This window comes from Nitrosomonas sp. (genome assembly GCF_020852615.1).
Classification (GTDB): domain Bacteria; phylum Pseudomonadota; class Gammaproteobacteria; order Burkholderiales; family Nitrosomonadaceae; genus Nitrosomonas.
This window is the reverse complement of record NZ_JADZAJ010000032.1, coordinates 1-57,671: the sequence shown is the minus strand read 5'-3', so window position 1 is coordinate 57,671 and position 57,671 is coordinate 1. Positions and strand designations below refer to the sequence as shown.

Sequence of the window (57,671 nt, the reverse complement as noted above, 5' to 3'; positions counted from 1 at the left end):
CGCTGGTTTACCGGGCGTGATATGCCGGCCAGCTGCACTGATGCCTTTGAGACAGTGATTAAATCCGGCGTGCTTTCAGTAGAGGATATCTGGGCCAGAATCCGGCTGGCTTTGGAAGCAGGAAATACCAGTGTGGCCAGAAGTTTGAACCAATATCTGCCCCCGTATCAGGCACTGGATTTACAGAAACTGAGTGCGGTAATCAAGGATGCCAGACGTTTTCTTGACCGGCAGGTATCAGTCCGGTCGCGTGCCGATCGTGAAATTGTGCTGTTTGCGCTGTTGCGCCTGCTGCGCAGCGAAACCAATCAGGCGCTGGCTCGCTGGCAGAAAATCCGCGGCCAGTTTCCGGAAACGGATCAGTCTTATTTCACAGGTAACCTTGCCTATTGGGCAGCAATCCGACAGGATCCACGCGCCCTGAACTGGTTTACAGAAGCGACGGCGGGCAAACACGCCTATCCGCTGTCTGAAATCAAACATGCCTGGAAAGCGCGCGCAGCGTTGCGTGAAGGTAACTGGAAAATTCTGCGGGACAGCATCAGTCAGATGCCTGCCACCATGCAGCAGGAGGATGTCTGGCGTTACTGGCGTGCGCGTGCATTGAAAGTCGATAAAAAAAATTCTGAAGCCAATGCTTTACTTATTCCCCTGAGCCGTGAGCACAGTTTTTACGGGCAAATGGCAAGAGAGGAACTGGGTGAAATGCTCAGTGTTCCGGCAAGCGAGCAGCAGGTTGGGCAGAATACCATCCGCCTCATGGAACAAAATCCGGGAATTCGCCGGGCATTGGCGCTGTACCGGCTGAATCAGAGAGTGGAGGCGAATCGCGAGTGGATCTGGACAATACAGAATTTCAGCGATGAGCAACTGCTGGCGGCGGCAAAGGTAGCCCAGCGTTATGGTATTTATGACCGGGTGATCAACACGGCCATTAAAACGGTTGCACACCATGATTTTAATCTGCGTTATCTGGCCCCTTATCGTGAGCAGATGCGGTCTGTTCTGCAGCAAAATCAGCTGGATGAAGCGTTTGTATACGGATTGATACGGCAGGAAAGCCGCTTTATCGCCGATATTAAATCCGGTGCCGGAGCTGCCGGGTTGATGCAGCTGATGCCGGCAACCGCCAAATGGGTGGCGGGTAAACTGGGAGTGCAGGATTTTCGTACCAGTCTGATCACCGATATCAATACCAATCTTCAGTTGGGGACCTACTATCTGAGGCATGTGCTGGATCAGCTGGATGATCAGCCGTTGCTTGCCGCTGCTGCCTATAACGCCGGGCCGGGTCGGGCAAAGCAGTGGAAGGATATCCGGCCGCTGGAAGGTGCAGTTTATGCTGAAACCATCCCGTTCAATGAAACACGTGACTACGTCAAAGTCGTGCTGAGCAATGCGATGTACTACGCCAGTAATTTCGGCCATGCCAATAAACCGACCCTGAAACAGCGGCTTGGGACGGTAGCACCCAAACACTGATATGCCGGAGATAAAAATTTATCGGGTGGGTGGGTCTATACGGGACGAGCTGCTGGGGCTGCCGGTAAAGGATCAGGATTATGTCGTGGTTGGGGCCAGCCCGGAAGAGATGGTGCGGCTGGGCTATCGTCCGGTGGGTAAGGATTTTCCGGTATTTTTGCATCCTGAAACACATGAGCAGTACGCGCTGGCACGCACTGAACGGAAAATTGCCAGAGGTTACAGGGGATTTGAAGTTTACGCCGCACCCGGTGTCACTTTGCAGGAAGATCTGGCGCGCCGCGATTTGACGATCAATGCCATGGCCAAAGATGAAGCTGGCAATATTGTTGATCCGTTTGGCGGTATCGCCGATTTGCAGCAGGGCATTCTGCGTCACATTGGTCCCGCATTTGTGGAAGATCCGGTAAGGGTGCTGCGGGTTGCGCGATTTGCGGCACGCTTCGGTTTTCAGGTGGCACCGGAAACGCTGGAGCTGATGAAAGAGATTGTCCATACCGGTGAGACAGAAGCACTGGTGCCGGAGCGTGTCTGGCAGGAAATCGCCCATGGCCTGATGGAACAGCACCCTTCGCGCATGTTCCATGTTTTGCGGGAATGTGGTGCGCTGGCCCGTATTTTGCCGGAAGTGGATGCATTATTTGGTGTGCCGCAGCCGGTACATTCCCATCCTGAAGTTGATACCGGTATTCATGTCATGATGGTGATTGATTACGCTGCTTCGAAGCACTTTCCCCTTGAAGTCCGTTTTGCCGCGTTAACGCATGATCTGGGCAAAGGAGTTACACCGCCTGATGCGTGGCCGCGCCATATCGGTCATGAGGCACACAGTGTGGAACTGGCTGCGGCGCTGTGCGAGCGCATCCGGGTTCCCGGAGAGTCCAGGGATCTGGCACTGCTGGTGGCGCGTTTTCATGGTGAGGTTCACCGGGCACTGGAATTGCGCCCTGGTACCATTGCCGATATGTTGCAGGCAACGGATGCCTATCGCAAGAAAGCCCGTTTTAACGCTTTTTTACAGGCTTGTGCCAGTGATTTTCATGGTCGACTGGGGTATGCAGACAAGCCTTATCCGCAAGCAGAACATTTGAGCAGGGCACTGGAGGCGGCAGCCAGTGTGGATGCTGGCGCTATCGCCGGTAAAATCAGCCGGTTACACGCCGGGGAAACCGGTTTGCCAATGCGGATCAACCGCCAGGTTTACGCTGCCCGGGTGGATAAAATCAGATCACTGCTTTCTCATTCGTGATGCCCGTCGTACTGCCGGACAGGCGGACATCCGTGTTTGACAGCAATTCCGCTTTGCCATCACTGATGATGAATACCCGGCTTGCCGCCTGAATAACCGCCGGCTGATGGGAGACGGCAACAATCGTAAATTCCTTCGCCAGATTTTGCAGTGTTGCGCAGATAGTGTGTTCACTTTCCGGATCCAGCGCGCTGGTGGGCTCATCCAGTAACAGGAGCTTCGGCTGATGTGCCAGTGCCCGGGCAATGGCGATACGCTGCCGCTGTCCTCCTGAGAGCATCCCGCCACGCTCGCCGACCATCGTATGCATTCCCTCCGGGAATGAGTTGACGAAGTCCCACGCACCGGCCTGTCTGAGTGCGCGTTCCGCATCTTCGGTACTGATTGCAGGCTCACCCACGAGGATATTATTCAGGATGGTGTCATGCAGTAAAACAGTATCCTGAGAAACGTAGCCAATCATGTGTCGCCAGCGGCGCATGTCGATCTGATGCAAGGATACACCGTCAATCAGGATTTCGCCGGATTCCAGTTCCGCCAGCCCGCAGAGCAGATCAATCAGTGTGCTTTTCCCGGCGCCCGAAGAACCGATCAGTACCGTAAACGAATGAACCGGAATTTCAACAGCCAGATCGCTGAGAATTGTTTTTTGTCCGTAGCTGAAGGTAACGTGACGCAGGCTGATCCTCTGTTCCAGCGTTGGAATCTGCGTGCCGACGGATTTCTCGGCTTCCATGCGTGCCTCGTCAGCCGCTTTGCGCAAGGCCCAGTAAGCGCTTTCCTGCGCGACGAGCTGCTGGTAGCGGCGCTGTGTTTTATTCAGTAATCCCAGAATCCTGGTGAGCAGAAACACCATGACCATAACTTCCGGCAACGACAGCTTCCATACCACCAGTGCCAGATACAGGCCGCTTGCAGTCAGTGCGGCAAGGATAGGTTCCTGCAAGGCAAGCAGCGCCGCCCGGTTGCTGACTTCCTTGCGTGTGGCTTTTTCCAGCAGTTGTGTCTGTTCGTGGAGAATGGCATCGGCCACATTATCGCGTGCCATGGCTTTCAGGGATTTGACTGAACTGAGTACATCAGACAGATAAGTCAGCAGATGGCGCAGCAGGTGGGTTTGCTTGTTTCCGGCGCGTTTGGCTGCCCTGACCAGTTTATTCAATACTACGAACAGGATCGCACCGATCAGTAATGATCCCAGCGTGGCTTCCCAGGAAATGAACATGGCTACGATGCTGTATACCATTGCTTCGATTGCCAGTGCCAGCACGTTGACACTGTGCTCGAAACCCATGGCGGCACGGTAAGCCTCGGTGGCAATCGAGTTTGCCAGCGCACCGGCGGGCTGGCGCAGATAGTATTGCCAGCGGCTGGCAAGCAGTGCCTTGATCAGATCCAGCCGCAGCGCGGTGGCGACATGCGCGACGGTATGGCCGACCTGCTGGTTGGTCAGCAGCAGAATGGCTCCCTTGAGAAACATGCCGCCGACGATGACCAGCAGGATGATTTCCAGTGTGGGTGACAGTCCAACCTGGTGCAGCAGGTCGACCACCAGTTTGCCTATTCTGGAATCAATGGATTCCCCGACCGCAATGGATAACAGGGGAAGCAGCGCCGTCAGGCTGAGTGCTTCAGCGGCACCCGCCAGCAGCAGCGCAATCAGTACAAATGCGCTGCGCTTCGGGAAAACCATGATGTAGGTAATCAGAGTGCGCATGATGGAGCGGGTGAATTGGTCCGGATTGAAGACGTGATGTTAAAGATATGACGGGAGGCTGGTGGCTATTATTGCTGCAATGTCTGCAGGTCGATAGTGCCTTCAAATACGGAAACGGCCGGCCCTGTCATCCAGACCGGCTGATTTTCTCCTTCCCAGCGGATACGCAGGTTGCCGCCCCGCATTGCCACCTGTACTTCGGAATCCAGTACGCCACGAATAATACCGCTGACGACCGCTGCGCAAGCACCTGTTCCGCAAGCCAGTGTTTCACCGGTTCCGCGCTCAAATACGCGCAGCCGGATATGGGTGCGATCGACAATCTGCATGAAACCGGCATTCACTTTTTCAGGGAAAAACGGGTGGGACTCAATAACCGGGCCTTCGCCTGTGACTGGTGCCAGATCGATGTCAGGCACAATTTGTACGGCATGCGGGTTCCCCATTGAGACAACAGAGATTTCAATTATGCTGTTACCGATCTGTAGCGGGTAAACAGGCGCACGCTGTGCAACCTTAAAAGGAATCTGTGCTGGCTCAAACCGGGGAATTCCCATGTTGACTGTCACTTCATCGTTATCCTCGATTGTCGGCATGATGATGCCGCGTGCGGTTTCAACATGGATGGTACTTTTGCGGGTCAGGTTGCGGTCATGCACAAAGCGGGCGAAACAGCGAGCCCCATTGCCGCATTGTTCCACTTCTCCCCCATCGGCATTGAAAATACGGTAGCGAAAATCCCCGCCTTCTCTGGCCTTTTCCACGATTAACAACTGATCGAAACCGATGCCAAAATGACGATCTGCCAGCCGGCGCACTGTGGCGGGATCCAGGGAGTCGGGGGAAACAGGTTGGCTGATGGCATCAATGACAATGAAATCATTTCCCAAGCCATGCATTTTTGTAAATTTCAGTTTCATCAGCTGCGTTTTCCGGATAAGTTGGGAGGTATTGTACTTCCGCTGGCTGTTGCGGGTGAAAGTGATCTGATTTCAGAAGTAAATGTCATATTTTCCCGCTTGACCGGGATGGAGCGCAACTCTACTATACTGAGCCTGAAATAGGTTAGAGCCTTACTGTCGTGGAGCAGAACAGTTTTCTGCCTCTTCCTGGCTATCAATCCTGATGAGCAGGCCAATTATCCCCTGATATTTCCTGATTTTTGAGCTATGTTCCTCCTGCCTGTCCATTCCTGTGCCGGGAATGTTCCAGAAAAATCTCAATTCAAGGATATTTGAACTATGAAGCAAATATTAAAAAATACCGGAAAGGTGCTGATTAAATTACTGGGCCCCGTTGCAAATGAAGTGAATCAATCCGGTTCGCTGCGTTACGGTGTTCCACGTGCCGGTGGAATAAATCAGCGTTCTGCCGGATTATGCGGAGGTTGTGAACGCGGATTTACCCTGCTTGAGCTGCTGGTTGTTATGGTAATCATCGGTCTGCTGGCAGCGTATGTCGGCCCCAGGTATTTTTCACAGGTAGGTAAATCCGAAGTCAAAATGGCACAGGCACAGATTGATTCTCTGGAAAAGGCACTGCATCAGTATCGGCTGGATGTCGGGACGTATCCCACGACCGAGCAAGGGTTGAATGCACTGATCACGGCGCCGGCCAGCGAACCGAAATGGCAGGGACCGTATTTAAGCAAGCGGTTACCGGCAGATCCGTGGGGCAAACCCTATCAGTATAAATATCCGGGTACACAGAGCGATTTTGATCTGTTTTCCTTCGGTAAGGATGGTCAGCCCGGAGGGAGTGGTGAGGATGCGGATATTACCAACTGGTAACAGCAGTCGATACGACTGATGCGCTATACGGTTAGAGCCTTGCTGTCCGGGAAAGGAACTGTGTTGCTCGAGCTTGAGGCGGCCAGCGAAGCTGAGGTGCGTAACCGGATCCGTGCCCGGGGAGGCGTGGTCCTGAGTGTCCGGCGGAATTTTTCAGGCCTGCTGCCCAGATCAGGCCACACATTTCCGTTATCCAATTTTTCCCAGGAGTTGCTTGCCCTGCTCACCGCCGGTTTGAGTCTGGTGGAAGGAATCGAAACACTGGTTGAGAAGGAAGAAGACAGTGTGATACGTGAGCTGCTGCAGCAAATACTGGCGCGGTTGCGCGAGGGAATGACACTCTCGCGTGCACTGGAATCCTATCCGCAGGTATTTCCGCCGCTGTATGTCGCTACCATTCGTGCCAGTGAGCAGACAGGTGATCTGGGTGAGGCGCTGACACGCTACCTTATCTATCAGTCGCAAATGGATCTGGTGCGTAAAAAACTGGTGGGGGCATCCATTTATCCGGCTCTGCTACTGGTGCTGGGAGGGCTGGTGGCAATCTTTCTGCTGGTTTTCGTGGTGCCCAGATTCAGCGCCATTTATGAAGATATGGGGACGGATCTGCCATGGATGTCGATGCTGCTGATTGAATGGGGGCATCTGGTTCAGAAAAACGGCTGGCTGCTGGCAGGAGCAGCAGCTATTTTTCTGGTGGCTGCGTTTTATACTTTTTCCCAGCCGCAGATCCGGGCATATCTGTTGCAGGCAGTCTGGCGTATTCCGGCAATCGGTGAGCGAATGCGGATTTATCAGCTTGCCCGGTTTTACAAAACCCTGGGTATGCTGCTGCGTGGCGGTATCCCCGTGACACAGGCGCTGGAAATGGTCAGCGACCTGTTGCAGCCTCATTTTCGCCCGCGAGTCAAAACGGCAGCTGCACTTATTCGTGAAGGTCAAACCATTTCCAGCGCAATGCAGCGTGCAGGGCTGACTACAGCCGTGGGAAACCGCATGCTGCGGGTGGGCGAGCGCACCGGAATGATGGGTGACATGATGGAACGTATCGGTAACTTTCATGATGAGGAAATCGGTCGCTGGGTTGAATGGATGACAAAACTGATTGAACCGCTACTGATGGCAGTCATCGGAACCGTGATCGGCGGCATCATCATTCTTATGTATTTACCGATTTTTGAGCTGGCCGGGAGTATCAACTGATGCAGGGAAATACGGTTTTACCGGACAGACCGGTGATCGATCCGGGCATACTCAGCCAGGCGCACGAACAGGCGGTTGCCCGCCATACCACCCTGGTCAGGGTGCTGGAAGAAACCTGGCAGGGCACGCCGGATGCCCTGATGGCTGTACTGGGTGATGTGCTGCGCATGCCGGTACTGGCGATGAACGATCTGCACGGGTTGCAGCCGGCTTTTGAGCGGCTGTCTTTTGCACTGGCTGCCAGGCATGAATGTGTGTTGCTGCAAAAGGCAGATCAGTCATATCTGCTTGCGGTAAGTGATCCGTTCCGGCCGGGGCTGCGTGACTGGGCAGAGGAATATGTGCCGGCAGGGGCATTATGGCATCTCGTGCACCCGGCTGATCTGGCTGCTTTTTTTACGCAGCAGGAGCAGAACATGCGCGCGATGGATAATGTGCTGCCCTCCGCGCAGGAAAATCTGGCCCGAACCGGCATCGAAGAGTTATCGCTCAAAACAATCCACGAGGGTACCAGTCAGGTGGTGCGCCTGGTGCATTCGACCCTGTATGATGCACACAAGTCGCAGGCAAGTGATATTCATCTGGAAACCGTACCGGGGGCCTTGTCTATTAAATACCGGATCGACGGCGTACTGACCGGCATTGGCACAATGCCGGGGGTTGATCTTGCCGAGCAGGTGATTTCCCGCATCAAGGTCATGTCGGATCTGGATATTGCCGAGCGCCGCATTCCGCAGGATGGCCGTTTCAAGGTATCCATCCAGGGAAGAGAGATCGATTTTCGGGTATCAGTCATGCCCAGCATTTTCGGGGAAGATGCCGTGTTGCGGATACTGGATCGCCAGGCGCTGACCGATCATGTTGAAGGGCTGACCCTGAACCAGCTGGGATTTAATGCCACGGCCATTGCCAGTATGCGTCGCCTTGGCTCGGAGCCGTACGGCATGTTGCTGGTGACCGGACCGACCGGCAGCGGCAAGACGACTTCACTCTATGCTGCCATCTCGGAAGTCAATCACGGTCAGGACAAGATCATTACTATCGAGGATCCGATTGAATATCAGTTGCCCGGTGTGCTGCAGATTCCGGTTAATGAGAAAAAAGGGCTGACTTTTGCCCGTGGTCTGCGTTCGATCTTGCGGCACGATCCGGACAAAATCATGGTGGGTGAAATCCGCGATGCAGAGACAGCACAGATTGCCATTCAGGCAGCGCTGACCGGGCATCTTGTCTTTACCACGGTGCATGCCAATAACGTGTTTGATGTTATCGGCCGGTTTGCGCATATGGGTGTGGACCCCTACAGTTTTGTTTCAGCGTTGAACGGTATTGTGGCGCAGCGGCTGGTGCGTCTGCTGTGTACCAGTTGCAGGGTGGCAGAGCGGCCGGATCAGCAGATGATCGGGGAATCGGGAATCTCTCCCGACCAGGCAGAGCAGTTTGATTTCCGTTCAGCCAGAGGCTGCGGACAGTGTCGTGGCAGTGGTTATCGCGGGCGCAGTGCGATTGCCGAAATATTGCTGTTGAACGATGAGATCCGTGAACTGATCGTAGCACAGGCACCCATTCGCCGCATCAAAGAGGCGGCCCGGCTGAACGGCACCCGTTTTTTGCGTGAAGCCGCACTGGATCTGGTGAAAAGCGGACAAACCAGCCTGCAGGAGGCCAATCGTGTCACTGTTGTGGCGTAATCGAATTCAGGCCTTTCTGGCGCCGGATCAGGTCAGTCTGGCGGGGTTTGCACGTGGTATCAGGCCTGTGCAGCAGTTCAGGCAATCAGGCGTGTGTGTTCAGGAAGATGATTCAAGACAACAGTGGAAAGCGCCTCTGCAATTGCTGGAACAGATGCTCGCGCAAGTGGATGGAGATTTCAGGCGCGGTGCAGAGTTGCACGTCGTGTTATCCAATCATTTTGTGCGTTACGGGGTAATTGCTCCCCAGCCTTCTCTGGCAAATCCGGATGAGCTGATGGCTTATGCCGGTTTTCAGATGCGTGAAATTTATGGTGAACGTATTGACGACTGGGAGCTGAGCCTGAGTGCCTGGGATCCTTGCGGCGGGGCATGGTGTGCAGCTATCGCACGTGATCTGCAATCCGGACTGGAAGCACTTGTCCGGCGGCTTGAAATCCGACTGGTGCGAACAGAGCCTTATCTTGCTGCGGCATTTGATCACGGGTCAAAGCAGCTGACTGGAAAGCAGATATGGTTTGTTCTGGTGGAGACCGGGCGATTCTGCCTGGTCTCGCAACGGGAGGGTATCTGGTGCTGTGTGCGTAACCAGAGAATAGTGAAACATCTGCAGGAAGAATTATTATCAGCACTGGAGCTGGAATCAATTGCTTCCGGTTTGGCAGAGGCAGCCGGGCCGGTTTATGTATTTGCTCCCGGGTTTACCGGGCTGTTACCGGAATCTGTTCTTCGCTGGCAGTTTATCTGTCTGTCGAAGGAAGAATTTCCCATACCTGTGCACTTCCCGGGCGAATCAGGCGACAGGCGGGATCATGCGTAGCCTGAAACTGAGTTTTCCCTACCGCAAGCAGCAGATTCCACTGCTGGACTATCTGCTGCTGGCTGCCGGTGTCGTGCTGCTGCTGTCAGCGGTGTATCTGCTTAAACAGACCATGTCAAAAATTGCCTACTGGGAAGCACGCGAGGCACGGATTACCCTGCAGCAGAAACATATCAGGCAACCCAGAACACCGGTAGCGAGGATCAGTAAAGCGACACAGCAGGAGCTCAAACAGGTGGATGGCATCCTGCATCAGCTCAATCTGCCATGGGAGAAGCTGTTTGATTCACTGGAGATGGCCGACAGCAAGGGGGTTGCGCTGTTGTCGCTGCAGCCCGGTGTTTCCGGGAAAACGATTCGCATTACCGGCGAGGCGCGTAATCTTGCCGCTCTGGTGGAATATGTCCAGGCACTCGAACGGGAGCCGGCCCTGAAGAATGCCCACCTGGCCAGTTATAAAACCAGACAGGACCACCCGCGTCATCCTGTTGTTTTTTCGGTTATTGCAACGTGGCACGAATCGCTTTAGGAAACGGGTGGATCAGGGCACGCTGGCACGTTACCCGTCTGGGAACCGCTGGCAGGGCAGGGGCAGGGCTGTTCATGCTGGCTCTGGTATTTTTCGTGGCGGCAGTACTGCCACAGAAGCAGGCTTTGCAAGAGCTGAAAAGCAGAGTGGAAGCCATGCAACAAGCTCGGCCGGATGCTTCCGGACGAACCGGGCTGAACGATAACCAGGCTTTACAGGTATTTTATGATTTTCTGCCGCGCAGCGATTCTTCACCTTACTGGATCAGTGAACTGGACAGAATCGCCAGAGAAAACGGTATAGAGCTCAACAGCAGCGATTACCGGCTGATGATGGAAAAAGAATCAAAACTGGTGCGTTACGAAATCCAGTTGCCGTTGCGTGGCACGTATCCCCAGATTCGTGCTTTTATTGCCGGCGCCTTGCAGTCTGTACCGACCCTGGCGCTGACTGATATCAGCATCAGGCGCGAAACCATACAGGCTGGCAGAGTGGAGGCGCGTCTGAACATGCATCTTTATTTGAATGATTACTGAGCAGATATTTTCCGGTAAACGTATCTGATATGGCCAGCAGTACTCCTTTCTATCAAAAATTAATTCTCTGGGGCGCGCTGGCGGCAACGGTGGTGGCTGCGCTGCTGGTGGAGGATGAGGCGGAATTGTCGGTGAATGATGTGGTACAGGCGGTGGTACCGGCGACAGAATCTTCTGCCGGGAGAGGGATTGCCGGACAAACCCGGCAGATACATGAAACATTGTCTGCCGACCAGCTGAATCAGCTGGGAAAGCGACAATTCAGTGCCAGAGCAGATGATATTTTTGCAGCGATATCCTGGGAGCCTGAACATGCGGTATCTGCCGGTCCGGATGAGCAGGCATTCCAGGCCAGGCAGGAAGAAGCCAGGCGGGAAGAAGAAGCCAGGCGGAGAACACCACCGCCATCGGCGCCGCCCCTGCCGTTTGCCTATCTGGGTAAAGTGGTTTCTGAAGGGAGAACCCGCGTATTCCTTACCCGGGAAGATCAAAATTACATTACCGGTGTGGGAGAACGTATCAATGGTGAATACCGGGTTGATCGAATCCGGCAGGACGCGATTGAACTGACTTATCTTCCGCTGGGTGTCAGACAGACATTGACTATCGAACAAGAATATCCGGGAAGGATGGAATGAACACAGGGAAAAAAATCTGCGTGCTGTTGCTGTTTGCGTTGACTGCCGGCTGTGCGTTACAGACAACGCGAAACCCGTCCTTTCTGGAAGGGAAACGACTGATTGCAGAGGGGCAGCTGGAAGACGGACTGGGAAAACTGGAACAGGCTGCCCGTGAGGAACCGGATAATCGGGAAATAGGGGCGACTCTGGCACGGGAGCGGGACACCATTACCGGCCAGGTTTTGTTTGAAGCAGATAATGCCCGGCTGTCCGGCAACCTGGATCAGGCCGATCAGGGCTATCTGCGTGTATTGGGCATAAGTGCTAACAATAAACGTGCGCGGGAGGGGCTGGATGCGGTGGATCAGGAGCGTCGCCACATTGTCCAGATTAACCAGGCAAAGGAAATGCTTGCCCATAATGATGTGGACGGTGCGGAAAAAATTATAAGGGCTGTGCTGGCGGATAATCCGATGCAACTGGAAGCACGGAAGCTGATCAGGGCGCTAAGTGAACGCATTGCACGGGCCGAAACAACGGAACTGTCCCTGATCACACAGTTCAGAAAACCGATCACCATGGAGTTTCGTGATACACCGCTGAAAACCATGTTTGAGCTTATCTCCCGTACAGCCGGCATCAATTTCATTTTTGACCGTAATGTGCAGCAGGAGGCGACCGCTTCCATTTTCGTTCGTGATAATCCGATTGAAGATGTGCTGAAGCTCATGCTGTTGACCAATCAGCTCACTTACAAGGTGCTCAACAACAATACATTGCTGATTTACCCGGATACACCTGCCAAACAGAAAGATTATCAGGAACTGGTGGTGCGCAGTTTTCATGTTGCCAATACCGATGTCAAACAGATGGTGGCCATGATCCGCGGGCTGGTCAAGGCACGTGATATTTATATTAACGAGAAGCTCAACCTGTTTGTGATACGGGATACGCTGGAGATGATCCGGCTGGTGGAGCGTCTGGTGGCCATCAATGATTTTCCCGATCCGGAAGTGATGCTGGATGTGGTCGTACTGGAGGTGAAGCGTGACAGTACACTGGATCTGGGGCCGAATATGCCCAATTCCGTTACATTCAGTGCTGTTCCGGGGGTGGGGGCGCCTGCTCAGGTCGCGGCCGATTCTATCGTTAAAATGAGCATGATCAAAAATACCGGATTCGAAGGGCTGCGCAGCTTCACCATCAGCAATCAGGCCAGAATTGATTTCGGCAGAACGCTGACCAATGCAGATGTGCTGGCTAATCCCCGTATTCGTGTCAAAAGCCGGGAGAAGGCAAAAATTCATATTGGCAACAAAGAGCCGGTGTTCACAGTGACCAATACAGCTAATGTCGGATCGGCCGCCTCAGCCACTTATATTGATGTCGGGCTGAAATTCGAAGTGGAACCGGTTGTCAGAAGCAACAGTGAAGTGACACTGAAAGCGCTGCTGGAAGTAAGCAGCAATCTCGGTGAAAAAAGATCCGGGAGCGGAGATAATGCGGCTACAGCCATCGTTATTGGTACACGCACGGCAGAAACGGTGCTGGAGCTACACGATGGCGAAACGCAGGTGCTTGCCGGGCTGATCCAGGATGATATGAGTAAGGAAAAAGCAGGCATTGCCGGTTTGACGGATGTCCCCATACTGGGTGATATTTTTTCCAAACAAACCAGAAAACACAGGAAAACTGAAATTGTTTTGCTGATTACACCGCATATTGTTCGCAATGTAACTCAACCCAATCATTTTGAAAGTGAGTTCTATTCCGGTACAGCGAGTGCTGCCGGAAAACTCCCGGTTGCAATCCGTAACACCGCGCCCCAGTCGCTGGCGATGGAATCTTCAGGGGGAGCATTTGCTCAGGGAAATCTGCCGCTTGGTCAGGCTGTCCGATCTGCCGGATTATCGGGCACCTCGCCGGATCTGTTTCGGGAAGCTGTCGAACAGGCCCGGGATTCCTCCGCTTCTCTGATGCTGCGTGTGCCGGAAAATGTGGTGAAAGGGCGTGAATTTACTGCTACGGTCAGGTTGATGACACAGAATTCCCTGATGTTGGGTGAATTGAACCTGGCTTACGATCCGGATGTTCTGGAGCTGATGGATGGCGGAGAGAAATCCGGAATGCGCAACCTGAAGCTCGGGCGGGATCAGCCTACCGGAATGACAGTCGTACTGCGTTTTAAGGCTGTCAGCGCAAATCCTGTTACTACAGAAATCACGTTGCAGAATTTACAGGTGCGGGATGAAACCGGTCAGGCGGTGGAGGTCAGTGTGCCACCGGCAGCCAGTATCAACATTCAGTGATAAAACCGCTTTAGTTTTGCGGGTTGCATATGTTGCAAATAATTTCTTGCCGGGGTTTTACCCTGATCGAACTGATGGTCGTGGTGGCAATCATGGGGATTTTGGCATCTGCTGCAATGCCATTGGGTGAAATGGTTGCCAAACGTGAAAAGGAGCGGGAATTGCGTACGGCGCTGCATCAGATCCGTGCAGCGATTGATGCCTATAAACTGGCAGCGGATGAAGGCCGGGTAGAAAAAAAGGCAGATGAAACCGGGTACCCTCACAAGCTGGAAGAACTGGATTCCGGCATAGGAGACAGAAAAGATCCGGATAGCAAGAAGAAAATTTTTTTCCTGCGCCGGGTGCCGCGTGACCCGATGTTTCCGGATCCTGAAGTGCCAGCTGCTGAAACCTGGGGCAGGCGCAGTTATGCCAGTCCGCCTGATAACCCGGAAGAGGGAGAGGATGTTTACGATGTTTATTCCCTTTCAGAAAAAACAGGGTTGAACGGAATTCCCTATAACCAATGGTAAAGCGTGTTGACCAGATCATTCTCTAACCGGTTAAAGCAGCTCGGGAGCGGTCAGCGTATACAGGGTTTTACGCTGATTGAGCTGCTGGTGGTGATGGTCATCATCGCCATCCTGCTTACTATTGTATCGCCGCGCTATTTCAATTCGGTTGATCGGGCGAAGGAGACGGTGCTCAAGCAGAACCTGAGCATCTTGCGTGATGCGATCGACAAGTATTTTTCCGATACCGGCAAATATCCGGCTGATCTGCAGCAACTGGTTGAAAATCGCTATATTCGTGCGATACCGGTTGATCCGGTTACCGGGGAAAACAGCTGGGTGGAAATTCCGCCGCCGGACCCGGAAATGGAGGGTGTGTTTGATATCCATACCACTTCCGACCGGCAGGCTCTGGATGGGACATTTTACGAAAAATGGTGACGATGTCATGCCGGAAAGAACAGGGATATATTTATATCTGGATGTTGTTTGCTGTTATGCTTGCAGGCATTATGCTGGCTGCTGCCGGGGTGATCTGGCGCACGGAAATGAAACGGGAAAAAGAGCTGGAACTGCTGTTTACAGGGGATCAGTTCCGGCGGGCGATTGAGTCTTACTACAACGATTCCAAAACAGAGGGGGGAGTGAATGTCAGTCGCTACCCGGTTTCTCTGGAACAGCTGCTCAAGGATGAGCGTTCACTGGTTGTGAAACGACACCTCAGACGAATCTATATCGATCCGATGACAAACAGCCGTGACTGGGGGCTGATCAGGCAGCAGGATGGCGGAATTACCGGCGTTTACAGTCTGTCGAAGGAGGCCCCCGCCAGACGGGCCAATTTTCCGGCTGATTATGCGGTTTTTGATAAAGCTGAAAGCTACCAGGACTGGAAATTTATCCATACCGCCAGTAATACTGCGGGAGGGCAGGGAGGACAGCGGCCACCCGGTAATGGAGAAGGTCTGCCGGATGGCAGCATGATGCGGGGGGTGCCGGGTGCCGGATTGAATTCATTGCAGCAGAACCCGTCTGCCCCGGGTGTAAATGCTTCTCCAGCTGCTCCTGCAAGTCAGCCGCCATCTGATAATAATGCGTTTTAGGGAAGTTTTGGAAAGCGTGCAAACAGGCAGGTAATTTCTCAGATTTCCTTAAGCGAGAAATCCCGGGGTCAGAAAAACGACTGTAATCAGCACAAATCCGGATTTGTTATTTTGAAATCTCAAACTATATAGATAAAGGGTTGCCGAAGGCCGATACGAAATGAAAGTTATTTTGACGATACAGTTAGCATTGTTGCTGGGTGTGGCAGGCTGTACCCAGCTACCCAAAACAGGAGATGTTACGCAGGGTTCCGGTAATACTGCGCCTGCGACAGAACTGACCGCCGATTCTCTGTTTGATTTCCTGCTGGGTGAAACTGCTTTGCAGCGTGATCAGCCGGATGTTGCAGCAGAAAGTTTTATCCGGCTGGCAAAAGAAACGCGCAATCCGAGGATCGCCGAACATGCGACTGATATTGCATTGCGTGCACGCCGCTTTGGAGAAGCGCGTGAAGCCATTGATTTATGGGTAATGCTGGAGCCGGATTCCATGCAGGCGCGCCAGGCCGCTGTGGCGCTGTTTGTGGCGAATGGCGAGCTCCATAACGTACGTCCTCACGTTGAACAGTTACTGAAACTGGAGCCGGATACGGTTGATAAAGCATTCATGCAGATCAACAAACTCCTGTCGCACCATCCGGATAAGGAGGCCGTGCTGAAACTGGTGCAGCAACTTGCGGCAGGCTATCCTGATTTGCCGGAAGCACATTTTGCTGTATCACAGGCAGCCTGGGCAGCCGATGAATTCAAAACGGCAGCAAAAGCCATGAAGCAGGCGCTCAGATTACGGCCGGAATGGGAAATGGCCGCGGTACACCGGGGGCAGATTCTGCAGAAAATTGATAAAGATGAAGCTTTGTCTTTTTATGATCAATATCTCAGCCGTTTTCCCGGTGCCAACGATATGCGGATTGCCTACATCCGTATGCTCATGGAAGAGAAGGAATTTGATCGCGGGCGTGAACAGTTCCAGAAACTGGAACAGGCGAACCCCTCCAATCCTGATATTGCGCTGGCGATTGGCCTTTTGTCTGCCGAGCTGAATGATCTGACAAGTGCAGAAAAATATTTCAAGCAGGCAATCAGGCTTGGGTTTGAAGATACCAACACAATCTATTTCAATCTGGGGCGTGTCCATGAACTCGCCCGGCACGATACCGAGGCAATGGATGCTTACCGCCGGGTGACGGGAGGGGAGCGCTATATTTTTTCCCGGGTACGCTATGCGTTTCTGCTGGCAAAGCGGGAGGGTATGGCCCCGGCCAGAAAATATCTGAAAACGACCCCGGTTGAAAATGAACAGCAGCGTGCACAGTTGCTGATCGCCGAATCACAGCTGTTGCGGGACAGTGGTGATTTCCGTGGCGCCTATGATTTACTCGATGCCTATCTGCGAAAGCACCCGGATCAGATCGATCTGCTGTATGACCGGGCATTGATGGCAGACAAGATCGGCAAGCTGGATGTGCTGGAGCGGGATTTGCGCAGACTGATCCGGCTGAGACCGGATAATGCTCATGCCTATAACGCATTGGGCTACAGCCTGGCCGAGCGTGGCCTGCAACTGCCGGAGGCGCTGGAGCTGGTCCAGAAGGCCATTGAATTATCTCCTGACGATCCCTATATTTTAGATAGTCTGGGGTGGGTTTATTACCGTATGGGCGATTTGAAAAAAGGGATCAATTACCTGAAGCTTGCCTTTGATGCCCGCTCCGATCCTGAAATTGCAGCCCATTACGGAGAACTGCTCTGGGTAAATGGCGCAAAACAGGATGCTGAGAAAATCTGGCAGTCAGCACTGGAAGCGCACCCTGAAAATGAATTGCTGCTGGATACCGTCAAACGGCTGATGAATCGCTGAAAATCGGATTAGCATAACGCGCCGCACTGTACACCTGTCTCCCCGTTCAAATGAACACTGCTTCGCATCTGTACCTGCTCAACAGTTCGGGATGCGTTGTGCGTAGCCTGGTTGTGCCGGAGTGGTGCACAATTTGCTGCCCGCTTACCGTATTGCCGAACAGGGGGAAAGTATGCCCAATAGCAACTCGACTTACACGCATGGCTATCACAGCTCCGTGTTGCGTTCACATAATAATCGTACGGTGGAAAATTCTGCTCAATACCTGTTAGAGGAGCTGGTCCCAGGTATGAGCCTGCTTGATGTGGGCTCAGGAGCCGGGACGATTACAGCTGATTTTGCAGAACGGATCGCGCCCGGTTGCGTTACGGCTTTAGAGGTCACCGGGCTGTCACTTGATCTGACACGAAGCGAAATAAAACGCCATGATCTGGATAATGTGAAATTTGCTGTCGGTGATGTTCACGCATTGGACTTCCCGGATGACAGTTTCGACATCGTACACGCCCATCAGGTGTTGCAACACCTGCATGACCCGGTACAGGCGCTGCGAGAGATGAAACGTGTGTGTAAACCGGGGGGCATTGTTGCTGCACGTGACGCCGACTATGCGGGGTTCATCTGGTTCCCGGAACTGCCGGAGCTGGATGAGTGGATGGACTGGTACCAGAAGGCCGCCCGCACAAACAGGGGAGAGCCAAATGCCGGGCGTTATTTATTGTCCTGGGCACACAAAGCCGGATTCACTGATGTAATCGCAACATCCGGCACGTGGTGCTTATCTACACCCGAAGCACGAAACTGGTGGGGCGGTATGTGGGCAGATCGCATTTTAGAATCAAAAATTGCAGATCAGCTGCGCGACCAGGGAATAGCATCACAGAATGATCTGGAACGGGTGTCGAAGGCATGGCGAGCCTGGGCTTCAGCTAAAGATGGCTGGATGTCTATCGTTCATGGCGAAATACGCTGTCGTGTCTAATGCTGGGTCTGCCCGGCCGATGCAGCGGATGCGGTACGGCCACTGACTTCGGGTGTCGGGTTCTTGTCTGACAAACTGGAAGGCGCATACATGTCCATTGAGAGAAACAGTTTCCTGATAGGGCTGCTGGGCGGAACGCTCTGGCTGGCTGCACCTCCTGGCATGGCAGCGGAACAGGAGGCGACGCCGGATCAGGTGGTATCCACCCTGGAGGGTACTTTTGGAATACATCCGGGAGAACGTCGTAACCACATTAAAGGGACGTGCGCAGCCGGCGAGTTTATCGGACTGCCGGAGGCGGCGCGTGCCTATACACGCTCAGCGCTGTTTTCAGGCAGATCCGTGCCGGTGGTTGCGCGTTTCTCGCTGGCTGGTGGCAATCCCGGCGTCCCGGATACTGCAAAAATTCCGCGCGGTATGGCCCTGGAGTTCAGATTACCGGATGGCAGCCTGCAGCACATGACCATGCTGAATACGCCAGTTTTTGGTGCGGCAACGCCACAGACCTTTTTCGACGATATTGTTGCCAGGAAGCCCGATCCTGCAACCGGCAAACCTGATCCGGAAAGGATCAAAGCATTCAGAGCAAGTCACCCGGATAGCTTGCCGCAGGCAGAATTTCTGGCTGAAAACAATCCTCCGGTTAGCTGGGCCAACAGCAGCTACTTTGGGGTTCATACATTCAAATTTGTGAGTCAGGATAATAAAACCACGCTGATCCGCTGGCGCTTTGTTCCCCGGGATGGAGAGAAACAGCTGTCCGACGATGAGCTCAGATCCGCATCTCCCAGTTTCCTCGAGGACAGGCTGATTGAAAGAACTGAGCGTGGCCCTGTTCGCTGGGACATGATCGTAACGATAGGTAATCCTGGTGATCCTGAGGACAATCCCACACGGTTATGGCCTTCCAACCGCAAGGAGATAAAAATGGGCACATTAATGATCGTGTCTGCAATGTCGCAAGAAGGCGCAGAATGCAAGTGGATCAATTTCAATCCCCTCGTGATGGCTGATGGCATTGAGCCGACGAAGGACCCTATCCTGCTTTTCCGCTCGCCTGTCTACGGGATTTCATTCGGCAAGCGGCTGAGTGGTAAATAAAGAACCGCAAATATCCGACAACTTGTTCCATCTGTTCAGTACGAGGAGCTGCGCAGTCTGGACGCTGGAACCGAACCTTGCCGTACCGGTAAACAGTCTGACCGGGTGTCCGGAAATAATCATGCTTACACCAGGCGGATCCACAGTAGAATCGTGTGAACCGGATTTTGGTATAAGTTATCTGAAAGGGGAGCTGCAGGGGGTGTCAGGAAGACATTCAGGTCGTTTATGACCATTTTTGGTGCCCAGAAGAGGACTCGAACCTCCACAGTGTTGCCACCACTAGGACCTGAACCTAGCGCGTCTACCAATTCCGCCATCTGGGCCTTACTTTTGTTTGCTGCTGTATTGATTCTATCAGCAGCAGATTCTGCAGAGCTATATTAAATAAGGCTCGCAGAAAGGTTGTAAATTCTATAGGAAACCTTCGATTTGTCAATCAAGAGAAAAAGAAACAAGAAAAACCAGCTGCGTGAGCTCGATCCGTTCCTTGAACGCGAGCAGGCACGTTACGGGCAGGCATTACCCAGCCGTGAGTTTATCCTGGAAGTGCTGGAGAAACAGGGGGTACCGATCAGTGAACCCAAATTAGTTAAGCTGCTGGGCATAACACCCGAGGAATCTGAGTTTTTCCATCGCAGGCTGTCTGCGATGATCCGGGAAGGGCAGATTATCTGTAATCGTAAGGGAGATATTTGTGTAACAGATAAACTGGAGCTCGTAAAAGGTACGGTTCTGGGACATAGCGATGGCTTTGGTTTTCTGGCGCCGGATGAGGGTGGCGCTGATCTGTTCCTGAGCCCCAGAGAAATGCATAAGGTGTTGCATGGTGACCGGGTGATCGCCAGGGTTACCAATATTGTGGATCGGCGCGGGCGGCAGGAATGCAGGATTATCCGGGTTTTAGAGAGCGTCAATACACAACTGGTCGGAAGATTATTTGAGGAGCATGGTATTTTCTTTGTCGTGGCTGAGGACAAGCGGGTCAATCAGGATATTCTCATCCCCAAGGAAAATATCATGGGTGCGCATGCGGGGCAGGTGGTCATGGTGCGCATTATTCAGCAGCCAAGAGAGCATGCTCAGCCTATCGGCCATATTATCGAGATTCTGGGAGATTACGCGGCACCCGGCATGGAAATCGAAATCGCGTTACGCAAATTTGATTTGCCGCATGAATTTCCACCCGAGGTTGAACAGAATTCTGTCAGATTTCCCAAAAAAGTATTGAAGAAAGACCTTGCCAAACGCGAGGATATTCGTCACCTGCCGCTGGTGACGATTGACAGTGAGACTGCACGGGATTTTGATGATGCGGTTTATTGCCAGCAGGAAGGAAAGGATTACAGGCTGTTTGTTGCCATTGCTGATGTCAGTCATTATGTGCGTGATCAGGATGCGCTGGACAGGGAAGCTTTTAATCGGGGCAACTCGGTTTATTTTCCAAGACGAGTAATCCCGATGCTGCCGGAAGTGCTCTCCAATGGGTTGTGTTCACTCAATCCGCAGGTGGATCGTCTGTGCATGGTATGTGAAATGCTTTGGTCGGCCAGGGGGGAGCTGGTTGAATATCGTTTTTATCCGGCAGTCATGCTTTCCCACGCTCGCCTGACGTATAACATTGTCGCCGGGATGCTGGATCAGCCAAAGGAGTCCGCTGCCAGAGAACATGCGCCACTGCTGCCGCATATCCGGCTGTTGTACAAGCTGTTCAAGGTACTGAATAAATCCCGGATAAAACGGGGAGCGATTGATTTTGAAACGGTTGAAACAGAAATGGTTTTCAATGACCAGGGCAAAATTGAACAGATTTACCCGGTCAAGCGCAATGATGCGCACCGTCTGATTGAAGAATGTATGCTGGCGGCCAATGTTTGCGCAGCTGATTTTTTACAAAAGCACGAGCAGCCTGTTTTATACCGGATTCATGAAGGGCCAACTGATGAAAAACTTCTGGCACTGCGTGATTTTCTGAAAGAATTTGGTTTGCAGCTGCGTGGTGGTGACAAACCTCAGGCAAAAGATTATGCCCGGACACTGGATCACATCAAAGAGCGGGCGGATGCGCAATTATTGCAAACGGTCATGCTGAGATCACTCAGCCAGGCAATGTACAGCCCGGATAATATCGGGCATTTCGGCCTGGCCTATGAGATGTATACACATTTTACGTCACCCATTCGCCGTTACCCGGATTTGCTGGTGCATCGTGCCATCAAGGCGGTACTTGCAGGTAAACAGTATGCCCCCGGTGATTGGCATGAAATTGGTAAACATTGTTCACAAACAGAACGGCGTGCCGATGAGGCTACGCGCGAAGTGCAATCCTGGCTTAAGTGTTTTTATATGCAGGATAAAATTGGTGACTGTTTTGATGGTGTGGTCACAGGGGTTACGGCTTTCGGCCTGTTTGTTACGCTGAATGAAATTTATGTTGAGGGTCTGGTTTATATTTCAGAGCTGCCCAGCGATTACTTCCAGCATGACGCAGTCAAGCACATATTACGTGGCGAGCGGAGCGGGATCAGTTTCCGGCTGGGTGACAAGCTGCGTGTGAAGCTTGTTCGGGTCGATCTGGCTACCCGCAAGATTGATTTCATACTTGCAGATAATGGTATGGGCAAGAAATCAGGCAAATAACATTTTTTTCATTCCTTAAAATTACCATGAGTCACTCTCAGTACATTTTTGGTTTTCATGCCATTATCAGCCGGTTGCGCCAGCATCCGGACAGCATCAGGGAAATTTATCTGGATGCGAACCGGCAGGATCGGCGGGCACGTGATCTGATAAATCTGGCTGAGACATCTTCCACGCGCCTGATTCTCTGTGAGCAGGACAGAATTGGCAGGATGACAGGCACAACTCGTCACCAGGGAGTGGCAGCCCACGTCACAAAGCTGCACCAGTATGCCGTGCTGGAAGATTTGCTGGATGAACTTGCCGAGCCGGCGTTGTTACTGGTGCTGGATGGCGTTAAGGATCCACATAACCTGGGAGCGTGTTTGCGTGTTGCTGATGCATTTGGTGTACATGCCGTGATCGTTCCCAAAGATCGGGCAGTTGGTTTGTCGGCGACAGTACATAAAGTCGCCAGCGGCGCAGCAGATACTGTTCCTTTTTTTGCCGTGACTAATCTGGCCAGAACGTTGAGAGAGCTTAAAGAAGCAGGTATCTGGATCATCGGATCGGATGCCGATGCGCCTGATACGCTGGATTCAGTCACGTTGACGAGGCCCGTTGCCTGGGTACTGGGTGCTGAAGGTGAAGGCATGCGCCGCCTGACCCGGGAGGCGTGCGATCAGCTCGTCAGCATTCCCATGAGTGGCAGTATTGAAAGCCTGAATGTGTCAGTCAGTGCCGGGATTTGTCTGTTTGAAACATTCCGCCAGCATGCGCGGCGGGTGGAAACAGGGTTGAGTGCCGCAGTTTCAAAAGGAGCCGGTTGAACTTTAAGGTTGCCAGAACCGGTCAGAATCAGCCTCATACCCGATCCGGCTGTGGAATATGAATCGGGTATGAGTGAGTGTGAAAAGGAATTGAACCTGCCAGTTGTCGGGTGTCAGGGGTTTTCGCCTGTTGGATCTGTCACGAAACCAATGCGTGCCAGTCCGGATGAAGCCGCTATGCTCATAACTTTGGCCACGAGTTCATAATGTGTATCGCGATCAGCACGAATATGCAGCTCAGTTTTATCGGATTGTTCAACTGCCCTGGCAAAGCGTTCAGGTAACTGATCCAGTGTCACGGGCTCCCCCCCCCAATAGAAGCTGCCATCTGCACGAATAGCGAATTCGATGTGTTCCGGCTGGGTCAAATTGGGCGAGCTTGATGCTTTTGGCAAATCGACTTTGACTGAATGTGTCAGCAGCGGTGCGGTGATCATGAAGATAATCAGCAGCACCAGCATCACGTCTACCAGTGGCACAACATTGATTTCAGACATGGCAGTCTTGCTTTGATAACGGGTTGAATCGCCAAAGGCCATTACTGTCCCTCTCCATTAACAACGCTCGCTTTAGTATGGGCCAACCCGACTGCCGGAACCGGCTGTGAGGTCGCTGTTGCAGCTTTCAGTGAAGTTTTCTGGCTGCTTTCGCCACTAATTTTGCCACCTACCGTCATGATCGTATAGAGATCATGTGCAAAATTATCCAGTTGAGCCATCCACAGGCGATTACGCCGGGTAAAGGCATTGAATGCCAGTACTGCCGGGATGGCAACTGCGAGGCCCAGTGCTGTCATGATCAGTGCCTCACCTACCGGGCCGGCTACTTTATCTAACGTGCCCTGTCCGGAAAGACCTATCTGGATCAGGGCGTGGTAAATTCCCCAGACCGTGCCAAACAGGCCGATATAGGGTGCAGCCGAGCCGGCCGAGGCAATAATGGTAAGGCCATTTTCAATACGTGCCGCTTCCTGATCCAGGTTGTTGCGCAGCGAGCGGGTGAGTAATTCGTTTGCCCCGCCGGCTGCTGCCATCTTTTCCAGGCCGTGTTTTTGTGAATCTGATGTGACGCCCAGTGCAGTTTTGGCCAGTTGTACAAATGCATGATTACCGGGCATGCCTTTAATCACGTTTTCAAGTTGTGGAACAGTATCAATATCCCAGAAATGCTTGAGAAAAGCATTGGCACGGCGTGATGCAATCAGATTGCTGATACTTTTGGTGACGATCAGATACCAGCTTGCGACCGATAAAGAAAGCAGCAGAAACAGTACACACATTCCGACATGATCAACCTGTGTCAGAAAATTAGAAAAACCAAGCGTTTTTTCCATCAATTAACTTCCTTCGATGACAAAATTAAAAGGTTGCAGGGCAATTGCCGGTACGGGGTGGCCATCACGCATTGCCGGCCGGCAGCGCCAGGTTTTAACAGCGGATAGAGCAGCGTTGTCCAGTCTGGAGTAACCGCTGCTTTCAATAATTTTGGCTTTGCTGATACGGCCGGTTTCGTCCATCTCAACCTGCAGTACCAGCTTGCCTTCTTCACCCATGCGGCGGGATAGCGCTGGATAGGCAGGGCTGGCCAGATCCGGGCAGGATACCGATAATTCAGAGGAGAGACTGACTGGGCCTGATGGCATTTGTGCCGGTTTTGCCTCTGCTACCGTTTCAGCGATTGCTTTCTCCTCAGGCTCGGGTTCCGGCTTGTGTTCCTCAACCGGTGGCGGGGCAACATGCTCCTGTGTTGCTGCAGGGGCTTTTGCTACCAGCTGGCGCCTGGGTTGCGGTTGTACCTTCTTGACAGGCGGTTTAGGTTTCACCTGAGGCGGCATGTGTTCTGCTTTGAGTTCTACCTTGGGGGATTCAGTGACTTCAGCCTGTTTTTCCGGTGGCGCGATGAATTGTGCATAAAGCGTAATCGTTTCCGGGGTTGAGGTACTGAAACGATGATGCCACATGCCGTACAGTACGGCTGCGTGTGTTGCGACTACCGCCAGGAAGCTGAAGAGAGAAAGGCCGGTAAGAACCGGCTTATGACGGATTTTGGCCATGATGTGTGAAGAGTATGTGATTTGTATGATTTTTTAGCCAAGTATTTGAAGTGTAATGGATTATAAAACCTGATCTGTCCAATTCAGATAATCAGATAACACTGAATTCCAGTTTTGGATGCTATCAGAACTGATAACGATTATCAATATCTTCATCGCTGTGTTCAAAATTTTAGAGCAACCCGGCACGGTATACAATGCGACATTTTGTCGCAGGGGGAATTTGACTCCCAATCATGTATCTCTCACGTCCGGATGGGTGGTCCGAGTTCAAATCAGAATTACATCATACTGCTCCTGTGTGTAGGAGGTACCTACCTGCAGGCCGATTGGCCGGGCGATGAAATCTCCCAGCTGAGCAAGGCTTTGCGATTCTTCATCCAGGAAAAGATCAATTACCTGTTGTGAGGCCAGGATACGGTACTCCTTCGCATTGAATTGTCTGGATTCCCGCAGCAGTTCGCGCAAGATTTCATAGCAGATAGTTTGTGCTGTCCTGATCTCGCCTCGTCCCTGACACGTTGGACAGGTTTCACACAGAATTTGTGCCAGGCTTTCGCGTGTACGTTTACGGGTCATTTCAACCAGTCCCAATGCAGTGAAGCCGTTGACCGTCATTTTGGTCCGATCTCGCTGCAGTGTCTTGTTGAACTCGGCCAGTACCGCAGCCCGGTGCTCTTCACGATCCATGTCAATGAAGTCGATAATAATGATGCCGCCCAGGTTGCGTAATCGCAGCTGTCGTGCAATTACCTGAGCGGCTTCAAGATTGGTTTTGAAGATGGTGTCATCAAAATTGCGCACCCCGACAAAACCGCCTGTATTGACATCCATCGTGGTCAGTGCTTCGGTCTGATCAATGATGACATACCCGCCAGACTTCAGATCAACACGGCGTGCCAGTGATTTTTCAATTTCCTGCTCAACGCCATATAAATCGAATAGCGGTCGCTCGCCGGTATAGTGGCTGATTTTTTCCAGATCGCTCATCATGTACTCACTGGCAAAAGTGGTGAGCTTCTGGAATGTTTCGCGTGAATCTACCCGGACGCGGTAGGTGTCGGCATTTACAAAATCGCGCAATACCCGGTGGCTCAAATCCAGATCCTGGTAGAGCAGTGAGGATGAAGGAGTGGTGAGTGATTTTTTCCGGATGTCCTGCCAGAGCTTGTGCAGATAAACGATGTCAGCCTGTAATTCCGGTTCCTCGGCGGTTTCAGCCATGGTTCGGATGATGTAGCCGCCGGTGGAATCGGCTGGGAGGATGTTCTGTAATTTCTGGCGCAGCGATTCTCGTTCGTTACTGTCTTCGATGCGCTGTGATACACCGATATACGATTCCTGCGGCAGATACACCAGTAAACGCCCGGCAAGGCTGATCTGGGTGGAGAGTCGTGCCCCTTTTACACCGATGGCATCCTTGACCACCTGGACAAGGATATTACTGCCTTCTGAGAGCAGCTGCTCGATCGGTTTATGGTGTTCATTCCGGCAAGATTCGTGAATATCCGCCACATGCAGGAAAGCGGCGCGTTCAAGGCCGATATCGACAAAAGCTGACTGCATACCGGGCAATACGCGGCTGACACGTCCATTATAAATATTACCCACGATACCGCGGCTGCTGGTGCGTTCAATATGCAGCTCCTGCGTGATACCTTGCTCTATGATGGCAACACGCGTTTCCTGCGGAGTGACGTTGATGAGAATTTCGCTGCTCATAACAAAACGGGTATCCGGTTATTTTTATGTTTGTTCAGAAAACAGTGATTCCTGTTTCTTCCAGTAATTGAGCGGTTTCAAACAGGGGTAACCCGACCACGCCACTGTAACTTCCACTAATACTGATGATGAAAGCGGCGGCCTTTCCCTGAATAGCGTAGGCTCCCGCTTTATCATGCGATTCTCCGCTGGCAATATAGGCTTCAATCTCGCGCGGGCTGATATCGCGAAAGCGTACGGTTGTCATCGATAAGCGCAGTCTGGTCTGTTCCTGAAAAGTCAGCCCGACAGCGGTATAAACCTGATGTTCCTGCCCGGAAAGGGCGCGTAACATTGCTTCCGCATGCCCGGCATCTTGCGGTTTTCCCAGGATGCGGCCGTCCAGAACAACAGTGGTGTCTGCAGCCAGCACCGGTAAAAGAGGTATGCCCCGCTGTTTCAGGCGCAGCCATCCGGTTTCAGCCTTGGTGTGTGTGATTCTGTAAACGTAATCTGCCGGGAGTTCACCCGGAGCCGGAGTTTCATCCACATCCGCCGGGCGGGAGCGTATTTCACGCATGAGCAAAATGTGGTATCTGATTCCTATTTGCTTGAGCAGCTCACGCCGGCGGGGGCTGCGTGATGCCAGATAGATACTGCTTCCAGCCGAAATGGTCATTTTTAGCTCTGGTTTAAGTTTCGTTTTTGTCTGTAACGTCGCAACCCGATTGCGCGCTATGCACGATGGTAGGGATGATTGCGGCTGATGGAAAATACACGGTAGAGCTGCTCCGCCAGTAATACCCTGACGAGTCCGTGTGGCAGCGTCAGGGCCGACAGAGCCAGCTTTTCGTGAGCCATCTGCCTGATATTCTGATGTAATCCATCGGCACCGCCGATAATAAACACAGTATCCCGGCCGGATTCCATCCAGCCTGTCATCATTTCGGCCAGTTTTACTGTAGACACCTGTTTCCCCGTTTCATCCAGTACAACGATATGGCACCCGGGGGGGAGCGCAGCCCGGATACGCTCACTCTCAGCCTGTTGCAGCTGTGCAGCTGTCTTGCCGGTACGTTTTTCCGGTTTGACTTCGATCAGCAGCAACTCAGCTTCTTTTGGCATGCGCCGGCTATATTCAGCGTAGCCTGCTGTTATCCAGTCCGGCATTTTGTTACCCACAGCCAGGATATGAAATTTCACGATTTGGATAAGAGCATTTCTAAAATGGGTGATTCAGGCGGATCACAATATTGTGCGATATTCGCTGCTCTGCCTGCTTGCTTGCTATGTTTCTGATAGGTTTCGTTTCATCAGATTCTCAGGTAAATCAGCCGTATGCTGCAGAATTTTCCTGGGTTGATCGCCAGTTGGGATCTGCCCAGAGTCCTTCCAGATCATAGTAACTGCGGATGGCCGGTTGCATGATATGGACGATGATATCTCCCAGATCAACCAGCATCCATTCTCCCGTTTGCTCACCTTCAGTCCCGTAAATTTTTCCACCGGCTGCTTTGACCTTTTCCTGCACATGGCCGGCCAGTGCCCGGGTTTGGCGCGTGGAACCGGCACTGGCCACAATCATCGTACTGCATAATGAAGTCAGTTTACTGACATCCATCACGCGGATATCGTCAGCCTTGAGATCTTCCAGTGCGGTAACTGTCGTATTGAGCAGCGCTTCAAATGATTTCATTTTCCTCCGGTATAAAAACCATGTTCGTTAATGTGGTTAAGTACTGATTCAGGGAGCAGATAGCGTGCACTCATACCTGAAGCGATAATATTTCTGATGCGGGTGGATGAAATATCCAGCAGGGTGGTAGGTGCTGTAAAGATAAGGCCGAAAGGGGAATTTTTCAATTCTGCAGCCGCAGTTACCCAGCGGCTCTGGCAGATATCCTGTAATTCGTCAGGCAGACTGGATGGATTGTTGATCTGAACCGATCCGGGGCGGTTAACGATAATAAAGTGACATAGCCCAAACAGTTCGCGCCAGCGATGCCAGTGTGGCAGCCTGAGGAAGGCATCGGCACCTGTAATAAAACACAATACAACAGATTCCTTGTATTCCTGCCGAATTTCTTGCAGAGATTCAACGCTGTATGTTTCACCAGGGCGTCTGATTTCACGATCATCCACCAGAAATCGGGGATTGTTATAAACGGCCTCTCGCAGCAGGGCAACCCGATGCTCCCCGGATACAAAAGGTGCATTACGCAAACGGGGCCGGCCTGCCGGCAAAAAGGAAAGATGATCAAGTGGCAGGATATCCGTTAGCTCTTCCGCAACTCTCAGGTGCCCGTAGTGGACAGGATCAAACGTGCCGCCATAAATTCCGGTGAGTGAATATTGAACTGTTTCAGCCATTACCGGGGGTGTATGGAGCAGGCATGTTATAAATGGCAGCTGACCGGTTAGAACAGCGCAAGGCGCATATCTGCCAGAATGCTGGCCAGATGAGCAGTGAAGCGTGCTGCTGAGGCGCCATCAATGACACGATGATCGTAGGAAAGGGAGAGCGGTACCATCAGACGTGGAATGAATTTTCCGTTCTGGTAGACCGGTTTCAGATTTGCCCGCGAGACGCCCAGAATTGCTACTTCCGGTGCATTGATGATCGGCGTGAAGCCTGTGCCACCAATGCCGCCGAGGCTGGAAATGGTAAAACTTGCACCTTGCATGTCAGCAGGCTTCAATTTTCCCTCACGGGCAAGTGAAGACAGTCTGGCAAGTTCTTCGGCGATACCCACGACCCCTTTCTGATCAGCTTCGTGGATAACCGGAACGACCAGTCCGTTAGGCGTATCAGCTGCAAAACCCAGGTGATAATAACGTTTAATGATAAGCTGGCCTTCTGCCGAGCTGTTATCCAGAGAAGCATTGAATTCCGGAAATTTTTTCAGAGCAGCTGTTACAGCTTTGATAAGAAAAGCCAGGATGGTCAGTTTGGTACCGCTGTTCTGCCGATTTTCATTATGGGTGACTCTGAGTGTTTCCAGATCAGTAATATCAGCCTCATCGAACTGTGTAACATGCGGAATCATGACCCAGTTGCGGTGAAGATTGGCAGCTGAGATTTGCCGGATGCGCGAAAGGGATTTCAGTTCAATCGGCCCGAATTTTGCAAAATCAACATGCGGCCACGGTAATAAATCGAGTGTACCTCCGCTGGAGTCACGCCCGTTTGCCAGTGCCTGTTTAACAAATGCCTGTACATCTTCCTTGAGAATACGCTGTTTAGGGCCGGTACCCGTTACCCTGCCCAGGTCAACTCCCAGCTCGCGGGCAAATCGCCTGACGGAAGGACTTGCATGGGGAGTAACTCCGCTGTCCTGGCTGGCTGCATGGCCTGGTATCTGTGCCGGCACGGGGGGAGAGGCTGTTTTTTTGGGGATGGCCACAGATTCTGCTGCAGATGCCGTTCGGGATTGATCGGATGTGGCTTCGACTGGCCGGGAGGGGTGCGCAGATGGTGACTCACCTGGCAGGCTGGCGGAGGGTGAAATTTCCTGGTCGTTACTTGTCGCAGGAGTGATCTCCATGGTCAGGATTTCTGAGCCCCGGGAAACCTTGCTGCCTGTTTTTACCAGAATTTCCCGGATTGTCCCGGCGTAAGGTGAAGGAACTTCAACAGTGGCTTTGTCTGATTCCAGTACGATCAAAGCATCTTCAGCCTGTACGCTATCACCAGGTTTGACCATGATTTCGATGACCGGAATACCTTCAAAATCTCCGATATCCGGAACCAGAACTTTTTTGACTTCAGCCACTTGTACTCCTCAATTTGCTGTAACCAATGCTGTCAGAGAGAATCAGCAGAATTTCCCCGATCATGAATGGATTAAACTTTGACCGGCTCAGGTTTGTCAGGATCAATGGCAAAAGCACGAATTGCTTTGGCCACTTGTGATGCCGGTATCTTTCCTTCGTCTGCCAGAGCTTTGAGCGCTGCCACCACGACATAATGGCGATCAACTTCAAAGAACTGTCGCAGTTTTTCGCGTGTGTCGGAGCGACCAAATCCATCCGTACCCAGTACGAAATAACGCTTCGGGACGAATTCCCGAATCTGATCAGCGATGATCTTCATATAATCTGTGGAAGCAATGACGGGGCCTTCCTGATCTTTCAGGCAGGTTTCCACATATGACAATCGGGCAGGTTCATCAGGATGCAGCATGTTCCAGCGTGCTGCACTGAGTGCTTCCCGCCGCAACTGGTTGAAACTGGTCACACTCCAGATATCTGCCGAGACTTTAAAATCCTTTTCCAGAATTTCCGCTGCAGCAATAACTTCACGCAGTATTGTTCCCGATCCCAGCAGCTGTACATGCAGCTTGCTGCGCTGCCTGCTGCGGAACAGGTACATTCCCTGCAGAATGCCCTGTTCCGCACCCTGAGGCATTTCCGGATGTGAGTAGTTTTCGTTCATTACAGTGATGTAGTAATACACATCTTCCTGTTCCTGATACATGCGGCGCAGACCATCCTGCATGATAACCACAAGTTCATAGGCAAAAGCGGGGTCGTAGGATACGCAGTTCGGAATGGTGGAAGCAGCCAGGTGGCTGTGGCCATCTTCATGCTGCAGCCCTTCTCCATTCAATGTCGTACGGCCGGCGGTTCCGCCCAGCAGGAAGCCGCGACAGCGCATATCACCTGCGGCCCAGGTGAGGTCACCGATACGCTGAAAACCAAACATTGAATAGAAAATGTAGAACGGGATCATTTGCACGCCATGTGTACTATAGGCAGTGGCAGCTGCGATCCATGATGCCATGGCACCTGCTTCGTTGATCCCTTCCTGCAGAATCTGTCCGCTTCGATCTTCTTTGTAATACATCAGCTGATCGGCATCTTCCGGGGTATAGAGCTGTCCGACTGACGACCAGATCCCCAGCTGACGGAACATGCCTTCCATGCCAAAAGTACGTGATTCATCGGCTACGATAGGCACCACGTGTTTGCCGATATTTTTATCCTTTACCAGAACGTTAAGTATCCGCACGAATGCCATTGTGGTGGAAGATTCTCGCCCTTCACCGCTGGCTTTGAGCAGTGTCTCAAAAGCGGACAAGGGTGGAATCTGCAATGCTGCGGCTTTACGGCGGCGATGGTGAATAAATCCTCCCATAGCCTGTTGCCGTGCGCGCATATAGTTGTATTCCGGTGACCCTTCTTCAAATTTGAGATAGGGGATTTCGTCAATTTTGTCATCCGGTATCGGCAGACCAAAGCGATCGCGGAACGCCCGCAGCGAAATCGTGCCCATCTTTTTCTGCTGATGGGTAATATTCTGCGCTTCTCCGGCCTCCCCCATACCATAGCCTTTGATTGTTTTAGTCAGGATCACGGTAGGCTGACCGGTATGTTTCATTGCAGCACTGTAGGCGGCATAAACCTTGTGAGGATCGTGGCCGCCACGGTTCAGTCGCCAGATATCGTCATCGGACATGTTGGCAACCATTTCCAGTAATTCCGGATATTTACCGAAAAAATGCTGACGCACATAAGCGCCATCGCGTGATTTGAAGGTCTGGTATTCGCCATCAACACATTCCATCATGCGCTGCTGCAGCAGACCTTTGGTATCTTTGGCCAGCAGGGGGTCCCAGTAGGAACCCCAGATAACTTTGATTACATTCCAGCCGGCGCCGCGGAAAGTGCCTTCCATTTCCTGAATAATTTTGCCATTGCCGCGCACCGGTCCATCAAGGCGCTGAAGGTTACAGTTAATAACAAAAATCAGGTTATCCAGGTTTTCACGAGCACCCAGGGAGATTGCCCCCAGAGATTCCGGCTCATCCATTTCTCCGTCACCCATGAAAGCCCAGACTTTACGCCCCTCGGTTTTAGCAAGTCCGCGCGAACCCAGGTATTTCATGAAACGTGCCTGATAGATCGCCATGAGTGGCCCCAGACCCATTGAAACGGTTGGAAACTGCCAGAAATCCGGCATTAACCACGGGTGGGGATAGGAAGACAGGCCGTTGTTACCCACTTCCTGGCGGAAATTATCCAGTTGCTCCGCAGTCAGCTCATCCAGCAGAAAGGCGCGAGCATAAATTCCGGGAGCTGAATGACCCTGCAGATAAACCAGGTCGCCACCATGCTGCTCGCCGGCAGCGTGCCAGAAATGGTTATAACCGGTATCGTAGAGCGTTGCAGCTGAGGCGAAACTGGCGATATGGCCGCCCACATTGGTATGGCGATTGGCGCGCAATACCATGGCCATGGCATTCCAGCGAATATAGGAGCGAATACGATGCTCCAGCGCATGATTGCCTGGCGAACGCTCTTCCTTGGCGGGCGGGATGGTGTTGATATAGGCGGTAGTGGCGCTATAGGGCAGGTAGGCACCGGAACGGCGCGCTTTTTCCACTAACGTTTCCAGCAGAAAATGGGCGCGCTCGGTACCTTCATTCACTAGAACCGTTTCCAAGGCATCCAGCCATTCCTGTGTTTCTTGCGGATCAATGTCCATTGGATCCATTTCGGGTCTGCTCCCTGTTAACAATTCTGAAATTATTGCATGGAACTTTGCCGGGCAACGGCTTGTGCCGTCGCTCTGGCGCGTTCAGCTGCTTCGATTGTGTTATTCATCAGCATGACGATGGTCATTGGGCCGACTCCACCGGGGACGGGCGTAATATAGCCTGCTTTTTCCTTTACCCCTGAAAATTCAACATCTCCGCAAAGCCGGCCATCGGGCAGGCGATTGATCCCCACATCAATAACGGTTGCACCGGGTTTGACCATGTCACCTGTCAGCAAATTCACTTTGCCTGTGGCCATAACGATAATATCGGCATTGCGGGTATGACTGGCCAGATCACGGGTACGCGAGGTACAAACGGTGACAGTTGCACCTTTTTCCAGCAGCATGAGTGCCATTGGTTTCCCGACAATATTGCTGCGGCCGACAACAACCGCATGCTGCCCCTGGAGGGGGATGTTGAATTCTGCCAGCATCTTCATGACGCCAAAGGGAGTGCACGGGTGAAACAGAGCGTGACCTGCTGCCAAAGCGCCTACGTTGCAGGGGTGAAATCCATCAACATCTTTTTCTATTGCGATAGCAGCAATTATTTCATCAATATGAATATGGCCGGGCAAAGGCAGCTGTACCAGGATGCCGTGAATTTCCGTGTTGGCGTTCAGATCCTGAATCTGCTGCAGCAGGGCTTTTTGGGAAATATCCCCGGGGAAACTGAAGACCTCGGAACGGATACCCAGCTCGTCACATGTTTTGGCTTTGTTGCGCACATAGACACGGGAAGCGGGGTTGTCACCGACCAGAATGACTGCCAGACCGGGCTGCATCCACGTTTCAGTCAGTGTTTTGACACGTTGTTTCAGTTCCTCACGGAATTTGCCGGCTATAGTACTGCCGCTGATGATTATTGCATTCATAGAATTCAGGAAAACCAGGTGCGCAGGTAAAGAGCCTATCTACTAAATGGGCTGAGCTGATTTGGAAATTGCTGCTAAAACCATACCCCGGATTGTTTCCTGACATGTTCTTAAGACAATTCTCAGGCACATACCGGGAATACCCGTAGCGGGTAGTCAGTTACCGGGGCGGCGTTTGGGCGCGATTGCCTTTCTTAATATGATAACGATGAATCAGAAGGCCAACTAGAGATACGGGCACGACAAAAAGGAGTGCCGCCAGCAGCCCCACAGCCAGAATAGCCATGTTGTCACTTTCCGGCAGGTAAATCGTCATAAACCATACGCCAGCCATGGCGAACAGTAAACCACCAAGAAACAGGATTTTATTGCCCTGATCGTAGAAGCGCCAGAATCTTCTTGAAACTCTGATTTCACCCACATAATGATCAAAGACTTCAGCAAGACTATGGTCCCCCGGTTTTGATTCATAGCCAAGCATCAGTGCCAGTGCCTCATCACCATCATCCAGCCTGGACATTTGCCTGATAAATTTAGTCTGGTTTTTTGCCCGTTTAGCCTTGACACCGTCCTTGATCATCATATGGTACAGCGCATCAAATGCTTTTTCCTGGGCATCTGTCGTTGTAGCTTCATACTGGTCATAGAACTGTTGCATAACACCCACCAGATAAAGCTGTATGGTCAGCTCTTTGAACTGGGGTGCAAAATCGTATTTTTTATCTTTAACATGAGGGAGCTGCTGGTTGAGCACTTCTCTGGCATGCTGAATGCAGGCTTCCAGTATTTCCACTCCGAATTTTTCTTCCGTATTTTCCATTTTGAGTCGACCAGGGGTTTTGCCCTGTGTGCGGGCAGTTGTAATACGTCGCATTATATACCTGCTGAATAACACATGAAATCTGCAAAACCTGAAACTGTTTTGCCCGGCTCGTGAATACAAGTGATTTTTAGCAAAAATATTGGGGAGAAATAATGCAGCCATGTCAGTCTTTTTCAGCGGATTGATTGACTGTCTGGTGCGGTTTGTATGCCAAAACACGCAAACAAGTTTGGTGTCAAGCCGCTATAATGCGGGCTTGCTGAAATACTTTCCTGTCATGGTTACAACGATTCCTGCCGACTTTAAATCACACTGTATTCAACTGCTTGCTCAGGCTGCCAGACAAATTCTTCCCGATGAAGCGGGTATTCAGATCGAGTTGTCGCGCCCCAAAATGGCCGATCATGGTGATTATTCCAGTAATCTGGCGATGAAACTGGCCAGACATTTGCATCGAAATCCTGTGGAGCTGGCAAAGGCGCTGATTGAAGTGCTGCCAGATTCTCCCTATGTGGAAAAGGCTGATGTTGCCGGTAGCGGCTTTATCAATTTTTTTCTGAAAAAAGCAGCGAAACAGCAATTTCTGCACACGGTGCTGCAAGCAGGTGATTTATTCGGTTACAGTAAGTCAGGCGCAGGGAAAACCATACAGGTAGAATTTGTTTCGGCCAATCCCACTGGTCCGTTGCATGTCGGGCATGGGCGGGGGGCGGCATTTGGCGCCAGCCTGGCCAATATCCTGGCTGCAGCGGGCTATACCGTCACGCGTGAATTTTATGTCAATGATGCCGGCCGGCAGATGGATATTCTGACGTTATCCGCCTGGCTGCGTTATCTTGATTTGTGCAGGCTTTCACTTTCGTTTCCTGCCAATGCTTACCAGGGCCGGTATGTTGCTGATATGGCGTCCGAGATATATAGAGCACACGGCGATCGCTATGCGCACCGTTCTGATTCGACAACCCGGCAACTGACTGAAATCTGCTCAAGCACAACTATAGATAATGAAGATGAACGTCTTGACAGACTCATTGCAGCTGCAAAGTCCATTCTTGGCCAGGATTATGCTTATCTGCACAATTTTGTCCTGAAGGAGCAGCTGGCAGATTGCCGGGATGATCTGATGGAATTCGGTGTCGAATTTGATGTCTGGTTTTCGGAACAGTCTTTGTTTGATAACGGGATGGTGGCGCGCGCAGTACAGCTGCTGGATGACAAAAAACTGTTGTATCGGCAGGATGGTGCACTCTGGTTTCGTTCCACTGATTTTGGTGATGAGAAAGATCGGGTTGTACAGCGGGAAAATGGCTTATATACCTATTTTGCTTCGGATATTGCTTATCACCTCAGCAAGTACGAACGCGGTTTCGATATCATGCTGAATATCTGGGGCGCGGATCATCATGGTTATATTCCGCGGGTGAAGGGGGCACTTAGTGCGCTGTCACTTGATCCGGAAAAACTGGAGATAGCTCTGGTTCAGTTTGCAGTTCTGTACCGGGATGGCAGGAAAGTTTCCATGTCTACCCGTTCCGGAGAATTCGTGACATTGCGACAGCTGCGTCAGGAAGTGGGCAATGATGCTGCACGGTTCTTTTATGTGTTGCGTAAAAGTGACCAGCATCTGGATTTTGACCTGGATCTGGCAAAATCACAGAGTAACGATAATCCCGTTTACTACGTGCAATACGCGCATGCCCGTATTTGCAGTGTGCTGAATCAATGGGGGGGTACGGCAGATATGTCAGATATGCTTTCTCAAGCTGGGACAGAATTGCTGTCTGATCCGGCGGAACTGGTGCTCTTGCAAAAAATAATCGATTTTCCCGATACGATCGAAGCTGCAGCAAAGGAACGCGCGCCTCACCTGGTGGCTTTCTATTTGCGTGAACTGGCAGGAGAATTTCACAGTTATTACAATTCGACCCGTTTCCTTGTCGAAGATGAGTCACTTAAAACAGCGAGACTGGCACTGATTTCAGCTGTTCGACAGGTGATATCGGCCGGATTATCGTTATTGGGGGTAACAGCCCCGCGTGAAATGTAATTGGATGAAATACGGAAAGATTAATGAGTCGGGATTATAAGTCCAGAAATTCGGCAAATAACCGTAAAAACGGTGGTTCACTGTGGCTGGGTCTGTTTATCGGCTACACCCTGGGGTTGGCAAGTGCTATTGGGGTATGGCTGTATATCAGCCAGGCTCCCAGTCCGTTTTTGAACGGCGGGAAGGCTGCCCAGACCCAATCTGCCGAAAAAGCGCCAGTGCAGCAACCATCCTCGTCCACACCTTCATCAGACAGGCAGGAGAAAAAAACCGGGAAGAATACGAACCAGGCAGATACAAACGGGCCCCGTTTTGATTTTTACAAAATTTTACCCGGTATTGATGAGCCCCCGGTTGAAGAGGCTTTTGATTTATCACCGCTGCCTCCTGCTGCCACTGTAACAAAGAAACCACCTGAAAAAACTGCTGATAAACCGGCAGAGAAAACAGCAGAAAAGATTTCTGAATCCAGAGATAGATATTATCTTCAGGCTGGTTCTTTCAGAAATTCCAGCGATGCCGAGAGAACGAAAGCCGAACTGGCTTTATTAGGTATTATCGCTTCAGTTCAGCCGGGGAGAACCGAAGGCAATATTTCCACCTACCGCGTGCGGATTGGCCCGTTTACCAGGATGGAGGAGCTGGATCGGGTTCGTGCTTCTTTGCAGACAAATGGAATCGCGGCCAGCCTGGTGCGTGCCTCGAATGGGGCACAGTAGCTTTTGGGAGTAACCGGTTAAGGATTCTGAAGAGCGATCCTGTTTACTACGTTAAAAACAGTCTCAAGATACGTATTTATGGCCCGTAACTGCGTTTTTGATTCGACGCAGGCAATAATCCCACCCTGCTGCCATTTCGCAGCTGTTCGTTGCGCTTTGCCTGCATCATCTGTTTTAGCCCGTTTTTTCTTTATGCCGGCTTCCTCGCTGACGTTTTTCAGAGGATGTTAATGCAACCGGGGCATTGTGAATCTAAAAAACCGGCTCAGACCGGATTTGTTTTTTCTGGAAGTTCCATTTGTGGCTTATCAACTTTGAAAGTGAGGAAAAATAGATGGCTGTAAGAAAATTGTTCTTCTTTCTCCTGAGTATTGCTGCTGTAAATCTGGCATGGACCCTGACAGCACGGGCTGAAATCGTGGAAGGTAAGGATTACACGGTGTTGTCTGCTCCTCAGCCGACTGATAGTGACGCGCAGCACGTCGAAGTTATTGAATTTTTCTGGTATGGCTGTCCCCATTGCAATGATTTACATCCCTATCTTGACCGCTGGCTGGAGAACAAACCGGCTGACGTGGAATTCCACTTTGTTCCTGCTGTTTTTCGTAACAACTGGGTACCCGCTGCAAAAACTTTTTATGCGCTGGAAAGCCTCGGTTTAACTCAAACCTTGCATGACAGGATTTACCATGCTATTCACCGTGAAAAAATGGATTTATCAAAAGAGTCAGCCCTGTTCGACTGGATTGGAAAGCAGGGAGTTGACCGTGACAAATTCATCGGCGCCTATAATTCATTCACTGTTCAGAACCAGGCAAATCGTGCCGCCCAAATGACTCGGCAATATAAGCTTACCGGCGTACCTGCGCTGGTGGTGGGGGGCAGATACGTGACCAGCGGTAAGGCGGGTGGTTTGCCGCAGGATACAGTTTCAGTATTGAACCAGTTGATTGAAAAGGTTCGTGAGGAGAATAAAAGCCGGTAGCAGTACCGGTTTTACTCCCAGGAGGGAGGTGAAATTCCGTAAAGGGTTGCAAACCTGATTGCTTTTTCCTCGAAAGCATCCCTGTTATTGCAGAATCGTTCATAAGCAAACAGCACATCCCATATTGCCTGCGTATTTTTTTCCGTGTTTTTTTCTGCTTTGTTTTGTAAGCAGGCAATAAAGCGGTCTGCCTGGCGCAGCCTGGGTTTGACATTTTCCTGAGCTAAAGAGGAAAAAAGTGCTGCCAGTTTCTTAAGCCCTTCATTATCAATTTCCTGTACTTGTGAAAAGTCCAGCAGAACATTGTCTGGTGAGTGTTGCCCGCGCTGAATAATGTTATCGGGCAGTGCCGCTGCCGTAATTTTTTTTGGAATTTCAAACAGGATCGGGTTGCTGATGGTCTCGCCATTAAACCATCGCGCGCATTTCTGCCTGAGGCCGGCTGAAAGGGACCGCCCGGTAATGCTCTTGTACTGCTTTTCAATTCTGGCCAGATCATTTACCCGATCTGTAGCCAGATAAAATATTGCCAGCAACTTCCACGCAGTCGTGTTCTCTATCTGATCATTTTCAAGAAGTGAGGCAAGTGCCTGCATGGTTACTTGTGTTTCATTGATTGCCCGTTGTACCGCCTCAGCAGGATCAGGAGGAATCGACCCGGGTGAAGTGAAGTCAAGAAGTAGATTGTTGGCACTCATTTTTTATCAGGAAATGGCTTACTGGTTTTTGATACGGCCCATTTTGACTATTTCACCAATGTGCTTCAGTCTGCGGAAAATCTGTGCCAAATGCTGACGATCTCTGGTCTGCAGGATAAAGCGCATCGTGGTGTAATCTTTGTCGTTCTCTAGCGTGATATCGTCAACATTCGAATCTGCTTTAGCAATCTCGGCGGTAACTCTGGCCAGTACGCCACTTTTGTTCACTACGGTCGTAAAAATACTGACTGGGAAAGTCCGGTCAATTTCTGCTCCCCAGACCACATCCAGCTGATTATCCATATTTTTGTGATCTTTGATTTTGACTACAGCAGGGCAGTCTTGTGTATGGATCACCAGTCCCTGATCTTTCTTGATCAATCCGACGATGCCATCACCAGGAATGGGGTAGCAGCACCGTGCAAACCTGACAGTCATTCCTTCCGTGCCAAGGATAGTGATGGAGCTTTTGCCTGATGTATTTGAAACAGATTCACCCGGCACCACCAGCCGCTTGGCCAGAACGGCAGCAAGCTGCTTACCCAGAGCGATATCCGCCAGCAGTGCTTCCCTGGATTTCACCCCACATTCCCTGATCAGTTTTTCCCACTGTGCAGGTTCGACAGTCTCCGGATTTACGCCAAAAGCATATAATGCCTGGTTCAGCAAACGTTCTCCGAGCTTGACAGATTCGCTGTATTGAATGGTTCTCAGAAAATAGCGGATACTGGAACGGGCCCGGCCCGTAGCAACATAAGACAGCCAGACAGGATTTGGTTTTGCAGCTGGCGCTGTAATAATTTCCACACGATCACCGCTTCTCAGGCGCGTGCGAAGGGGTGAGATTTCCCCGTTGATTCTTGCGGCGACACAGCAATTCCCGACATCAGTGTGTACTGCATAGGCAAAATCCACTGTGGTAGATCCTCTTGGCAGTGTGAGTATCTTGCCCTGGGGGGTAAAAACATAAACTTCGCCCGGGAACAGATCCACCTTGAGATGTTCCAGAAATTCGAGCGAATCGGAAGAATCATTCAGGGTTTCCAGCAAACCTTTCATCCACTGATTTGCTTTCATGTGCAGCTCGTTCATTCCGGCATCGATATCTTTACTCTTGTAGAGCCAGTGTGAGGCGACCCCGGTTTCTGCGATATGGTGCATTTCGTAGGTACGAATCTGGACTTCTATCGGTAATCCATAAGGGCCAAGCAATGTGCTGTGTAATGACTGGTAGCCATTTTGTTTGGGAATGGCGATATAGTCTTTGAATTTTCCGGGAATGGGCTTGTAAAGGCCATGGAGTGCTCCAAGCGCCACATAGCAGGAAGAAACATCCCTGACGACTACCCGGAAACCATAAATATCCAGCACGTCCGAAAAACTGAGGTGCTTCTCGACCATCTTTTTATAAATGCTGTACAGGTGTTTTTCTCGCCCGGTGACTGTCGCATCCAGCCCGGTTTCCTGTAAACGCAGTTTGATTGCTTCCAGAATTTTTCCGACGATCTCCCGGCGATTTCCTCTTGCTGCCCTGGTGGCCTTGAGCAGTACCTTGTAGCGGGTTGGGTAGGAAAAACGAAAACCCAGCTCCTGCAGCTCCTGATAGATGTTCTCCAGGCCAAGACGATGCGCAATTGGAGCATAGATTTCCAGCGTTTCCTGAGCAATACGGTGCTGTTTTTCCGACGACATGACTTCGAGGGTGCGCATATTGTGCAGCCGGTCAGCCAGCTTGATCAGTATTACCCGCACATCCTGAGCCATTGCCAGCAACATCTTGCGGAAATTCTCCGCCTGCATGTCTGCTTTTGTCTGGAATCTGATCTTGTCGAGCTTGGAAACGCCGTCTACGAGCTCTGCTACAGAAAAACCGAATCGCTCGCTGATTTCCTGTTTCTGGATACCGGTATCTTCCACCACGTCGTGCAGCAGCGCGGCAGCCAGCGTTACCATATCCAGACGTAACTCACCGAGTATTCTGGCAACCGTAACCGGGTGGGAAATGTAAGGTTCCCCCGATTTTCTAAACTGGCCGGCATGGGCTTTCTGACCAAAAAAGTAAGCACTTTTTAACAGAGCCAGATCTTCAGGTTTAAGGTACGGGGATACTTCGTTAAAAAGCAGTTCTGCTTCCGGCGTAATTTCGGTGAGTTCGTCCGGATGGTTCAAAATGGGATTTTGCATGGATTTTCAAATTTTTACAGGTGGAACAGCTTACCGGATCTGTTTTGTAATCGTGTCCGGGATAGCTGATAGCGTGAATAATAATAGTGAAGATTTTGCAACAGGTGGTAAAACTTGCTGATCAGGGTCGCTGTCGGCAGGTATGCCGGGGTTCGCTGCGTTTTGCCTGTGTCACCTGTTTTTCCCCGTTTTTTCGTTATACCGGCCGCCTCACCGGCATTTTTCGGAGGATCCGGGATGGTTATCGGTTGCCGTGCGGGGCGATTTCGGTATAATTGCCTTCCTGCCGCAACCCGGGCCGGGATGGCGGAATTGGTAGACGCACGGGACTCAAAATCCCGCGAAGGCAACTTCATGGGGGTTCGATTCCCCCTCCCGGCACCAGAAAGTTATTTCTTAAAAACGCCGCAGGCGCACTCCTCGCCCGGGTGCAACTTCACCCGCATTTATATTTGCTTATTCTGTTCAGCCGGCTGTATTACCTGTTACCGCCGCCGCATGCCGTTCCTGAGTTCAGAATGACCACTCTTCCAGTTCTTCAGTTGGTTCTGCGTCTTGCAGTGAGTAATCAGTTTCCGGCGGCAATTGTTCCTGGAAGAAATATTCGCTAAGCGTTCCGAATTCATCTCTCATACCAGTCTCTGGATTGATTCTGGCTGAGACAATGCCTTTGGGAGGCGTAATTTTGGCAACAGGTATTGATTTAAGCGCGGTTGCCATGTAGTCAATCCAGATGGGCAAAGCCGCTTGCCCTCCGGTTTCACGGTTTCCCATGGGTCGGGGTTCATCAAATCCCATCCAGGTAACTGCTACCAGATCTTTCTGGTAACCACAGAACCACGCATCAACAGCGTTGCTGGTTGTTCCGGTTTTTCCCGCGATATCACTGCGTCCCAGAGCTCTTGCCCGGGCAGCTGTGCCTCTCTGGATGACATCCTGCATCATGCTGGTCATCAGAAATGCATTGCGCGGATCGATAACCTGTTTGGCATTCTGGCTGGCTGTGGAAAAGCGCGCCTGTTCGATAATTTTTCCATGTTCATCTTCGATCCGTTCGATGAAATAAGGATGGATATGGTAGCCCCCGTTGGCAAAAGTGGCGTAACCAATAGCCATTTGCATCGGTGTAACAGAACCGGCGCCAAGTGCCATGGGCAGTACTGCCGGGTGATGTTTCTGATCGAAACCGAAACGGGTGATGTAATCCTGTGCGTAAGCCGGACCAATCGCCTGGAGGATTCGTATCGACGCCAGATTTTTGGAATGTGTCAGCGCTGTGCGCATTCTGATCGGGCCGCTGAACCTGCCATCGTAATTTTTGGGCTCCCAGGCCTTGCCGCCAGTCTGTTCCGGTCCCAGATACAAGGGTGCATCGTTGATGATCGTGGCTGGGGTAAAGCCTTTTTCAAGCGCGGCAGAATAGACAAATGGTTTGAAGCTCGACCCTGGCTGGCGCCAGGCTTGTGTGGCATGGTTGAATTTGTTGGCGTTGTAGTCGAACCCGCCCACCAGTGCGCGAACAGCACCATTATTTGGATCCATCGCGATCAGTGCTGCTTCGATCTTTGGCAGCTGAACGATCTGCCAGCCGCTTTTTTCTGTTTTCTTGACCCGGATGAGTGACCCCGGGCGTATTTGTTTATCACCGATTTTTGGATCCTTCACCAGAAAGCCGCGGACTGTTTTCAGGCCTTCACCGGTAATCTGGATAATTTCTCCATTTTTACGAAAGGCTTCAATCGCCTTAGGGGTGGTGGACAGCACCACTGCTGCCAGAATGTCACCACTGTCGCTGATATCCTGCATGATGTCCTGTAATGCTTCGTGATCTTTAAGGTCTTCTGGCAGTTTCAGCAAGGCTTCCGGGCCACGGTAGCCGTGCCGCGCGTCATAATCCATCACTCCCTTGCGCAGTGCACGATAGGCTGCTTCCTGATCTTCTTTTTTCAGTGTGGTATAGACCTTGATACCGCGCGTGTAGGCTTCTTCGCGGTAGCGGTCATAGACCACCTGCCGCACCATTTCTGCCATGTAATCGGCCGGCATGGCGAAAACCTTGGTTTGGCGATGCAGCACCAGCGCAGTTTTTTTAGCCTGCGAAAATTGTGCGGTGGTGATGTATCCCAGCTCGCGCATCCGCCTCAATACATACTGCTGCCGGGTTTTTGCCCGCTCCGGGTTGACGATCGGATTGAACCGGGAGGGTGCTTTGGGAAGCCCGGCCAGCATGGCGGCTTCGGCCAGATTGATACTGGCCAGCTTTTTACCGAAATAGGTTTGTGCTGCGGAAGAAAAACCATAACTGCGCTGCCCGAGATAAATCTGGTTGATATACAGCTCAAGTATTTTATCCTTGCCCAGGCTGTGTTCAATTTTGAACGAAAGCAGTGCCTCACTGAATTTTCTGGTCAGTGTTTTTTCTTTGGTTAAAAAGAAATTGCGCGCCACCTGCATGGTAATGGTACTGGCCCCCTGCAGCGCTCCGCCACCTGTAAAGTTGGAATAGATAGCGCGTAAAACGCCAATGTAGTCCACGCCGTAATGCTGATAGAAACGATCATCCTCAGCGGCAAGAATGGCCTGTTTGAGCGACTGGGGCACATCCCCGATTTTGACAAAATCTCTGCGTTCCTCACCATATTCACCTATTAGAAAACCATCGGCACTGTAGATGCGCAGAGGGATCTTGGGACGGTAATCGGTCAATGTTTCCAGACTGGGTAGGGAGGGCAGTGTCACCAGGGCTGCAAATACGACCAGCAAGGTGGCGAGTAATCCGGAGGCAATAATGACCAGGAAGAAGCGATAAAACCAGCGAAATAACATTAAAGGATAAGTAAGCCGTGTAGGGTGGAATAGATTCAGAGCGAAATTATAAAGGGTATATCAGTCGTTATTATATGAATTAACTCATTCATTAGTCTGCCAGAATCGGCTCCAGTTGCACTAACCTGCCTGGACAAAATGTTCCGGGCAAAACATTTTGCAAGTGAAAGCTGAAATGGCAATTAATCAATCAATCCTGAAGAAACCGTTCGATATCAAGCTGGGTATCGACTTTAGTCTGCTGTCTGGTAGCACTCGAATGCTGGGAGTGGATATCAGCGCATCATCAATCAAGCTGGTGGAATTGTCCGGGAAAGGCAAATTGCCGCAATCATACCGCCTGGAGCGTTATGTGATCGAACCTGTGCCGGTAGATGCCTTACTGGATGGAGGAATCAACCAGATCGAGCAGGTGAGTGAAAGTCTCCGGCGCGCGCTGAAACGAATGGGAACACACCAGAAAAAGGCTGTCATGGCATTGCCACTGACATCGGTGATTACCAGAAAAATCAATGTTACAGCTGGTTTGCGTGAGGAAGATCTGGAGTTTCAGGTTGAGGCGGAAGCCAACCAGTATGTGCCTTTTCCGCTGGATGAAGTCAATCTGGATTTTCAGGTAATCGGTCCGGTTCCCGATCATCCTGAAGAAATGGAAATACTGCTGGCTGCCGCCCGTAAGGAAAAAGTGGAAGACCGGGTAGCGACAGCCATGTCAGCCGGACTGAAAGTGACAGTGATGGATATTGAACAGTTTGCCGCCCAGGCTATCTCCACCAGAGCTGTTACACATCAACTGCCTGATGGAGGAAAAGATAAGGTGGTTGGGCTGATTGATATTGGTGCGAATGTCACCCGGGTCAATGTGCTGCTAAATGGCGAATCTGTTTATATGCGCGACCTGTCTTTTGGCGGCAATCAGTTAACGCAGGATATACAGAATCATTTCAACCTGACACCGGATGAAGCTGAAACAGCCAGACGCAACGGCACACTGCCTGAAAATTACCAGGAAGACGTGTTACGTCCCTTTTGCGAAACTGTTGCGCTGGAAGTGTCGAGAGCAGTGCAGTTCTTTTTTACATCCACCCAATTTTCCCAAGTGGATTATCTCTTTTTGTCAGGCGAATGTGCGGCGATTCCGGGATTGGAGGAAATCGTATCCGAGCGCACCAGGATAATTACCCAGGTGATTAATCCGTTTGCAGCGATGGAGCTGTCAGGCCGGATTGTGTCGAGGCAGCTAAAGATAGATGCTCCCGTGCTGCTGACAGCTTGTGGTTTGGCCATGCGAGGATTTGACCCATCATGATACGAATTAACCTTCTGCCTCACCGTGAACTCAAGCGTAAAGCACGCCAGCAGCAGTTTGCCATGCTGGCCGGCCTGACTGCCGTACTGGGGGTGCTGATTGTCTGGGGGGTACATGAATTCGTTCTGGAGAAAATTGATGACCAGAACGGGCGTAATCAGTATCTGAAAAGCGAGATTGCCATTCTGGATCGCCAGATTGCCGAGATTAAATCGATCAGGGAAAAAATTCAGGAAATGCTGGCACGTAAAGAAATTGTCGAGTCGCTGCAGGGCAATCGTGTCAAGGTGGTCCACATGCTGGACGAGGTGGCAAGGCGTGTTCCGGAAGGTGTTTATCTCAAGAGTTTTAAACAGACCAACGAACATCTCCGGCTGGCAGGCTTTGCTCAATCCAATGCCTGGGTATCGACGCTGATGCGTAATCTGGATGCCTCACCCTGGATGGAATCACCGCTGCTGATTGAAATCAAGGCGGCAACTGAAAACGGCGTCAGGCTCAATGAATTCGATTTGAATATCCGGTTGACGAGCTCGCCGGAGCAAAGCGACCCGGTCGCAGGAGATGAAAAGACACCCAAAATTACCGCTGGAGTGGGACAGCCATGAACGTACTGGAAGAATTACGCCGTATCAACCCCAGCGAACCCGGCAGCTGGCCGGCTGCAATCAAGGCAGGTGCGCTGGCATTGCTGCTGGCAGCACTGTTGGCTGCCGGCTATTTTCTGGATTGGGAAGAACAATGGATGACCCTGGAACAGGTGCAGGAAGAAGAAAATACATTGCGCAACACATTCCTGGCCAAAAAAACCAGCGCAGTCAACCTTGATGCTTTACGTCAGCAGCTGGCAGATGTGCAAAAAACCCTGGGCACCCTGTTGAAGCAGCTGCCCAATAAATCCGAGCTGGATGCACTGCTGGTGGATATTAATCGGGCCGGACTGGGGCGGGGGTTGCAGTTTGAGCTGTTCAAGCCGGATACCAGGGAAACATTCCGGGATTTTTATGCCGAGCTGCCAGTGGCTCTCCGGGTAACCGGCAATTATCACGACATTGGTGCTTTTGCCAGTGATGTGGCGCAGTTGCCGCGCATTGTCACGCTGCATGACATCGAGATTATGCCGGGAAAAGATCACCAGCTGATATTGAACGCAACAGCGAAAACATTCCGTTATCTCGATGATGACGAAATCGCTGAACGTAAAAGGGAAGAAGCGGAGAAGAATAAACAGAAAAAATCCAAGGGGGCGTCATGAATAACCGACTCAGTTTACGGCTGACCGTGGTGATGCTGTTATTCGTGAGTGCATGCAGCCAGGAAGGTTATGAAGATCTGGAATCTTTCGTCAAAGAATCCGGTGCGGGGCTAAAGGGAAAGGTGGATCCCTTGCCTGAAATCAGGCCGCTGGAACATTTTGTGTATCAGGCTTCCGAAATTCCGGATCCTTTCAGCAGCCGGAAAAACAAGCCGGGAAAACCGGATCGCAATGAACTGGAGCCCGACCTGAAACGGCCCAGGGAAGTGCTGGAAGGTTTTCCGCTGGAAAATCTCTCCATGGTGGGCTCTCTGCGGCGTGGAAAAAATATTTTTGCTCTGATCAAGGCACCGGATAACTCGGTTCATCGTGTCAGAACAGGTAACTATCTGGGCCAGAATTTTGGATTGATAAACAGTGTTTCTGAAGTAGAGGTCAAGTTGAGAGAAATTACACGAGATACAGGGGACGAATGGGTGGAACGAACCAGCGTACTCATGTTGCAGACTCAGGAGCAAAAACAATGAACAGGGTAAGGGTGAATAACTGGCGCAAAGATGACTTGATCATGATGACACACCGGCTTTTGCAGAATCTGCTTATCGGCCTTCTGCCGGTTTTATGGGGTGTTCAGGTGGCAGCAGCACCGGCCAATACATTACGGGCTGTGGATATTACTTCACAAACCGATGGCAGGACGATAGTCAGATTAACCCTGGATAAACCGGTGACCGCACCGCCGGCTGGCGTATTGCTGAACGGCCCGGATCGTCTTTATTTTGATTTGCCGCAGATGGGGAGTGCGCTGGATAAGTCCGGCAGCATTTCCGGCCGAGGTGTTATCAAGAGTATAGATGTTGTCCCTGCTGAAGATCGTACCCGTCTGGTGATCAATCTTGCCCGGGCGACAACCTATGAAACCCGTGCTGACGGCAATTATTTTCTGATAGAGCTCAAGGGCAGTGAGGTATCAGCCGGAACAGCCGGCGTATCAGGTCGTTCATCCGCATCGGCTTCCGGTGCGGTGAAAAACACCCCATTGAGTTTGCGTGACATTGATTTTCACCGGGGAACACAAGGTGAAGGCCGGGTGGAGGTGGAATTATCCCAGCCGGGTGCTGCAGTCAATGTCCATATCCAGGGCGGCAGACTGCTGGTTGAGTTCATGAAAACGTATCTGCCTCCCAACCTTGAAAAGCGACTGAATGTGCTGGATTTTGCCACGCCGGTGCAGTCAATAGAGGCGTTTGAGCGGGATGGTAACGTACAGATGATCATCGAACCCAAAGGGCGCTGGGAACACACCTCCTGGCAGACGGGAGCCAGTTTTGTCGTGGAAGTCAGGCCCCTGGCTGAAGCTGAAGATATTCCCATTCACAAGAAACTGATTGATGGCGGGTATACCGGTGACAAGCTTTCACTCAACTTTCAGGATGTCGAGATTCGCTCGGTATTGCAGGTGATCGCAGATTTTACTGATCTCAACATCATTGCCAGTGATTCAGTCAAAGGCAGCATGACCCTGCGGTTGAAAGATGTTCCGTGGGATCAGGCGCTGGACATCGTGCTGCAAACCAACGGCCTTGATAAACGCAGAACCGGCAATGTCATTTTCATCGCACCGCGGGAAGAAATGGCCGCCCGGGAAAAATCACTGCTGGAGCAGAATCAGCAGATTACCGACCTGGAAGTACTGCAGACAGAAGCCTTCAAACTGAATTACCGGACAGCCAGCTCGATTCCACTCAAAGGCATTCTAAGCCAGCGCGGTACGGTGGAGGTGGATGACATCAGTAACACGCTGACGGTTACCGACATCCCTGCGAGACTCGCCGAAGTTGCGCGACACGTTGCGAATCTGGATACGCAGGTGCGGCAGGTTATGATTGAAACCCGGATTGTCGAAGCAACCGATACATTCAGCCGTAACCTGGGAGCCCGTTTCGGGGTGCAGAGTGCAGCCCGGATAGGAAGTCATAAGAATCTGAACGGACGAAATCTGGGGATTTCCGGGAACCTGGGCAGTTCCAGCGAACTGGCGGCCGGTGGAATACCTGGCGGAGGGGATAATCTTAACGTCAATCTGCCGGCAGCTGCACTGGCCGGTGTGGCGGGCGGACCGGCTGCGCTTGGCCTGAGCCTGATCAAGATCAATAACGGCACACTGATCAATCTGGAGCTCTCTGCGCTGGAATCGGACAGCCAGGGTCGGGTAATTGCCAGCCCGCGTCTGGTAACAGCCAACCGTGTAGAGGCGAGTATCGAACAGGGTACGGAAATCCCGTTTCAAACTATCAGCGTGACACGGCCACAGATTCAGTTCAAAAAGGCTGTGCTTGGTCTCAAGGTGACACCGCAAATCACCCCTGATGACAACATCATCATGAAACTACAGGTTAACCAGGATACCCGGGGAGAAAATACACCTGCCGGACCGGCGATCGACACCAAACAGATCGTTACCGAAGTGCTGGTGGAAAATGGCGGCACAGTCGTCATCGGCGGTATTTTCGAACAGGTCGAAAAGCAGGATCGCAACCAGGTTCCCCTTCTGGGAGATATACCCGTACTGGGAAACCTGTTCAAGAACAGAGCAAGACGTGATGACAAACGGGAATTGCTGATCTTTGTTACACCACGTATCCTGAACGAAAATATCAGCAACAGTATCCGATCTGCATTGAACTGAATTCCTGATACAGTGTTTTGTAAGAAAGAAGGGGGCCTGAATAGCCCCCTTTATCATTACTGAATTTGAATTCGTGAAAAAAGAGGAGGATGGGTACAGACGGTGCAACAGCTTCTGACGCCGCATCAAAGCCAGTACATCGCCTGGCAGCTTACTCGCCGGGCAGCCAAAGACAGCGTAGAGTCGCTGGCCTCGACGTTGGTTGATTCTCAGGTTGACCTTAACCCGCACCAGGTCGATGCAGCTCTCTTCGCATGCCGTAATCCGCTGTCTCGCGGCGTGATTCTTGCCGACGAGGTGGGTTTGGGTAAAACCATTGAAGCGGGTTTGGTGATTTCACAACGCTGGGCCGAGCGCCGCCGCCGTATTCTGATCATTGTTCCAGCTAACCTACGCAAGCAGTGGCATCAGGAATTACAGGATAAATTCAGTTTGCAAAGCCTAATCCTGGAAACGAAAAGCTTTAACGCCGTCCGCAAGCAGACACATCAAAATCCATTCGCGTATGATTCCGGTCCGGTGATTTGCTCATATCAGTTCGCCAAGTCCAAGGCTGACGATGTCAAGAGCATTGACTGGGACTTGGTCGTCCTCGACGAAGCGCATCGCCTGCGCAACGTCTACAAGACCAGCAACGTCATTGCCAAAACCCTCAAGGAGGCGTTGTCGCACGTTCACTCCAAGGTGCTTCTGACCGCAACGCCATTGCAGAACTCATTGCTTGAACTCTATGGGCTGGTCAGCTTCATCGATGACCGCGTATTCGGAGACCTCGACAGCTTTCGCTCGCAATTTACTGGCCGGGAACAGGCCTTCAACGGCCTGCGTGACCGACTGACTCCCCTCTGCAAGCGCACGCTGCGCAAACAGGTTCAGCCCTACGTGTCGTATACAGCGCGCAAGGCCATCATCCAGGAATTCACGCCGTCGAGCGAAGAGCAAGAACTGTCCAGACTCGTCGCTGATTACTTGCATCGCCCCAACCTGAAGGCCATGCCCGAGGGACAGCGTCAGCTGATTTCACTGGTGCTGTGGAAGTTGCTCGCGTCCAGCTCGCACGCGATCGCGGGTGCGTTGGAGACGATGGCCAAGCGGCTTCAGGGAGTGCTCGACGAAACTGCCGAAGTTTCCGATCTGGCTGAAGAACTTGATGAGGACTACGAATCGCTGGACGAAATTGCTGATGAGTGGAGTGACCAAGAATCAGCTTCTGCGGTCCCGAACCGCTCGGAACGGAATACCATCGCACAGGAAATCGAGGAGCTTCGCCACTTCAAGGCGCTGGCAACCAGCATTCGGGATAATACGAAGGGCAAGGCGCTGCTCACCGCGCTGGATCGTGCCTTCGCTGAACTGGATCGGCTGGGCGCGGCCAGAAAAGCTATCATCTTCACCGAGTCCAAGCGCACGCAGGAATATCTTCTCAGTCTTTTGGCCGACACACCCTACGGCGACGGCATCGTCCTGTTCAATGGTACCAACAGCGATGCACGCGCTCAAGCGATCTACAAGGATTGGTTGAAGCGGCACGAAGGCACTGACCGCATCACGGGCTCCAAGACCGCCGACACCCGTGCGGCACTGGTCGAGCATTTCAAGGAGCGTGGCACGGTCATGATTGCCACCGAGGCCGGGGCCGAAGGCATTAACCTGCAGTTCTGCTCGCTGGTCATCAACTACGATCGGCCCTGGAATCCACAGCGTATCGAACAGCGCATTGGTCGGTGTCACCGTTACGGGCAGAAGCATGACGTCGTGGTGGTCAACTTCGTGGATCGCAGCAACGAGGCCGATGCCCGCGTGTACGAACTGCTGGCACAGAAGTTCCAACTGTTCGAGGGCGTATTCGGGGCCAGCGACGAAGTGCTGGGCGCGATTGGCTCCGGTGTTGATTTCGAACGCCGCATCGCCAACATCTACCAGAACTGCCGTGGGCCTGCCGAGATCAAGGCAAGCTTCGAGCAGCTTCAGCTCGACCTCTCCGGCGAGATCAACGAGGCGATGGTCAAGACACGCCAAGTACTGCTGGAAAACTTCGACGAGGAAGTGCAAGAAAAGCTCCGACTAGATATGAATAAGCGCGCCGAAGACAGCCGCAGCGCCCGCAGCCGCTTCGAGCGGATGCTGATGGATCTTAGCCGGGCGGAATTGGGCGACTGTGCCAGCTTCGATGACGATGGCTTCCACCTGCAGCGCGCACCGGACGGTATTGATGCCAGCGGACTCGCTGGTATTGAACTGGGACGCTACGAACTGCCACGCCGATCCGGCGATGCCCACCTGTACCGCATCAATCATCCGCTGGCGTTGTGGATCACCCATCAGGCCAAGGCCCGCACGCTCGATAGCGCCAAACTGGTGTTCGACTACGACGGCTACGGCACCAAGATCAGCACGCTGGAGCACTATCGCGGCAAGGCCGGATGGCTCACTGTGAAGCTGATCTCAGTCGAAGCCCTGGGCAACCACGAGCAGCACCTTCTGGTCGCGGCCAGCACTGCCGATGGCATCGCGCTGGCCGAGGATGACCCGGAGAAGCTGTTGCGCCTGCCTGCCACCACGCAGGCAGCGAGCCTGTTCAACAACGCGGGCGATGCCACGCTAGTGGCCGACGTGGCCACCCGCAAGACGGCGCTGCTGCGCGACATCAATCAGCGCAACCTCGGTTACTTCGAGCAGGAAGTACAGAAGCTTGATGCCTGGGCGGACGACCTGAAGCTGGGCCTTGAGCAGGAAATCAAGGAGATCGACCGCGAGATCAAGGAGGTGCGCCGCACCGCTGCGACCTCACCCACGCTGGAAGAAAAACTGGCGAATCAGAAACGCCAGCGAGAACTGGAAGCCAAGCGCAGCAGACTACGCAGGGAACTGTTCGCCAGGCAGGATGACATCGAGATGCAGCGCAATACGCTGATCGAACAGCTTGAGGAGCAACTGGAACAACGGGTTCAGGAACAGGTGTTGTTCACTGTCGAGTGGCAACTGAAATAAGGATGAACAATATGTCCAAGACACAACTGAAAAAGCTTGTGATTGAGAAATTTCGTGCTCTCGACAACGTTGAGGTGGAGTTTGGTGATCACATCACTGTCATTTGCGGGAAAAACGGGACATCGAAGTCATCTATACTCGGCATTGCTGCACAAATTTTCAGCTTTGAAAAAGACTATACAAATGACAATAGTCTTTCATATCAACAGATCACAGGCGGAAAGTTTAAGTCCCAATACAGTGAGCATTTCAGAATTTCCGACAGGTTCGACGTGGCTGGCTCAATGGCAGTCAATATCGAGCTGAATGATGGATATACGGGACAAGATGCAACAGCAAAGTTGGAGCTGATGAAACGAGGAAAATCTCCTCGTCCAGTAGTTCGCAACAATAGCACCGCTGAAAAAGGTAGCAACTCAAGTAGAAATTTCACGCATCCTGTCATTTTTCTGAGTTTAAAAAGACTCTATCCAATTGCAGATCGTGATTACAAGGTGATTGACTTCGATTACCTTAAGAAGCATGAAAAAGACTTTATTGGGCTGACTAACGAATTATTAAATCGCCAATCATCCGTGGCTACCGGTACAGAGGGAACTATTAGCTCCGCCGTTGCACATGGTGAAAATTATGATCAGGATTCTGTTTCGGCGGGCGAGGATAACGCTGGCCAGATCGTTCTTGCCTTGATGTCCTTCCGCAAGCTGAAAGAAGAATATGCGGACTACAAGGGGGGACTGCTTTTGATTGATGAGGCGGATGCGGGACTATTCCCGACAGCCCAGGTCAATCTGATCAAAATTCTTGACCGCGAGTGCAAGAAACTTGATCTGCAAGTGATCATGACTTCTCACTCGCCCACTCTGATCGAGTACGCCTATGAACAAAGTCAGCAATACAGAAGAAAATACAAAACCATTTATTTGAGTAATACATACGGCAATGTTCAGGTTGTTCAGGATTGGTCATGGCCTCAGATCAGTGCTGACATTCATACCAGAACAGTTTCAACCTCGGCAGAAGTCCGTCTTCCAAGTGTGAATGTCTATTTTGAGGACAAGGAGGCTGCGGACTTCTTTGCCGCCTTGATGAACAGGCAGCCGATCAAGAAATTCACTCAACCTCTGCCTGAAATATCCCTGGGCTGCTCAAATTATTTACAACTGATTCAGAAGAGGGTGTCTGAATTTTCAGAAAAAAGCGTGGTTTGTTTGGACTCGGATACTTCTGACAAGGTCAACGGCAAGGGCTACAAAACGGTTGTTTTACTTCCTGGAAGCCTCCCTCCTGATCAGTTGATTTTCGAACACTTGTACAATCTTCCTGCAAATGACGATTTTTGGAAGAATGACCTGGGATACGCACGCCCGAATTTCACTAATTCAGCAGCGGAAATTATTCGTGAGTTCGCCGTCAATAGAGCAACCGTTGATGTAAAGGAAAGGCTCAATACCTACCAAGGTACTGGAAAGCCAAGAGAAATATTCAAGCGTTTCTACAAAAATCCCGATTTTCAGCAGTTATTTACCACAGTATCCAAGCCTTTCAATCCGTGGATGCATTGGATAAAAAGTAATCCAACTGCGAGCAATGAATTCTTAGAACAGCTCAAGGAAGCGTTACATCATGCCATGAAGGTCGGATATTCTGTTGATGTAGCCAAGCTGACTGCCTTGGATATCAAGCTAAAAAAGGGGACGTAGCCATGTACTCCAACAAGCTATACAGCCCTTTGCGTTATCCTGGTGGCAAAGCACCTTTTGCACCCTTCATCGCCAAGGTTATGGAAACCAATAGTGTTAACGGGGGGCACTATCTGGAACCCTATGCTGGAGGTGCGGGCGTTGCACTGACGTTGTTGCTCGATGGTCATGCCAGCCATATTCATATCAACGATGCTGACCCGGCGGTGTACGCCTTCTGGATTTCCGTTACCAAACATTCACGTGCACTGTTGAATCTTCTTAACTCCACACCCATCACTCTCGACGAGTGGTTCAAATGGCGGTCTGTTTTGCGCGGAGAAACCAAGGCTAATATGGTCGAGATGGGATTTGCGACCTTGTTCATGAATCGCACCAATCGTTCCGGAATTCTCAAGGCGGGTGTGATTGGCGGCCAGAAGCAGGATGGTGAATACAAACTGGATGCGCGATTCAAGAAAGAAGTTGTGGCGGCCCGCATCAAAGAGATTGCCAAGCACTCAAGCAATATCTCTGTGTACGGTGAGGATTCGCTCGACTTATTGAACAGGTGCCCAGAGTTTTTGCCGGAAAATTCGCTGATCTATCTTGACCCCCCCTACTACGTCAAAGGCAAGGGGCTGTACCGCAACTATTACGAGCATGATGATCATGTTGCCATAGCCAAGGCTCTCCAGAAAAAGAGTTTCAAATGGCCCTGGGTTGTTTCCTACGACAATACGGAAGAAATCTGCGCCATGTACCAGTTAAGCCAATCGCTTGCCTATGGACTGAATTACACGGCACAGCGTCGATATGTGGGTAACGAGGTGATGTTTTTCAGCCAGAACATCCAAGTGCCCGATGAAGCAATTCCACAAACCAAAGCCGTTGGCTAATAGTCTTTGTGCAGGAATGATTGATGAGCAACAAACAAAAACTCGAACTCACGTGGATCGGCAAGGAGAAGCGGCCGAAGCTGGAACCGCGCATTCTGCTGGAGGATTCGTCGCTGTCGTATCACGCCAGACATCGGATTTCGGATAACGATATTTTCGATAATCGGCTGATCTTCGGGGACAACCTGTTGGCGTTGAAGGCGTTGGAGCAGGAGTTTTCGGGCAAGGTGAAGTGCGTGTTCATCGACCCGCCTTACAACACAGGGAGTGCCTTCACGCATTACGACGATGGGCTGGAACACTCCATTTGGTTGGGGCTGATGCGGGATCGGCTGGAGATTATCAAGCGACTGTTGGCGGATGATGGTTCGCTGTGGATCACGATTGATGACAACGAAGCGCATTATTTGAAGGTGTTGCTCGACGAGGTATTTGGTCGGGCGAACTTTGTTGCTAACGTGGTATGGCAGAAGGCCTATACGTCTAATCAGACAGCAAAGCACTTATCGAACACGCACGACCATCTCTTCTGCTACGCGAAGGATGTGAACACATTCCGCATAGGGAAGCTCCCAAGGACAGAAGAGCAGAAGCAAACCTTTAGCAATCCCGATAACGACCCACGCGGCCCGTGGAAAGCGGAAAACCTGTCGGCAGGAAAATTCTATGCGGCAGGACAGTTTGAGATTCGCGGGCCGAAAGGCGGCATCTTTCTTCCTCCCAAGGGACGCTATTGGAGATGCAACGAGCAACAGTACCTAACCTGGCTGAACGACGGGCGCATCACTTTCGGAAAGAGTGGCGATGGCCGCCCGATGCTTAAGAAATTCTTGGCTGAAATGGATGATGCGCTAACCGCCAACACTTGGTGGACGCATGAAGAAGCAGGCAGTAATAAGGAGGCGAGCATTGACCTGAAGAGGATGTTTGGTGATCGTGAGGATGTCTTCCAAAACCCAAAACCGGAAAAACTATTGCATCGGGTGCTGACGCTAGCTTCTTCGCCTGGCGACCTTGTTCTTGATTCTTTTGCCGGCTCCGGCACTACCGGTGCAGTCGCCCACAAGATGAGCCGCCGCTGGATCATGGTCGAACTGGGCGAGCACTGCCACACGCACATCATTCCGCGCCTGAAAAAGGTCATCGACGGGCAGGACAAGGGCGGTATCACCGAAAGCGCGGGCTGGCAGGGCGGCGGCGGCTTCCGCTACTACAGCCTCGCCCCCAGCCTGATAGTCAACGACCGTTGGGGCAACCCGGTCATCAACCCGGAGTACAACGCCGCGCAATTGGCCGAGGCGTTGTGCAAGCTGGAAGGCTTTACCTATGCACCATCGCCGCTTGATATGGGTGGCCGCTGGTGGCAGCACGGCCACTCCAGCGAGCGCGACTTCCTCTACGTCACCACGCAGAACCTGTCCGCCGATCAGTTGCAGGCGCTTTCTGAGGAAGTCGGGGCCGATCAAAGCCTGCTGGTGTGCTGCTCGGCCTTTCGCGGCGTGACAGCGGTGCAGGCGGTGGAACGCTGGCCGAACCTGACGCTGAAGAAGATTCCCAAGATGGTGTTGGCCCGCTGTGAGTGGGGCCATGACGACTACAGCCTGAATGTGGCCAACTTGCCCATGGCCAAGCCCGAGCCAGAGCCCGAGCCAGAGGCACTTGCTCCCCAAGTCTCCACCAAAGGCCGAGCCAAAAAAACCGCGCCCATGCCGGATTTGTTCAGTGATGGGGAGGGTGAGGCATGACCAAGAAAATTGCGGCTTTCCCGCCGGACTATACCGACTGGCTGGCCGATATCAAAACCCGCGTGCAGGCGGCTCGAAGCCGGGCGGCATTGGCAGCCAATGCGGAGTTGATTGCGCTTTACTGGCAGATTGGCAACGAAATCCTGCAACGGCAATCCGCTCAAGGTTGGGGCAGCAAGATCATCGAGCGGCTGGCGCGTGATCTGCGCGAGGCCTTCCCCGAGATGAAGGGGTTTTCTACACGTAACCTTATGTATATGCGGGATTTTGCTGAAAGCTGGCCGTCTGCTGAAATTATGCAGCAGCTTGCTGCACAATTGCCCTGGTTCCATATTGTGGTGCTGATGACAAGGCTCAAGGACACTTCCACCCGCGAATGGTATGCCCAGCACACCATTGCAGAGGGCTGGTCGCGCACCTCACTGGAACTCAATATCCGCAATCGTCTGCACGAACGGCAAGGCCAGGCCGTTACCAATTTCGGGGTTCGCCTGCCCGCGCCACATTCTGAACTGGCGCACGAAACGCTGAAAGATCCCTACCTGTTCGACTTCCTCGGCTTGGGCGATGAAGCCCACGAGCGCGCAATCGAGAACGCGCTGGTGCGGCACATTACCCAGTTTCTGTTGGAGTTGGGTAATGGATTCGCCTTCGTGGGTCGTCAGTTCCGGCTGGAGGTGAGCGATAAAGAGTTCTTCATTGATCTGCTTTTC

The 57,671-nt window shown here is 51.8% G+C and carries 48 protein-coding genes and 2 tRNA genes (1 of these 50 running past the window's edge); 32 read left to right on the top strand and 18 right to left on the bottom strand.

Annotated elements, in window-relative coordinates:
• Positions 1-1,482, top strand: partial view of a lytic transglycosylase domain-containing protein gene (locus IT527_RS07700; RefSeq protein WP_292967948.1) — the 3' portion only. It extends 426 nt beyond the left edge of the window; 1,482 of the gene's 1,908 nt are visible here — the last part of the coding sequence; its start codon lies beyond the left edge, outside the window; its stop codon occupies positions 1,480-1,482.
• A 10-nt stretch (positions 1,483-1,492) separates the two neighbouring features.
• Positions 1,493-2,731: a multifunctional CCA addition/repair protein gene (locus IT527_RS07695; RefSeq protein ID WP_292968039.1), complete on the top strand. Its 1,239-nt coding sequence runs from the start codon at positions 1,493-1,495 to the stop codon at positions 2,729-2,731.
• Here IT527_RS07695 and IT527_RS07690 read toward each other — a convergent pair.
• Complete coding sequence (locus IT527_RS07690) at positions 2,706-4,448, bottom strand: ABC transporter ATP-binding protein (protein ID WP_292967947.1); 1,743 nt, start codon at positions 4,446-4,448, stop codon at positions 2,706-2,708. The two genes, IT527_RS07695 and IT527_RS07690, sit on opposite strands and share 26 nt — an antisense overlap.
• 68 nt (positions 4,449-4,516) lie before the next feature.
• A complete protein-coding gene (dapF, locus tag IT527_RS07685) occupies positions 4,517-5,368 on the bottom strand; it encodes a diaminopimelate epimerase (RefSeq protein WP_292967946.1) in 852 nt (283 codons plus the stop codon).
• A 435-nt stretch (positions 5,369-5,803) separates the two neighbouring features.
• Between dapF and gspG the strand changes: the two genes are divergently transcribed.
• The 14 genes from gspG to IT527_RS07615 all read left to right on the top strand — a co-directional run bounded on the left by gspG (position 5,804) and on the right by IT527_RS07615 (position 19,487).
• Complete coding sequence (gene gspG, locus IT527_RS07680) at positions 5,804-6,238, top strand: type II secretion system major pseudopilin GspG (RefSeq protein ID WP_292968038.1); 435 nt, start codon at positions 5,804-5,806, stop codon at positions 6,236-6,238.
• A gap of 18 nt (positions 6,239-6,256) precedes the next feature.
• Positions 6,257-7,441: a type II secretion system F family protein gene (locus tag IT527_RS07675; RefSeq protein WP_292967945.1), complete on the top strand. Its 1,185-nt coding sequence runs from the start codon at positions 6,257-6,259 to the stop codon at positions 7,439-7,441.
• The gene (locus tag IT527_RS07670) at positions 7,441-9,132 is read left to right on the top strand and encodes a GspE/PulE family protein (RefSeq protein WP_292967944.1); all 1,692 of its coding nucleotides are present in this window, start codon (positions 7,441-7,443) and stop codon (positions 9,130-9,132) included. Before IT527_RS07675 ends, IT527_RS07670 begins: the two co-directional genes overlap by 1 nt.
• Entirely contained in the window at positions 9,113-9,952 is an 840-nt protein-coding gene (locus IT527_RS07665; RefSeq protein ID WP_292967943.1) for a hypothetical protein, read from the top strand. The genes IT527_RS07670 and IT527_RS07665 overlap by 20 nt, the downstream gene beginning before the upstream one ends.
• Positions 9,945-10,481, top strand: coding sequence for a PilN domain-containing protein (locus IT527_RS07660; RefSeq protein ID WP_292967942.1), 537 nt, complete (start codon positions 9,945-9,947; stop codon positions 10,479-10,481). The genes IT527_RS07665 and IT527_RS07660 overlap by 8 nt, the downstream gene beginning before the upstream one ends.
• Positions 10,463-11,017 (top strand): hypothetical protein, encoded by a 555-nt coding sequence (locus IT527_RS07655; RefSeq protein WP_292967941.1) that lies wholly within the window; start codon positions 10,463-10,465, stop codon positions 11,015-11,017. Before IT527_RS07660 ends, IT527_RS07655 begins: the two co-directional genes overlap by 19 nt.
• Before the next feature lie 29 nt (positions 11,018-11,046).
• On the top strand, positions 11,047-11,655 hold the full coding sequence (locus IT527_RS07650) for a hypothetical protein (protein ID WP_292967940.1): 609 nt from the start codon (positions 11,047-11,049) through the stop codon (positions 11,653-11,655).
• On the top strand, positions 11,652-13,946 hold the full coding sequence (locus IT527_RS07645; RefSeq protein WP_292967939.1) for a secretin and TonB N-terminal domain-containing protein: 2,295 nt from the start codon (positions 11,652-11,654) through the stop codon (positions 13,944-13,946). Before IT527_RS07650 ends, IT527_RS07645 begins: the two co-directional genes overlap by 4 nt.
• A gap of 29 nt (positions 13,947-13,975) precedes the next feature.
• Positions 13,976-14,461 (top strand): type II secretion system protein, encoded by a 486-nt coding sequence (locus IT527_RS07640; RefSeq protein WP_292967938.1) that lies wholly within the window; start codon positions 13,976-13,978, stop codon positions 14,459-14,461.
• 6 nt (positions 14,462-14,467) lie between these two features.
• A complete protein-coding gene (locus tag IT527_RS07635; RefSeq protein WP_292967937.1) occupies positions 14,468-14,881 on the top strand; it encodes a prepilin-type N-terminal cleavage/methylation domain-containing protein in 414 nt (137 codons plus the stop codon).
• On the top strand, positions 14,875-15,543 hold the full coding sequence (locus IT527_RS07630) for a type II secretion system protein (protein ID WP_292967936.1): 669 nt from the start codon (positions 14,875-14,877) through the stop codon (positions 15,541-15,543). Before IT527_RS07635 ends, IT527_RS07630 begins: the two co-directional genes overlap by 7 nt.
• 160 nt (positions 15,544-15,703) lie before the next feature.
• Positions 15,704-17,404 (top strand): tetratricopeptide repeat protein, encoded by a 1,701-nt coding sequence (locus IT527_RS07625; RefSeq protein WP_292967935.1) that lies wholly within the window; start codon positions 15,704-15,706, stop codon positions 17,402-17,404.
• Between the two features lie 172 nt (positions 17,405-17,576).
• On the top strand, positions 17,577-18,386 hold the full coding sequence (locus IT527_RS07620; protein ID WP_292967934.1) for a class I SAM-dependent methyltransferase: 810 nt from the start codon (positions 17,577-17,579) through the stop codon (positions 18,384-18,386).
• Positions 18,387-18,476: 90 nt separating this feature from the next.
• Positions 18,477-19,487, top strand: coding sequence for a catalase family peroxidase (locus IT527_RS07615; RefSeq protein WP_292967933.1), 1,011 nt, complete (start codon positions 18,477-18,479; stop codon positions 19,485-19,487).
• A 239-nt stretch (positions 19,488-19,726) separates the two neighbouring features.
• Here the strand turns inward: IT527_RS07615 and IT527_RS07610 are convergent.
• Positions 19,727-19,813: transfer RNA gene (locus IT527_RS07610), tRNA-Leu, on the bottom strand.
• A 106-nt stretch (positions 19,814-19,919) separates the two neighbouring features.
• On the opposite strand from IT527_RS07610, the gene rnr reads away from it, so the two are divergent.
• Together rnr and rlmB are read left to right on the top strand one after the other, a co-directional pair.
• On the top strand, positions 19,920-22,127 hold the full coding sequence (gene rnr, locus IT527_RS07605; protein ID WP_292967932.1) for a ribonuclease R: 2,208 nt from the start codon (positions 19,920-19,922) through the stop codon (positions 22,125-22,127).
• A gap of 26 nt (positions 22,128-22,153) precedes the next feature.
• Positions 22,154-22,936 carry a 23S rRNA (guanosine(2251)-2'-O)-methyltransferase RlmB gene (gene rlmB / locus IT527_RS07600; protein WP_292967931.1) on the top strand — a complete coding sequence of 261 codons (783 nt, stop codon included), beginning with the start codon at positions 22,154-22,156 and terminating at the stop codon, positions 22,934-22,936.
• A gap of 113 nt (positions 22,937-23,049) precedes the next feature.
• Here rlmB and IT527_RS07595 read toward each other — a convergent pair whose 3' ends face one another.
• The 12 genes from IT527_RS07595 to IT527_RS07540 all read right to left on the bottom strand — a co-directional run bounded on the left by IT527_RS07595 (position 23,050) and on the right by IT527_RS07540 (position 34,980).
• Positions 23,050-23,475: a biopolymer transporter ExbD gene (locus tag IT527_RS07595; RefSeq protein WP_292967930.1), complete on the bottom strand. Its 426-nt coding sequence runs from the start codon at positions 23,473-23,475 to the stop codon at positions 23,050-23,052.
• The gene (locus IT527_RS07590; RefSeq protein WP_292967929.1) at positions 23,475-24,269 is read right to left on the bottom strand and encodes a MotA/TolQ/ExbB proton channel family protein; all 795 of its coding nucleotides are present in this window, start codon (positions 24,267-24,269) and stop codon (positions 23,475-23,477) included. Before IT527_RS07590 ends, IT527_RS07595 begins: the two co-directional genes overlap by 1 nt.
• Before the next feature lie 3 nt (positions 24,270-24,272).
• The gene (locus IT527_RS07585; RefSeq protein ID WP_292967928.1) at positions 24,273-24,989 is read right to left on the bottom strand and encodes an energy transducer TonB; all 717 of its coding nucleotides are present in this window, start codon (positions 24,987-24,989) and stop codon (positions 24,273-24,275) included.
• A gap of 270 nt (positions 24,990-25,259) precedes the next feature.
• On the bottom strand, positions 25,260-26,711 hold the full coding sequence (rng, locus tag IT527_RS07580; protein ID WP_292967927.1) for a ribonuclease G: 1,452 nt from the start codon (positions 26,709-26,711) through the stop codon (positions 25,260-25,262).
• A gap of 34 nt (positions 26,712-26,745) precedes the next feature.
• Complete coding sequence (locus IT527_RS07575) at positions 26,746-27,369, bottom strand: nucleoside triphosphate pyrophosphatase (RefSeq protein WP_292967926.1); 624 nt, start codon at positions 27,367-27,369, stop codon at positions 26,746-26,748.
• Positions 27,370-27,425: 56 nt separating this feature from the next.
• Positions 27,426-27,893 carry a 23S rRNA (pseudouridine(1915)-N(3))-methyltransferase RlmH gene (rlmH, locus tag IT527_RS07570; RefSeq protein ID WP_292967925.1) on the bottom strand — a complete coding sequence of 156 codons (468 nt, stop codon included), beginning with the start codon at positions 27,891-27,893 and terminating at the stop codon, positions 27,426-27,428.
• Between the two features lie 127 nt (positions 27,894-28,020).
• Positions 28,021-28,386, bottom strand: coding sequence for a ribosome silencing factor (gene rsfS / locus IT527_RS07565; protein WP_292967924.1), 366 nt, complete (start codon positions 28,384-28,386; stop codon positions 28,021-28,023).
• Positions 28,383-29,060 carry a nicotinate-nucleotide adenylyltransferase gene (nadD, locus tag IT527_RS07560; protein ID WP_292967923.1) on the bottom strand — a complete coding sequence of 226 codons (678 nt, stop codon included), beginning with the start codon at positions 29,058-29,060 and terminating at the stop codon, positions 28,383-28,385. Before nadD ends, rsfS begins: the two co-directional genes overlap by 4 nt.
• Before the next feature lie 47 nt (positions 29,061-29,107).
• Complete coding sequence (gene aceF, locus IT527_RS07555) at positions 29,108-30,463, bottom strand: dihydrolipoyllysine-residue acetyltransferase (RefSeq protein WP_292967922.1); 1,356 nt, start codon at positions 30,461-30,463, stop codon at positions 29,108-29,110.
• Positions 30,464-30,534: 71 nt separating this feature from the next.
• A complete protein-coding gene (gene aceE / locus IT527_RS07550; RefSeq protein ID WP_292967921.1) occupies positions 30,535-33,186 on the bottom strand; it encodes a pyruvate dehydrogenase (acetyl-transferring), homodimeric type in 2,652 nt (883 codons plus the stop codon).
• 32 nt (positions 33,187-33,218) lie between these two features.
• Positions 33,219-34,106, bottom strand: a complete 888-nt coding sequence (folD, locus tag IT527_RS07545; protein WP_292967920.1) for a bifunctional methylenetetrahydrofolate dehydrogenase/methenyltetrahydrofolate cyclohydrolase FolD — start codon at positions 34,104-34,106, stop codon at positions 33,219-33,221.
• A gap of 160 nt (positions 34,107-34,266) precedes the next feature.
• Complete coding sequence (locus IT527_RS07540) at positions 34,267-34,980, bottom strand: hypothetical protein (RefSeq protein WP_292967919.1); 714 nt, start codon at positions 34,978-34,980, stop codon at positions 34,267-34,269.
• 226 nt (positions 34,981-35,206) lie between these two features.
• Here IT527_RS07540 and argS point away from each other — a divergent pair, with 226 nt between their 5' ends.
• From argS to IT527_RS07525, 3 genes are all read left to right on the top strand, one after another.
• The gene (argS, locus tag IT527_RS07535) at positions 35,207-36,976 is read left to right on the top strand and encodes an arginine--tRNA ligase (RefSeq protein WP_292967918.1); all 1,770 of its coding nucleotides are present in this window, start codon (positions 35,207-35,209) and stop codon (positions 36,974-36,976) included.
• A 23-nt stretch (positions 36,977-36,999) separates the two neighbouring features.
• On the top strand, positions 37,000-37,695 hold the full coding sequence (locus tag IT527_RS07530) for an SPOR domain-containing protein (protein WP_292967917.1): 696 nt from the start codon (positions 37,000-37,002) through the stop codon (positions 37,693-37,695).
• Between the two features lie 334 nt (positions 37,696-38,029).
• Positions 38,030-38,680: a thiol:disulfide interchange protein DsbA/DsbL gene (locus IT527_RS07525; protein WP_292967916.1), complete on the top strand. Its 651-nt coding sequence runs from the start codon at positions 38,030-38,032 to the stop codon at positions 38,678-38,680.
• A gap of 11 nt (positions 38,681-38,691) precedes the next feature.
• Here IT527_RS07525 and IT527_RS07520 read toward each other — a convergent pair whose 3' ends face one another.
• Positions 38,692-39,378 carry a hypothetical protein gene (locus IT527_RS07520; protein ID WP_292967915.1) on the bottom strand — a complete coding sequence of 229 codons (687 nt, stop codon included), beginning with the start codon at positions 39,376-39,378 and terminating at the stop codon, positions 38,692-38,694.
• Between the two features lie 18 nt (positions 39,379-39,396).
• Positions 39,397-41,562, bottom strand: a complete 2,166-nt coding sequence (locus IT527_RS07515; protein WP_292967914.1) for a bifunctional (p)ppGpp synthetase/guanosine-3',5'-bis(diphosphate) 3'-pyrophosphohydrolase — start codon at positions 41,560-41,562, stop codon at positions 39,397-39,399.
• A gap of 297 nt (positions 41,563-41,859) precedes the next feature.
• Between IT527_RS07515 and IT527_RS07510 the strand changes: the two genes are divergently transcribed.
• A tRNA-Leu gene (locus tag IT527_RS07510) sits at positions 41,860-41,946 on the top strand.
• Positions 41,947-42,075: 129 nt separating this feature from the next.
• On the opposite strand, the gene IT527_RS07505 is transcribed toward IT527_RS07510, so the two are convergent.
• Entirely contained in the window at positions 42,076-44,388 is a 2,313-nt protein-coding gene (locus tag IT527_RS07505) for a penicillin-binding protein 1A (RefSeq protein ID WP_292967913.1), read from the bottom strand.
• A 175-nt stretch (positions 44,389-44,563) separates the two neighbouring features.
• Here IT527_RS07505 and IT527_RS07500 point away from each other — a divergent pair, with 175 nt between their 5' ends.
• The 10 genes from IT527_RS07500 to IT527_RS07455 form a co-directional block, all read left to right on the top strand.
• Positions 44,564-45,697 (top strand): pilus assembly protein PilM, encoded by a 1,134-nt coding sequence (locus IT527_RS07500; protein ID WP_292967912.1) that lies wholly within the window; start codon positions 44,564-44,566, stop codon positions 45,695-45,697.
• Entirely contained in the window at positions 45,694-46,305 is a 612-nt protein-coding gene (locus tag IT527_RS07495; protein WP_292967911.1) for a PilN domain-containing protein, read from the top strand. The genes IT527_RS07500 and IT527_RS07495 overlap by 4 nt, the downstream gene beginning before the upstream one ends.
• Positions 46,302-46,952, top strand: coding sequence for a type 4a pilus biogenesis protein PilO (locus IT527_RS07490; protein ID WP_292967910.1), 651 nt, complete (start codon positions 46,302-46,304; stop codon positions 46,950-46,952). Before IT527_RS07495 ends, IT527_RS07490 begins: the two co-directional genes overlap by 4 nt.
• The gene (locus tag IT527_RS07485) at positions 46,949-47,479 is read left to right on the top strand and encodes a pilus assembly protein PilP (RefSeq protein WP_292967909.1); all 531 of its coding nucleotides are present in this window, start codon (positions 46,949-46,951) and stop codon (positions 47,477-47,479) included. The genes IT527_RS07490 and IT527_RS07485 overlap by 4 nt, the downstream gene beginning before the upstream one ends.
• A complete protein-coding gene (locus tag IT527_RS07480) occupies positions 47,476-49,641 on the top strand; it encodes a type IV pilus secretin PilQ family protein (protein ID WP_292967908.1) in 2,166 nt (721 codons plus the stop codon). The genes IT527_RS07485 and IT527_RS07480 overlap by 4 nt, the downstream gene beginning before the upstream one ends.
• Before the next feature lie 102 nt (positions 49,642-49,743).
• Positions 49,744-52,632, top strand: a complete 2,889-nt coding sequence (locus IT527_RS07475) for an SNF2-related protein (RefSeq protein ID WP_292967907.1) — start codon at positions 49,744-49,746, stop codon at positions 52,630-52,632.
• 11 nt (positions 52,633-52,643) lie between these two features.
• Positions 52,644-54,335: an AAA family ATPase gene (locus IT527_RS07470; protein ID WP_292967906.1), complete on the top strand. Its 1,692-nt coding sequence runs from the start codon at positions 52,644-52,646 to the stop codon at positions 54,333-54,335.
• A gap of 2 nt (positions 54,336-54,337) precedes the next feature.
• On the top strand, positions 54,338-55,213 hold the full coding sequence (locus tag IT527_RS07465) for a DNA adenine methylase (RefSeq protein ID WP_292967905.1): 876 nt from the start codon (positions 54,338-54,340) through the stop codon (positions 55,211-55,213).
• 23 nt (positions 55,214-55,236) lie between these two features.
• Complete coding sequence (locus IT527_RS07460; RefSeq protein WP_292967904.1) at positions 55,237-56,958, top strand: site-specific DNA-methyltransferase; 1,722 nt, start codon at positions 55,237-55,239, stop codon at positions 56,956-56,958.
• Positions 56,955-57,671, top strand: a 717-nt coding sequence (locus IT527_RS07455) for a PDDEXK nuclease domain-containing protein (protein WP_292967903.1), incomplete at its 3' end; no start/stop codon positions are given. The genes IT527_RS07460 and IT527_RS07455, both read left to right, overlap by 4 nt.

Excerpts from the sequence above, each read along its gene's own strand:
- IT527_RS07690 (WP_292967947.1), bottom strand. The coding sequence starts at position 4,448 with ATGCGCACTCTGATTACCTACATCATGGTTTTCCCGAAGCGCAGCGCA.
- IT527_RS07525 (WP_292967916.1), top strand. The coding sequence starts at position 38,030 with ATGGCTGTAAGAAAATTGTTCTTCTTTCTCCTGAGTATTGCTGCTGTA.
- folD (WP_292967920.1), bottom strand. The coding sequence starts at position 34,106 with ATGAATGCAATAATCATCAGCGGCAGTACTATAGCCGGCAAATTCCGT.
- dapF (WP_292967946.1), bottom strand. The coding sequence starts at position 5,368 with ATGAAACTGAAATTTACAAAAATGCATGGCTTGGGAAATGATTTCATT.
- IT527_RS07490 (WP_292967910.1), top strand. The coding sequence starts at position 46,302 with ATGAACGTACTGGAAGAATTACGCCGTATCAACCCCAGCGAACCCGGC.
- IT527_RS07460 (WP_292967904.1), top strand. The coding sequence starts at position 55,237 with ATGAGCAACAAACAAAAACTCGAACTCACGTGGATCGGCAAGGAGAAG.
- IT527_RS07500 (WP_292967912.1), top strand. The coding sequence starts at position 44,564 with ATGGCAATTAATCAATCAATCCTGAAGAAACCGTTCGATATCAAGCTG.
- rng (WP_292967927.1), bottom strand. The coding sequence starts at position 26,711 with ATGAGCAGCGAAATTCTCATCAACGTCACTCCGCAGGAAACGCGTGTT.
- argS (WP_292967918.1), top strand. The coding sequence starts at position 35,207 with ATGGTTACAACGATTCCTGCCGACTTTAAATCACACTGTATTCAACTG.
- IT527_RS07515 (WP_292967914.1), bottom strand. The coding sequence starts at position 41,562 with ATGCAAAATCCCATTTTGAACCATCCGGACGAACTCACCGAAATTACG.
- nadD (WP_292967923.1), bottom strand. The coding sequence starts at position 29,060 with ATGGCTGAAACAGTTCAATATTCACTCACCGGAATTTATGGCGGCACG.
- IT527_RS07620 (WP_292967934.1), top strand. The coding sequence starts at position 17,577 with ATGCCCAATAGCAACTCGACTTACACGCATGGCTATCACAGCTCCGTG.
- IT527_RS07540 (WP_292967919.1), bottom strand. The coding sequence starts at position 34,980 with ATGCGACGTATTACAACTGCCCGCACACAGGGCAAAACCCCTGGTCGA.
- IT527_RS07575 (WP_292967926.1), bottom strand. The coding sequence starts at position 27,369 with ATGACCATTTCGGCTGGAAGCAGTATCTATCTGGCATCACGCAGCCCC.
- IT527_RS07645 (WP_292967939.1), top strand. The coding sequence starts at position 11,652 with ATGAACACAGGGAAAAAAATCTGCGTGCTGTTGCTGTTTGCGTTGACT.
- IT527_RS07520 (WP_292967915.1), bottom strand. The coding sequence starts at position 39,378 with ATGAGTGCCAACAATCTACTTCTTGACTTCACTTCACCCGGGTCGATT.
- IT527_RS07530 (WP_292967917.1), top strand. The coding sequence starts at position 37,000 with ATGAGTCGGGATTATAAGTCCAGAAATTCGGCAAATAACCGTAAAAAC.
- IT527_RS07595 (WP_292967930.1), bottom strand. The coding sequence starts at position 23,475 with ATGGCCTTTGGCGATTCAACCCGTTATCAAAGCAAGACTGCCATGTCT.
- aceE (WP_292967921.1), bottom strand. The coding sequence starts at position 33,186 with ATGGATCCAATGGACATTGATCCGCAAGAAACACAGGAATGGCTGGAT.
- IT527_RS07615 (WP_292967933.1), top strand. The coding sequence starts at position 18,477 with ATGTCCATTGAGAGAAACAGTTTCCTGATAGGGCTGCTGGGCGGAACG.
- IT527_RS07585 (WP_292967928.1), bottom strand. The coding sequence starts at position 24,989 with ATGGCCAAAATCCGTCATAAGCCGGTTCTTACCGGCCTTTCTCTCTTC.
- IT527_RS07480 (WP_292967908.1), top strand. The coding sequence starts at position 47,476 with ATGAACAGGGTAAGGGTGAATAACTGGCGCAAAGATGACTTGATCATG.
- IT527_RS07465 (WP_292967905.1), top strand. The coding sequence starts at position 54,338 with ATGTACTCCAACAAGCTATACAGCCCTTTGCGTTATCCTGGTGGCAAA.
- rlmB (WP_292967931.1), top strand. The coding sequence starts at position 22,154 with ATGAGTCACTCTCAGTACATTTTTGGTTTTCATGCCATTATCAGCCGG.
- IT527_RS07470 (WP_292967906.1), top strand. The coding sequence starts at position 52,644 with ATGTCCAAGACACAACTGAAAAAGCTTGTGATTGAGAAATTTCGTGCT.
- IT527_RS07625 (WP_292967935.1), top strand. The coding sequence starts at position 15,704 with ATGAAAGTTATTTTGACGATACAGTTAGCATTGTTGCTGGGTGTGGCA.
- IT527_RS07675 (WP_292967945.1), top strand. The coding sequence starts at position 6,257 with ATGCGCTATACGGTTAGAGCCTTGCTGTCCGGGAAAGGAACTGTGTTG.
- IT527_RS07660 (WP_292967942.1), top strand. The coding sequence starts at position 9,945 with ATGCGTAGCCTGAAACTGAGTTTTCCCTACCGCAAGCAGCAGATTCCA.
- rsfS (WP_292967924.1), bottom strand. The coding sequence starts at position 28,386 with ATGAAATCATTTGAAGCGCTGCTCAATACGACAGTTACCGCACTGGAA.
- IT527_RS07485 (WP_292967909.1), top strand. The coding sequence starts at position 46,949 with ATGAATAACCGACTCAGTTTACGGCTGACCGTGGTGATGCTGTTATTC.
- IT527_RS07495 (WP_292967911.1), top strand. The coding sequence starts at position 45,694 with ATGATACGAATTAACCTTCTGCCTCACCGTGAACTCAAGCGTAAAGCA.
- IT527_RS07670 (WP_292967944.1), top strand. The coding sequence starts at position 7,441 with ATGCAGGGAAATACGGTTTTACCGGACAGACCGGTGATCGATCCGGGC.
- IT527_RS07505 (WP_292967913.1), bottom strand. The coding sequence starts at position 44,388 with ATGTTATTTCGCTGGTTTTATCGCTTCTTCCTGGTCATTATTGCCTCC.
- IT527_RS07590 (WP_292967929.1), bottom strand. The coding sequence starts at position 24,269 with ATGGAAAAAACGCTTGGTTTTTCTAATTTTCTGACACAGGTTGATCAT.
- IT527_RS07630 (WP_292967936.1), top strand. The coding sequence starts at position 14,875 with ATGGTGACGATGTCATGCCGGAAAGAACAGGGATATATTTATATCTGG.
- IT527_RS07650 (WP_292967940.1), top strand. The coding sequence starts at position 11,047 with ATGGCCAGCAGTACTCCTTTCTATCAAAAATTAATTCTCTGGGGCGCG.
- IT527_RS07640 (WP_292967938.1), top strand. The coding sequence starts at position 13,976 with ATGTTGCAAATAATTTCTTGCCGGGGTTTTACCCTGATCGAACTGATG.